The following is a 54,178-nucleotide window of genomic DNA, read 5'->3' as shown; positions in this document are numbered from 1 at the left end:
CGGGCGACACGTCGGTGCCGGTGCGGGCGTGCAGCAGACCGTCCGGGGTGACGCGGTCCTCGTCCGGGCCGGCCCCGGACGGCCGGGCGGCGTCGGGCTGTGGTGTCGACATGATCGATACGCTCCTCGGGGTCCGGATCGCTGGCTCGGTCCCGGTGTCCCGGTCCCGAATCTCCCGGTATCACCGTAACGTCCCCGAGGAGCCGGGGCGCCTCAGAAGGCGGTGAGGGTCAGCCGTATCCCGGTCGGCGCGGTGTCCTGGATGTAGGAGGCGAAGTCGGCGACGTCGTCGAAGGCGAAGCCGTACGCCTTGCCGTCCTCGGTGGCCGCGTGCATCGCCTTGGCGTAGTGGTTGGTGAGTTCGGTGCCGTAGAACGCGGCCGGGTCGGTGGTCGGCTGGGCGGCCGAGGACAGCAGGGTGGAGCGGTTGAAGCCGGCGCCGAGGATCGCGGCGACCGGGCCGGTGGTGCCGTCGTTCGGCGCGGCCAGGGCGCCGTCGCAGAACAGCACGTCCCGGGTGGACGGCTTGGCGAAGGAGACCGACGCCGGACCGCTGAAGGTGAACTGCTCCCCGCGCACCCGGCCGGTGAAGGTCCCCGCGTTGGTGGTGACCGTGAGGTCCTTGCCGGTGTAGGTGCTCCACACCTCGTCGATGTACGGGGCGAAGTAGTCCTTGGCGAACAGTCCGGCGTCCAGCCCGTGCCCGGGGGCGATGATCCGGGTGTCGTCGACGACCAGCGGCGCGAACTCCGGCACCTGCCGGACCGCCTCGAACGCCGCCGCCCGGCCGCCCGCCTTCACGGTGCCGGCCGTCTGGTCCTTCGCGCCGGTCAGCCGGATGGCCATCGGCACGCTGAACATGTCCACCATGGTGGTGTTGCAGAACATGCCGGAGGCGTTGTACGTGAACTCCGCGCAGTCGTGCAGCACCCCGTAGTTGGGGTCGGACGACACCCAGCCGGCCGGGTACTGGAGCGCGGCGTTGCCGGCGCCGTCGGTGACCGCCTTGAACTTCAGCTTCTCGCCGAGCGCCACGTAGATGCGGCCGGACATGTACGGCAGGGACAGCTGGGTCGCGCCGCTGCCGGACAGGCTGATCGCGTAGTCGGTGTAGCCGTCGGCGCCGTTGTCGGACAGGGCGACCGGGGCGAGCGTCCCGTCCGCGGTGAGCCGTACCTGCTTGCCGTCCAGGTTGCCCACGACGTACAGGTGGACGTCGGTGTCGCCGAAGGAGCCGGTCTCGTTGACGACCGTCAGCGGCAGGGTGCCCGCGGCCTTCGTCGCGGCCCCCGAGGTGTCCGTGCCGTTGTCGGCGAGGGCGTGCGGGGCGATCGCGGCGATGGCGGGCGCGGCCACCGCCGCTCCGCCGAGCGCGACGAGCAGCTTGCGGCGGCCGAGCGGACGCTGATGACGAGCGGTCATGTGGGGGGCCTCCTGAGGACGTGCGTGGTGCGGCGCGTGAGAGCGCTCTCAGAACGCGGCCGATGGTACGCACGGAGACTGGCGTGGCCAACGGTCCGAGCGTGCGCCAAATCGGTTGATCCTGTGCGGAGTTGGGGATACCGGATGCCTCCCGGGACCGCCTTAACCGGCGTTTAAGGGCCGCTTAACCCGACCGGCCGCGGGTCCGGGGCGGCCCCGGCGACCGCGCCCGGCGCCACCGGCCCGCTCCTCGCGCACTCCTCGAACACCGGTGGGCCCGTTCACCTTCGCCCGGATTCGCCGGACATCCGCCCAGCGGGCCGTCTACGCTACGAACAAGCCGCGTCACCCACCGTGTTCGCCCGAGGAGGCTCCCCGTGTCATCGCCCTGCGACCCCGCGCACGCTCCCGCCGGCGATGTGGGCGCGGCCCTCATGATGATCGACTCGCGGCTCAAGAGCATCCACGACGGCAAGACCGCCACCGATCCCGAACAGCAGGAACTGATCGACCAGTTCGCCGCGTCGCTGGGACCCGGCGGGGTTGACGACGTGCTCGACGGCGCCTGCACTCTCATCTACATGTTCATGAGATGGCTGCGGATGGCCCACGAGGACCACGGCAAGGACGTCATCGAGTACGTCGTGCCCAACCTGGTGGCCACGATGCGGATGATGCCCAAGAGCGTCCCCCCGGAGACCATCCCGACCATGGCCGGCCTGGTCATCGCCGCCGGCACCGGCCTGAGCCCCAGCCTCTGGCGCAAGCAGTACGGGTACTGGACCGAGGACGAGATGACGCCGTTGGAGGCCACCGCCTTCCTGCTCGCGGAGCACATCAACCGCATCACCGAGGACCCGGACTTCGCCACCCGGCTGATCACCGAAGCGCTGACCAGGTCCGACGAGGGCTGACCCGGCGCCACCCGCCCGCGTCAGGCCAGCAGTGCCTCGGCCTCCGCCAGAATCTCCGTCACCCGCAGGCCGAACGCGGCGTCGCACGGATGCGGCCGGCCCGTCCGTACGGCGTCCAGCAGCGCGTCCCCGGCCCGCAGCAGCGCGGGCACCGCCCCGTCGTCCGCGCTCGGCGGCAGCGGCGTCACCCCGGCGGCACCGCGCAGTTCCACCGTGGCGCCGGCCGCCGCGGGCGGAGCCGTCAGACTGAGCGTCAGCACACTGGACGCGCCGCCGGCGTGGTCCAGGACGACCTGCACGGTGTCCCCGGGGCCGGGCGCGGCCGCCGCCACCCGCCGGACGTCACCGAGGACCGGCAGCAGCACCGACAGCGCGTGCGGACCGACGTCCCACAGCGCTCCCTTCTCCCGCCGCCACGGTGACGCGGCGAACGGGCTGTCGCCGGTGAACACCGCGCCGAGCCACTGCGCCCGCGCGGTGAACCAGCCGCCCCGGCCGGCCTGGACGTCGATCCACGCCTCGGTCTCCGGCCGGAAGCGGACGGTGAAGAACACCACCGAGGCCACCCGCGCCGCGCGCACCGCCTCGGCCACGGCCCGGCCCTGCGCCACGGTGGTGGCCAGCGGCTTGTCCAGCAGCAGATGGCGGCCCGCCCGCGCCGCGCGCACCGCCAGGTGGGCCTGGACCGACGGGGGCAGCGCCACGGCCACCGCGTCCACGTCCGCCAGCGGGGCGTCCACGTCGTCGTAGGCCCGGGTGCCGTACCGGTCCGCCAGTTCCCCGGCCGCCACCGGCCGGCGGCCCCACACCCCGGCGAACTCGAGGCCGGCGTGCCGGTGCAGGGCCGGAGCGTGTGCCGACTGGGCCCAGGGACCGGGCCAGCCCAAAGGGTGCGGCCCTGCTCGTCGGTGACGACGGTGGCCTTCTTGGTGTTCTGCCGCATCTTCCCCGAGACGAACGCGCGCCGTCCTGGCCTGTTCGCCCCGGGGCGGCGCACCCGGATTTCGGTGCCGTCCAACCTCAGTTCCACGCCTTCGGCCGCCGCGTAGGCGAAAACGTCCTCCAACGTGCGAAGCCGCAGGTCGAGGCGTCCTGGCACAGCGAAGCCCCGGGCAGCCAACAGCGGACGGATCTCATGGACGGCGCGGGTGATCGTGGAGCGGTCCACGCCGTAGAGCACAGCCAGGGCTGCATGAGGAAGCTGTAACCGCAGGACGACCAGGGTGACGATGATCCGGTCGGTGAACACCAACTGATGGTTCGGACCGGCCCCGGCGGCTCGCAGACGGCCGCGACCCCTGCGGTTGTGTAGTCGGCACTCCTCAGAGGCCATCCACGCATGAGCCAACTCGCCGACCAGCGCACCGAGTCGACGGGGCTGAAGGCCGGTGAAGACGGGATGGGACAAGGCCGTGCGACCAAGGTATTGCGTCACATCAACATCCAACCCGACAGCCCCCTTCACGTCACGGCGCTCAGAAGGTGTCGAGCGCGCCCACGGCCGCACAGATGTGGCCCAGACCGCCCCCCGACCGCCTCCCGGCGCACCACCAGGAGAGCAGCCCCTCCACCTCGCGCGTATGCATGCCCAGGTTGTGTTCGACACACAGGGGCCACGCCTGCCACAGACGCTCAGCGACGGTTTCCTGCGCGGCGTCGGCGACGATCGCCAAGGCATGAGCAGAGTCTTCTGCCGTCTTTGGGTACAGATGACTGCCGTGCCACTCGCCGTTGGCCAGGGCAACGTAGACACACTCCGGCTCGCCCGCCTCGTAGGAAGGCTGGGCCAGCAGTTGCAGAGGTCCCTGCTCAGGAAGAGTCACGGCCAAGTCCTGGTTAAGGACCGCGAGAGCCTCGTCCCACAAGGGGTACTCGCCTCGCGAGACCCGACGGACTTCGGGTTGATCGAAAAGAGCATGCATAGGGGCATCCTCCGCTACGGACGCCCAACCTCAATCGCGCACAACGTCGTTATTGCGCAGGGTCATGGCGCTGCACGATCCGCAGTTCAGCACGCCCCGGGTGCTGGGCGTGGACGACTTCGCGATCCGCCGCGGCCAGACCTACTCCACCGTCTTGACCAGCGTCGAAGACCATCGTGTGGTCGATGTGCTCCCGACCCGCGAAGCCGGGCCACTGGCCGCCTGGCTGATCCAGCACCCAGGCGTGCAGATCATCTGCCGGGACCGAGCCGGCGCCTACGCCGAGGGCTCCCGCCGCGGTACCCCGACGCTCTGCAGGTCGCCGACCGGTTCCATCTGTGGCAGGGCCTCGGCCGGGCCGTGGAGACCTGCGTCGCCGCCCACCGCGACTGCCTGCGCACCCGGCCGCCCACCGGCACGCTGCCAGGCGCGACCCGCCCCGACCCTGGTCGGCCGCAGGACGACTCGGCGCCTGTCGGCCGGCGGGCCGACCGGAAGAAGGCAGCACACGCCCTGGTCCACGAGCTCCTCGCCCAAGGCCACTCACGCCGGGCGATTGCCCGGCACCTGGGCTGGGGTCTCAACACCGTGCTCCGGTACGCGAACGCCGCACGCTGGCAGGACACCTTCCGAGAGAACCGGCCCCGATCCAGCAGGCTGGACCCCTACAAGCCCTACCTGGAGCGGCGATTCGCCGAGGGATGCACCAGTGTCACCCGACTGCACGGCGGACTCATTGCCGCCAACGCGCCCGTCACCTACCAGATGGCCCGCGCCCACATCGCGACTCTCCGCAGGACCCCGGCCGGCGCGGCACCGCGGCCACCGTCGGTGCGGCAGGTGACCGGCTGGCTAACCCGGCACCCCACGGCCCTGACCGAGGAAGACCGGGCCGGCCTGAAGGAGGTCCTGGCCCGTTGCCCCGAACTGGACAAGGTCGCCGGACATGGCCGTGGCTTCGGCGAGATACTCACCGACCGCCTCGGCTCGACACTCCCCACCTGGATCGACGCAGTCGACGCCAGCCAGCTACCCGGCCTCACCGGCTTCGCACTGCACTTGCACCGAGACTTCGACGCCGTGACAGCCGGGCTCACCCTGGACTGGAACTCGGGCAGCATCGAGGGCGCCGTCAACCGCATCAAGAAGATCAAGAGGCAGCTCTACGGCCGAGCCGGATTCAAACTGCTCCGCAAACTGATCTTGCTTCAGTAGCTGTCGCGACGGCGGTCTGTCGCTGGTCGGCACGCTAGAGGTCAGAGTTCGGTAGTCCAGATCCCGACAGGGTGCTCACTCGGCGGCAGCCACAACTGAGGCTGCGACTCCCGATGCCGTTCCTCGGCCTGTTCTTCCCAGTGAAAGCGGTCATCAGCGTCGGGCCACGCGACTTGCAGCACAGGGAAAGGAGGCCGCCGGTAGAACCCGATGGCCTGCCCGAAGAAGGTCCGGTACCAGCGGAGGTCAACGTTTCTAAGCGCGACGTGGTGACCGTCGACAACATCAGGGTGTCTCTGGCCATCAGCCAGTACGGCGCCCGCAGCGGACTTCTCGCCGACTCTGTTGAGCATGCGGTGCATGGCGTGGATGTCGAGTCCAAACATGGCGAGTTCAGGGGCGCCGTGAGTATGTGCGAGGCCGATCGTGTAGGCGAATCCAGGACCGATGTCGTCCTCGGGAACCATCACGACGTGCCATCCGTGCCGCTGCACATTCCCGATGATCGTCAGATCCATGCGGTCCGCTTCGTCCCGGTCGCCGTAGTCATGACAGAGGACGCAGCGGCACTGGAACGGATCAGCAGTCATACGCGGAGGCTACGAGGTGAGTGCTTGAGTCGGTCAGCCGGGCTCGTGACCACCCGTTCAATCGAACGACATCGTCACCCTCAGCGACCGCTCCCCAAGATCTGTGCCAGAACCGAGTTCTGGCAACGCTTGAGGGCTTGCGGTGGGAGCATGGACGTGCTCTGCGGGATGAGGCTGCGATGGCGCCACCGAAGTCCAAGGTCGACTTGTACGCGGCGATCCGTCGTGACGCCCGGGCAGGGATGTCGTACCGGGCCTTGATGCATGAGTACGGAGTCGGATTCCGCACGGTGCAAGCCGCGTTGGAGCCGGTCTGGCCAGAGCCGCGGAAGAAGCCGCGGCCGCGCTGAAGGAGGAAACTGGGTTGGCCGTCCCCTGGGATGTTCTGGTGTCCACGAGCGTTGGTGCCGTCGCAACCATCATCGGCATCGTGGTGGGCGGCTTCGTTGGCCGCCGCAACCAGAACCAGCAATGGCTGCGCGACACCCAGACAGCCGCCTACGGAGCCTTCCTCCAGGAGTTCACGGCGGTCGAGATCGAGTTGCGTGAGGCATACCTCGACGACCGGCCCAACAACGCCAACTGGCCACCGTTCAACGCCGCCTTGACCTCACTCAGCCTGGTCGCCACCCCCGACGTTGCGAATGCCGCCGGCGACCTGGCCGATGCGATCGGCCGCTTCGCGCTCCTGGTCGCCGACCGCGGCCCGAAGAACCGTGACAACCTGCAGCGGATCATGGCGGAACTCGCATCCGGACAGCTCGCCTTCGTCAACGCGGCCCGCAGCTCCCTCGACGGATCCCAGCAGCCCATCAGCCGGCAGCTGGGAGGACCGCCGCCATGGCGCGAGATCGAACCCTACGTCCCCACACCAGGCGCCGCTGACTGACGTCGCTCCTCAGTGATCCGCCTATGGCTCAAGCCATGATCAGCCACACCACAAGGCATCGGCCCACCAGCACCTACGACCCCTGAACCACCGGAAAGAACCTGGGAGGCGTGCGTCACCGCCACTGGACGTCATCGCGCTGCTGGGCTGCGCCGTGGCCCGGTGATCTCGGCAGAAAGCGCAGTCTTCCTCCACTTGGCCTTCGCGACACGATCTGGGTGTGACGACGTTGTTCCTGACAGTCGGCCTGCCAGGTGCCGGGAAGACCACGAGAGCTCGGCAGCTGGCCATGGAGCACAGCGCGCTGCGGCTGACGCCGGATGAGTGGATGATCCCGCTGTTCGGCGATCCGCAGCCGGAGGGGAAGCGCGATGTGCTGGAAGGACGGCTGCTCTGGCTTGGTCTGGAGGCGCTGAGGCTGGGAATCAACGTGGTCCTGGATTTCGGATGCTGGTCTCGTGACGAGAGGTCCGCGATCCGCTGGTTGGTGATGTCTGTGGGCGCATCCTGTCAGCTTGTGTATGTGCCGGTGGACCATGAGACCCAACGTGCTCGGGTCGCTCATCGTCAGTCGACCACCCCTGATCAGACCTTCGCGATGAACGAGACGGATCTCCTGCACTGGAGGACACTGTTCGAGGAGCCCGACGCCACGGAACTCGACGGACATGAGGTTGGAGATCCGCCTCCTGGATGGTCAGGATGGCTGGAGTGGGCCGCCCATCGGTGGCCGTCACTCGCGTGACTGTCCGGCCGACCTTGGTGCGGCCCAGTACTGGCGCGGGAGCATGGGGCCAGCCGCCGTGCGCTCCGAAAGCGTTGCCAGCTCCCACCTACAGGACCACCTACCTGGAGCGGCGGGCGCAGCTGCTTCACCGGCTCGTGGACGCCACCGGAGATGAGTCCTCCCGCTACCTCGCCCAGGACGCCGAGGACCGCGCCGCGGCGGCCCGGGCCGGAGCCGAGGCCCTGGCCGCCGAGTGCGGCGATGCGAAGCCCGCACCCCGCCAGGGCTGAACGGCCGGGCGCCCGGCCGGAGGTCCGTCACATCCCTCCGTCCGGGCGCCCGGAGACTAGCGGGCCCGTCAGGGCCTCGGTAGAGGCAGGCCGGGCATGTGCGGGTGGCGCAGGTGCTGCCCGCCGTCGTAGACGTGCAGGGTGAACGTCTGAGGCCCGGGCCGGCCCGCCTCGTCGTACGCGGACAGCACGCGCTCGATCCGCTCCCACAGCCGCACGGGGCCGCCCTCGCGCACCTCCCACCGGCCTTCGACGGGGGTGAGGGTGGCTGCGGAGCCGGTGACGACGTCGACCAGGTGCACCGTCTCGCCCACGGTCGTCATCTGCGCGTCCGGGGCGGCGCACTGGGCGAGGAACCGCAGGTGGAACGCCTCCTCGGTCCCGGCGGTGATCCGCTCCGGGGAGTGCCGGGCCGCCCGGCCCTCCTCCGGAAGGCCCGCGGCCCAGTGGGCGGGGTTGCCGAACGCCGGCGCCGCGTGAGTGCGGGCGGACATGAACGACACCGTGCCGGGAAGCAGCTGCCCCTCGGCGGTGCCGTCCTTGGCCACGGTGAGCAGGACCCGGGCGTAGCCGTACAGCCAGCCCGACAGGGTGAGCAGAATCTTCCCACCCGGCCTCGCCTGGGCAAGAAGGGCCGCAGGGACGGCGCGGAAGGAGCAGGCGGCCACGATGCGGTCGAACTTCACCTCGGGCCAGTAGCCGTACAGCCCGTCCGCCACCGCCAGCGTCGGCGTGTACCCGCAGGCATACAGCGCGCTCGCGGCCTGCTCCAACCGGTGCGGGTCGACCTCGATGCTGGTGACGTCGGCGGAGCCGAGGCGTTCGCAGGCGAGGGCGGTGGAGTAGCCGGTGCCGGTGCCGATCTCCAGCACCGTGTGCCCCTCCTGCACGTCCGCGTCCGTCCACATCCGTACGACGAGCGACGGCAGCGTGGACGACGAGGTCGGCGCCCCGCCGTGCCGCACGGCGGGCTGCTTCCAGTCCGGTTCGTCGCCGTCGAACTGCGTGATCAGCGTCGTGTCGGAGTACGCGGCGGCCAGCCAGCGGCCATAGTCGGCTTCGGCGGTGACCGGCTCCCACACCGTCAGCCCCTGCCCGTCGCGCTCGTCGGCGGGCAGGTAGAAGCCCGGCACGAACCGGTGTCGGGGCACCGTCTCGACGACCGCCCGCCAGCCGGGATCAGCAAGGACGCCGTCGGCGGCGAGGGCCTTGGTCATCGCCTCGCGCAGCCGCTCGGCGTCGGTCTCCAGGTCGGCGGGCATCATCGTGCTCCGCCTCCTTCCGTGCTCGTGCTCAGGATGTCGGCGAACGCGGTCGTGATGTCGCCGGCGTCGGGCAGCCAGCCCCACTGGCCGTTGGGGTTGCACTCGATGAACACCCAGTCCTGCGCCGCGTCGCCGTCACCGGTCAGGGCGAAGTCGAAGCAGCCGAAGACCAGGGAGAACTCCGCCAGGTAGTTGTGCAGCGCCGCCTCGACGGGGGCCGGCACCGTGATGGGGGCGTGCAGGAGCTGGTCCCAGTCGCCGCGGCGCCAGTCCAGCGCACCGTCCGGTGCGGCGATCTGCTGGGCGAAGATACGGCGGCCGACCACGGTCACGCGGACGTCGCCGGTCTTGGGGATCTCCGCCTGGAACAGGTGGACGGTCACCGCGAGCGAGTCGTCGAAGGTGTCCGCATCGACGCGCTGGGTCCAGATCGCGCCGGTGCGCCCGTCCTCGTCGCGGGGCAGGCCGCGGAACGTCTTGTAGATGACGGGGCCGTGTTCGGCGGCGAACTTGCGGGCCGCCTCGACGTCGTTGGTAATCAGCGTCGGCGGGATGGCCAACCCGAGCTGGGCAGCAGTCTGGAGCTGGGCGGGCTTGAAATCTGCGGCGGTGACCGCGCCGGGGTGGTTGACGTAGCGGGCGCCGTGCAGGTGGTTGAGCACCCCGCCGAGCCCGTGGCGGGCCTCGGCGGTGGCGAAGTCGCGCTGCTGGGCGGGCAGGTGCTGGTAGCGGGCGGCGTAGGGGGTGGGGCGGCGGTAGTACACCGCCGCCACCTCCCCCAGCTCCACCTCCCGGCTGCCGGTGACCAGCCGCCCGGACCAGGCCGGCGCCCCGGCGCCGATGCGGGCGCCGAAGGCCAGGCCGGAGCCGATGTCGGCCGGGTCGACGCGGACGACGGGCACCTCGCGCTCGTTCAGCGCGGCGATGACGCGGTCCGCGGTGACGTCTTCCAGCGCGGTGACGACCAGGACGGTGGAGGCCATCGGTCAGTCCGACTCGTAGTCGGTGGTGTTGTCGTCCTGGGTCTGCGGCTGCGGGTTCTGCCCGTCGCCGCCGCCGGACATCGACGCGGTGCCGGTGGTCTTGCTGGTGCCGTGCTTGCCCATCTCCACCACCTGGCCGACGGCATCGGTGTAGCGGGCGGTCTGCGTCGACGCGTCGAGCGTCACCGCCGCGTACGACGGCGGGCCGACGGGCAGCCGGTCGGTGACCAGCCGCATCGCCCACGGAGCCTGAGCCGGGGGTGCAAGCGTCGCCATGCGTTCGTCCTTCCCCTTGCCTCATGCGGATAGCCGGGCGGCCACCGCCTGAGCAGAATCCGCCCCCGGCCAGAGCCCTGACCAGTACCGTAGGTGCCGCGAACCGTGGCGAAACTGCCACGCTCCGTGACAGGGAGTCGGGGAGGGTGAGGCACCGGTGCCCAGCAGATCGAGCAACCCGCATCTCGCGCTGTGGATCGCGGCCACCGGCCTGTCCCACGGCGAGATCGCCCGCCGGATCGCCGCCGAGGCCATCCGCCAAGGTCACCGGCAGATCGCCCCGGACGCCACCCGCATCCGCCGCTGGATCGACGGCGAATGCCCCCGCCCACCGGTTCCCGCCCTGCTTGCCGCGGTGGTCTCCGATGCGGTCGGCCAACCGCTCACGCCCGGTGATCTCGGCCTGACGGCCGCGGGGCCCACCCTGGATAGCATCCAGCTCCCGCTGCTGACCGAGGCAGCCGCACCGACCCTGGCCGGATGGACCCAGATGGACCTCTTCCTCGACCGCCGCGACACCCTCAAGCTCGCCCTCGGCGCCCCGCTGATCCTCGCGGCCGAGCGGATGCTGGGCGGCACCGCCCGCCGGCTGAACCGCGCCAGCAAGGGCTTCGACGCGGACACCACCACCGCGCTGGAGGAGGTGACCACCTTCTTCACGAAGGCCGACGCCTCCAAGGGCGGCGGCCTGTACCGCTCCGCGATCGTCGCCCCGCTCGCCGAAGTCGCCCGCCGCATCCAGGACGGCGTCCCCGCCCCGCTGAAGGCCCGGGTGTTCGCGGCGACCGCCGACCTCGCCGCTTTGGCAGGGTGGGTCAGCCACGACTGCGGCCGGTACGCCACCGCCCAGCGGTACTGGTCGTACGGCATCTACGCGGCCTCCGAGGCCGGGCAGCCCGACCGCGGGGTGGAGATCGTCACCCGCATGTCCCACCAGATGATCTACCTCGGGCATCCCCAGGACGCCCTCGGTCTCCTCAGCGTCGCCGGGAAGAAGGCGACGATCCCTGCGACGAAGGCGCTGGTCGCCTCCCAGACCGGACGGGTGCACGCCGCCCTCAGCGACGAGCAAGGTGCCGAGCGGCACCTTGGCGCCGCTGACGAGCTGGTCGCCGGCGGTCTGGGAGAGGTGCCGGAATGGGTGGCGTACTTCGACGCCGCCGAGCACGCCGGCGCCCGCGCGGTTTCCGCCCGCGACCTCGTCCGACTCCACGGCGACCGCCAGCCCGCCAGCGTGTACTTCACCGACGCCCTGCGGCTGCGCAGGCCCGGCTTCGAGCGGGTGAAGGTCATGGACCGCATCGGCCTGGCCGCCGCGTTGTTCATGGAGAACGAACCGGAGCAGGGCGCCGCCGCGGCCCACCAGGCGCTTACCGACGCCACCCGCGTCGACTCCACGCTCGTGGCCTCCCGGCTCAACACGCTGCTGGACGCCGCCCGCCCGTACCGGACCACCGAGGTGGACGAGGTCCGCACGCGCGCGGCGGATCTCGCCGCGGCCCGGCCGACCACGGTCGCCGCCTGAGACCATCAAGCGCATGGGCAAGCACTCCCGACCCGGACCGCCGAACCAGCCGTCCCGCGCGATCCCGCGCACCGACGACGGCGACCCGCTCGCGGCGTACAACAAGCGGCGCCGCCCGCCGCTCGATGTCTGGCGCCGGCACTGCCCGCTCCACGGCGGCGGCGGTCACCTCCAGCCCGACGAGGCGCGGGCCCTGGAGGAGTGGAACGGCTTTGCGTACGCGCCTGCGGGCACTGCCGCGAACCTCGCGGAGGCCCAGCGGTGGGTGAACGAGCAGACGGCCAGCGGCAACAACGGAGAGTCCGCCGCCTGACCCGGTCGCGCCCCTACGGTGTGCCGTCGAGTCCGGAATCGGTGCCGTTGAGGTTGCCGACCTTGCGGCGGTAGCGGCCCTGGGCGGCCTGCTCGGACTCGACGCCGAGCGCCGCAGCGATCTTCTTGAACGTCAACAACGGCTTGCCCGTGCGCGTACTGGCCGTACGGGCGGCCAGCAGCAGGGCGCCCTCCAGGCCCTCCAGGTCGTCGCGGGCAACCTGGAGCAGCGCGAGCGCGGCAGCGACGTCGTCCGCACGGTCCTCGGGTACTTCCGTGATGCCTGCGGTCTCACGCCAACGCGGGTCACAGGCGAACACTCGTTGTGCCTGATGGGCATGGACCGCGTGCAGCAGCGCGACGACCGACGCATGCGGCGTACGGTCCTGGATCTCCTGCACGGCGTCGGCGTAGTCCTCGGAGAGACGGGCGAGCAATCCGGCCTGTTCCTCGTCCATCACATACGGGACTGGCCGGGGCGGACGAGTCGGCTTGTCGGTGTTCGTCATGCCTCTCACCCTCACGGCACAGCATCACGCTGACAACGCCACGCTGTCAGCGCAGCGTTGCATTCCGGGGGCGCACGGGCGCGCGCCGCGTTCTCACAAATGAACAGTTGCGCGAGTTCTGCGAGACGCACGAAGTGGATCACGTTTCCGCAGGTCGCCGTTCGCAGAAGTCCTCTCAGAACCCGCACGTTGTGTGAGACAGTTCTGACAGACTTCCGGGGTGGACCTGACGCCCGATCAAGCAGCAATCGCGGTAGAACGAAACGACTGTCCGAAGTGTGAAGCCCCGGCGGGCAGTGCCTGCCGCACCCGCGGTGGGAAGACCGCGACGAAGTACCACACCGCCCGCTTCATCCTCGTGCCCGCGCTCCGCGAGGAACTCGACGTTCTCGTGCCCGACGATCGCGGCCCGGGACGGCCGTGGAAGCCGGGCCCGCCCGTCGAGGCTCTGCCGGCCGCCGCGGCGGCCAAGCCGATCCGGATCGGGTACGCCCGATGCTCGACCGCCCAGCAGGAGTTGCAGAGCCAGCTGGATGCGCTCGAACCGCTGTGCAAGCGGATCTTCTCCGAGAAGATCAGCACGCGGGTGAAGACCCGCCCGAAGCTGGAGCAGGCGCTGAAGCTGGCGTACGACATCAAGGAGGCCGCACCCGACCAGGAGGTCATCCTCACCGTCCACGAGCTCAAGCGCCTCGCCCGCAACGCCGCCGAGCTGATGACCCTGTCCAACCAGCTCCAGACCGCCGGCGTCCAGCTCGAACTCCTCACCGGCCCGCTCACCGGCATCTACGACCCCAACGGCATGGGCGCCATGTTCTTCGCCGTGCTCGCCGTCGCCGCCCAGCTCGACCGCAACTACATCCGGGAGAAGACCCTGGAAGGCCAGGTCGCCGCCGCGACCAAGGGCAACCACGGCGGACGACCCAAGGTCATCGACGATGACATGCTCCTGTTCGCCCGTGCGCTCAAAGACAAGGGCGTCCCCGTCCCCGAGATCGCGGGGAAGCTCACGATCAAGACCGGGAAGAACGCCGGACAGCACCCGTCCGTCGCCTCGGTCTACCGCGCGCTCGCCGACGCCGAGGAGACCGCCCAACCGGCCGGGCCGGGCGTCGTCGCCCCGCGCCGGCCGACGCGGGTGGACCTCACCGGCCCCGGCAGCGGCACCGCTCCAGAGCTGATGGAACGCCTTCAGCGGCAGGTCCTGGAAGGCGACGGCGTGCTGGACACGCTCGTTGAACAGACCGAGAACGACGAAGACGACGTCGTGGCGGCGCTGCTGGCGCAGGCCCGACGCGAAGGGGAGGACGCGTGATCCGCACGCCGCACCGTACGAAGGGGCCGGGCGTGCTCGGAGCCGAAGGCCCCGGCCACAGCGGACCGTTCGGCCGCTGGCCCGAAGACAACGAGGACGAGGACCAGGGCGAGCCCGACGAGGAACATCCGGCCGGAAACCGGCGGTAGTCCTCCCGGCCACCAGGACAAGATCCACTCAGCACCGGCGGTCGCACGCCGCCGGCACCATCACCAGGGGGGAACGAAGACCATGGGCAAGACGACCAAGAAGGCCCGGCAGGCGCCGCCGCTGTCCGCCGACCGCGTCCGCACCGGCTGGCAGGGCCCGGCCGGCACCCGCATCCGCCTGGCCCGTGGCCAGGACGTCGAAGCGGCGAACGCGCTGATGGCCACCACCGGCGACGGCGTCAGGATCATCCCGGTCCTGGCGACGGCCATCGAGGACGGCTCGGCGTCCTCCGCCATGCTCGCCGGGCTCGGCGCAGCCGGTACGAACGCGTACCACGACGCTGCCGCCCGCACCTTCACCGACCGGCCGATGGGCGAGGCCCTGACCACCGTTTCCCTGACGCTGGTCGCCGCCGACGAGCAGGAGCGCACCGTGGGCGTGCTGTCCGCCACCGCGCCCGGCACCCTCATCGACATGGCCATGAACAACGGCTTCACGGCCGAGAAGGCCATGGCCCTGAGCCTGTTCGTCGCCAAGATCCACGGCCTGGCCGTCGCTGGACATGCCCGCGGCCAGGGCGTCGCCGCGGCGCTGCTCAAGCGGGCCTGGCAGGTCCACCAGCAGCTCGGCTGCATGCTGCTGTACGGCTCCTACGAGGCCGACCGCGACCTGGCCGCCTTCTACACCCGGGCCGGCTACACCGTCCACGCCCCCGGCGAGACCTTCCCCCTGGACCGCATCGCCCTGCCGTTCCGGCTCGGCGCAGGCGATGACCAGTGCGTCTTCACCCGCTGGCGCCCCCGCCACTGACCAACGACGGGACCAAACGTCCGGCTGAGATGAAGGAGAAGCCCATGGCGCCACCCGTTCCCGAGTACCTCTCACCGCTGCGGTGGCGGTGGATTCTGCTCACCACCCGCCGCCAGGAGGTGCGGTTCCTGTACTGGCCGCCGCGGCGTCCCGCCGGGCACCGCCGCATCCGGATGTTCGACCGCGAGGGCTACGACATCGGGACGCTGGTGTGGATGGTGTGCGACGACTGCCACGTCGGGAGCATCAACAAGATCTCCATCACGATCGAGCACCAGCGCCAGGGGCTCGGCCGCCGGCTGATCCGCCGGGCGCTCGCCGACGGCCCCGGCTACACCTGGCAGACCACCGGCCAGTCCCCGGAGGCGAAGCAGTTCTTCCCCGCGATGGAGACGGAGACCGGCACCGCGTTCCCCGCGTACGGCGGGGCGTGTGAGCACCTGGCCTCGCCGCCGGGCTACCGGCCGCCCCCGCCCGGCCGCCGTCCCGGGCCAGTCCTGGAACGGGAAATCTGACCATCCCGGCACTGGCATCCTGGCGCTCCATCGCTGTGCGAGTCAGAAGCTGTGCATGCCTTCGACGTTGCCTTTAGGGGACTGATGTGACAGAAGAACTCAAACCGGTCTTGAAGACAGAAACCCGAACTCGCCCCATCCGCGTCACCGTCGATCTCCCGCCCGCCGATCAACAGGCCCTGAAACGCTGGTGCAACACCGCGGCTCTCGATCTCGACCTCACCACAGTGGCCCTCGCCCAGGTCCTCCGTGCCCTCGCCGCGGAACTGACCGCCGATCCCGCGGACCGCCTCGATGGCCTCGACGACCGACTCCGCGCACGGCTCGCGGGCGCTGGGGAACCCGAGGTGGACCTCACAACCACGATCCCGAAGAGCCTCCAGCAACAGCTCAGCCTCACGACTGCGGTCCACAACACCACCATCGAGGCGGCCGTGACCGAGGCACTGCGCATGTGGCTCGCCAAGCACCCACCGTGCCGCCGGACCGTCCTCGACGCAGCGCAGCAGCTCGCCGAGCTCGGCCTAGGAGACGACCTGGCGGGCGAGGGCGACACACTGTGAGGTGAGTACCTCGGCGAACGCCCTTTCAGGTACGAAAGGCCCTACAGGCCCACGGACTTGAGCATGTTCAGCAGCACGTTGGTGTTGTCCATCGCGTTCTGGAGCGCCTCCCGGGCCGCCTCTAACTGTCCGGCCTGCGCGGCCAGGGTGCCCACGTCGCCGGTGGCGACGGCGTCCTGGCTCGCCGCGATCACGCCGAGCAGCAGGTGCAGCCCGCTCGCCGCGTGCGCGGCGGCCACCGGGATCGGCCCAGCCGCCTGGTTCTGCGCCATCAACCTGAGCGGCGTGCCGGCCCGCAGCACCTGCCAGCGGATGAACTCCACCCGCCGCGCCGGATCGTCGATCCCCGCGCCAGCTGCCTTGAGCTGCTCCTCCCACGCCACATGCCGCGCGTCGGAGTCCAGCTCCGCCGTGCCCTCGGTGTTCACCACCTCGGCCTGCACCACGCCGAGCAGCGCATTGACCATCCGCACCCGGTATGCGTCCGGCCCGCCGAGCCGCGCGGCCTCCTCGGCATGCTCCTCGGGGGTGTTCTCCCCGTCGTACAACCCCAACACCGCCATCGCTGCGGCGATCTGTTCTACCGTGGCCGGAGCCCCGCCCCGCGCCTTCCGCTCGCTCATCTCGGCAGGCTATCGACGCCGCTCACCCCACGTCCGGCGAAGCGGAAACCGGCCCTCACCGCTTCAAGATCATCCCGTGGCGGCTTTTGGGCTCACCTTGGCTGGACCCCTGCCACAGCGCCCGCTGCCCCGCACCCCCCGACCGACCGCCGCCACGCCGGGTGCGTGGCGGTACGGCCCGGTGTCCGGCGGGGCTTTGGGTCGCCGGGGTCGGGGTGTTCGCGTATCGCCCGGTCCCGGTGGACCGCCGTGCCGGGTGCGTGCCCGGCGGGGTCCCGGAACCGGGGTGCCCCCATACGGCCGCCGAGACGCCGTCCCTCGCCCCGGTTCGGGTCCTCGCTGTCCTGCCGCGCGTGCGGGACCGGTGATTCTGCCGATCCCGGCGAGTACGCCGCCAGTCGACAGTGGCACGGCCAGTCCACCGGCGATGCCCGGCCGGCGCGGCACCGGTACACCTGCCACGCGCACCGGTGCCCGAACCGCCGCCGGCCGGGGTCCCCGTCGCCACGACAGAGAGGACGACTCGTCGTGCACTCCAACCCCCACACCCCCGCCGGCCACCGGGCGAGCCGCAGCGCACCCCGCGTCACCCGGCGCCGGCTGGCCGGCGCGGCGACGGCGATCACCGCGGTCGTCGGGCTCAGCACCCTCACCAGCCCGGGCGCCCAGGCCGCCGACAACCCCTACGAGCGCGGACCGGCCCCCAGCCAGTCCAGCATCGAGGCACTGCGCGGCCCGTACTCCGTGTCGGAGACATCCGTCTCCTCGCTCGCCGTCACCGGCTTCGGCGGCGGCACCATCTACTACCCGACCAGCACCAGCGACGGCACGTTCGGCGCCATCGCGGTCGCGCCCGGCTTCACGGCGTACCAGTCCTCGATGGCCTGGCTCGGACCGCGGCTGGCCTCGCAGGGCTTCGTGGTGTTCACCATCGACACCAACACCACGCTGGACCAGCCCGCCTCCCGGGGCGAGCAGCTGCTGGACGCCCTGGACTACCTGACCGAGGACAGCAGCGTACGCACCCGCATCGACAGCAGCCGGCTCGGCGTCATGGGGCACTCCATGGGCGGCGGCGGCACCCTGGAGGCGGCCAAGGACCGTCCCTCGCTCCAGGCCGCGATACCCCTCACCCCCTGGAACACCGACAAGACCTGGCCCGAGGTCAGCACTCCCACCCTGATCGTCGGCGCGGACGGGGACACCATCGCCCCGGTCGCCTCCCACGCCTCGCCCTTCTACTCCAGCCTGCCGTCCAGCACGAACCGTGCCTACCTGGAGCTGAACTCCGCGACCCACTTCTCGCCGAACTCGTCGAACACGACGATCGCGAAGTACAGCATTTCCTGGCTGAAGCGGTTCATCGACAACGACACCCGCTACGAGCAGTTCCTGTGCCCGATCCCGTCGTCGAGTCTGACCATCGAGGAGTACCGGGGCAACTGCCCGCACACCGGCTGACATCCGTCCGGCAGCACCCGGCGGCGGTCGTCCATCAGGCGGCCGCCGCCGATGTTGTGCCGGTGCACGGACGCGGGCGCCGGGCACTGGGCAGCGGCACACTTCGGGTCATGTACATGCCCGGCGGAACCGCAGGTCGGGCCGGACGGCGGCCCGTCCGGGCGTGCGGACCTCTCCCTTCCGCCTCTGGTTACGCGCGCGTAACCTCCCGGGAATGACCGGAGACACGATCGTACGTCCGGCTGTGCGGCTGCACGGACGGAGCGCGCAACGACGGGCGGTCGCCGCCCTGTTGGACCGGCTGCGGACGCACGGCGCCGGCCTCGTGGTGACCGGGGAGCCCGGCCTCGGCCGCACCACCCTCCTGCGCTGGGCCGCCCACGGCTTCACCGCCGGCAACGTCCTCCACCTGCGGGCCGGCCCGACCGACGGCCCCGGAGCACCGGGCTGTCCGGGCAGCGGCCCCGAAGCCCCGGGGGACCCGCTCGCGCCTGCCGGGCCCGGGGTGCCGACCTGGCTCCCCGGGCTCCCCGCCCACGGCACCCGTGCGGGGGCGGCCGGTCAGGTCACGGGTGCCTGGGAAGCCGAGTGGGGCGCCGGCGCCTGGGAAGACCCGGAAGCCGGTGCGGACGGTCGCGCGGGTCGCCCCGGGCCGCACCGTCCGCCCACGCGGACCGCTGCCCGGCGCACGTACACCTGGGCCCCCGGCCCGGGGGTCACCCCCGGCCGCCTGCTCGACGCCTTCCGGGGCGCGGCGGACGGCGGGCCGCTGCTGGTCTGCGCGGACGACGCCCACCTGTGGGACGCCGCCGGCCGCGCCGCCCTGGGCGCCGTGGCCGGGCGGGCGGCCGGCCACGGCCCGGTGGGGCTGCTCCTCTCCGTCGCCGGACACCGGGCCGTGGACGCGGAGTTCGCCGCCCTGCCGGTCGTCCGGCTGGACTCGCTGACACCGCCGCAGGCCGCCGCCCTCCTCGACGACGCCACCGACGGCGGCGCCGAACCCGCCGTCCGCGCCGAACTGCTGGCCGAGGCGGACGGCAACCCGGCGCTGCTGCTCGCCCTGGCGCACCGTCTGTCCGCCGACGAACTGCGCGGCCGGCGTCCGCTGCCGCGCCCGGTGGCCGACGCCCGCACCCTGGCCGCCGTGGCGGGCCGGGCCCTGACCGGCCTCGCGCCGGACGCCCGGGACCTGCTGCTGACGGCGGCGGTGGCGGTACGGGCGTCGGACGCCCCGGACGCCGACGCCGGCCTGGTCCGCGCGGCCCTACGGCGGCTGCGGCCCGGGTCGGCGCCGCCCCCGGAGCTGGAACCGGTCGCGGAGGGCGGACTGCGCTTCCACAGCCCGCTGCTGCGCCGCGCCGTGCACGCCACCGCCGCCCCGGACCGGCGGCGGGCCGCGCACCGGGCCCTCGCCGACGTGCTGGCGGCGGACGGACAGCGGCTGCCCGCACTGCTGCACCGCTCCTGGTCCGCGGCCGCACCGGCACCCGCGCTCGGCGACCGGCTGGCGGCCGAGGCGTCCGCCGGGACGGCGCCGGCCCCGCACCGGCTGCGCGCCACGGCGTACGCCCGCGCCGCCGAACTGACGGCGGACGGCCCGGTCCGGGCGGAGCGGTACACCGCCGCCGCCGAACAGGAACTGCTGGCCGGCCGCCCCGACCGGGCCCGTCCGCTGCTGGCCGCCGCCCGCGACTGCCCCGCGCCGCCGCTGGTGCGGGGCCGGGCCGAGCTGGTGAGCGGGCTGACCGAACTGCGCGACGGCCCCGTCGAGGACGCCCACCAGTCCCTGCTGCTGGCGGCCTCGCTGCTGGTCGGCCCGGCCCCCGAGCAGGCCGCGGCCGCCGCCCTGGCCGCCGCCGACGCGGCCTGGGCGGCCGGGGACCTGACCGCCTGCCTGGCCACCCTCGGCACCGGCCAGGCGCCGCGCGGCACGGTGGGCGACCACCGCCTCGGCATGCGGGCCCTGCTCGAAGGGCGCTTCGACCGGGCGGCCGGGCCACTGGGCCAGGTGGTGCACCGGGCCGGCACCGACGACCGGCCCGAGGCGCTGCTGCGGTCGGCCGCCGCCGCCCTGCTGCTCGGTGAGGTGGACGCCGCCCGCCGGGCCGGCGCCCGCGCCCTGGCCGCCGCCCGGCACCGCGGCTCGGCCGCGCTGGTGCCGCAGGCCCTGGAGTACCTCGCCTACGCCGAACTGCGGGCCGGCCGGCACGCCCAGGCCCGCGCCCACGCCGAGGAGGGCCTGCGCACCGCGCTGCGGACCGGCCAGCGCAACACGGCCGCCCTGCACCACGCGGTACTGGCCATGGCGGCGTCCATCGAGGAGGCGCCGGAGGTGGTGGCCCGGCATGTGACGGCCGCGCAGACCACCGCCCGGCGGCACGGCCTGGCCCAGGCCGCCACCCTCGCGGAGTGGGCGGCGGCCCGCGTCGACCTGGGGCGCGGCCGGCCGCTGGACGCCGCCGACCGGCTCGGCCTGCTGGTGCTGCCCGGCCCGCGGCGCGGGCACTTCGCGGTGTGGCGGCTCGCCGTGCCCTGCTTCGTGGAGGCCGCGGTACCCGCCGGACGGCACGAGGAGGCCCGTACCGTCCTGGCCGACTTCGCCGACTGGGCGGCGTTCGGCGCCGACCGGCAGTCCGCCGGCCAACTCGCCCGCTGCCGCGCGCTGCTGGCCGGTGAACAGGACGCCGACGAGCTCTTCCGGCGGGCACTGGTCCGGCACGACGAGACCGGCGGCGACTTCGAACGGGCCCGTACGGCGCTGCTGTACGGCAAGTGGCTGCGCCGCCGGCGCCGACCGCGCGAGGCCCGGGACCGGCTCGGCGGCGCGCTGGCCGGCTTCGAGCGCTGCGGCGCCGGGGTGTGGGCGGAGCAGACCCGCGGCGAACTGCGCGCGATCGGCGGCGCCTCCCGTGCCGAGGGCGCGGGCTCGCTGACCCGGCTGACCCCGCAGCAGCTCCGGATCGCCCGCTACGTCGCCGAGGGCGCCACCAACCGGGAGGTGGCGATGGCCCTCACGGTCAGCACCCGCACGGTCGACTACCACCTCCGCAAGGTCTTCGCGGCCCTCGGCGTCCGCTCCCGGGTCGAACTGGCCCGCATGGTCGAACAGTCGGAACAGACGGCCGCCCGCCCGTAGGGCCGGTCCGACACAGCACGCCGGCCCCGGCCGCGGCGGACCCGGGGCGCGGGACCCGCGGAGCCGGCGCCGGACACCGCACGCTCCCGGCGGCGGCACCGGGACGGCACGGACGGCACCGGCCCGCGCCGGTCTAGCCGACCAGGGTCTCGAACCCCACGCCGTCGCAGTAGGACGCCGCCCGGCCCGCCGCGCCCAGGTCGCCCTCGACGGCCAGGGCGGTGTCGATCAGGACGTGGCTGCCGTCCTGGTCCAGGCCCTCGCGGTCCAGCACCTTCGCCGCGGCCACGACCGCGCGGCCGGCGTTCGCCGCGCCGCCCTCCGCCGCGTCCCTGGCCTCCTGCCAGGCGCCGAGCCGCGTGCAGAACGTCTCCCGCCAGTTCGCCACCTGTTCCGGATCGGGGCCGGAGCAGCCGCCCAGCACCCCGGCGACCAGCACCGCCACCGCCGCTCCCACAGCCCCTCGCCGGCCTCTGAAACCCCGCTTGTTCGCGCGCCGCACGGACACCCCCTCCCCGGAACGATCACCACAGAGTACGGCCGACGTGCGGCCGGAGCCGGATGGTGTGCCGGATTGTTGCCGCCAAGGACCTAGGGACCGACCGGACGGTATGCCATCCTTCGGGCAAGGACGAGTCAGGGCACGGCAAGCACGCGGGCGCACCGCCCGGCGCGCGCCGCCCCTGCCAGCCCGAGCCTTGGGGAGGGCCGCCATGCAACACGCCGTACGGTCACGCACAGCGATCCGCACCGCACCCACGCCCGTTCCGCGCCCGCGGACCCGCCGCGTCACGTCGCTGATCGACGCCGACGCGCTGCGCGTCCTGCACCGGGCCGCCCGCGTCCTCCTGGACGACCTGCCCGACCTCACCGACCGCCTGGTGGCGGTGCTCCAGGAACAGGAGCCCGCCTACCGCGCGGCGATGGCCGGCGACCCCACCGGGACCTGGCAGGAGGCGCACCGCTCGCTGCGGCACAGCGTCACCTCGCTGCTCGACCCGCGCAGCAACCGGGAGGCGGCCCGCCGCTGTTCCTGGCGGATCGGCGCCACCCGCGCCGAGCAGGGGCTGCCGCTGGACGCCCTGCTGCACGCGTTCCGGCTCGGCGGCTCCCTGGTGTGGCAGCGCCTGGTCGAGGAGACCAGCCGCACGGCCCCCGAGGACGTACGCCTGCTGGTGCACGTCGCCTCCGACGTGTGGAACTTCGTCGACGAGCACTCCACCCTGGTCGCGGACGCCTACCGGCAGGTCGAGTGGCAGCTGAACCGGCGGCGCGAGAACCGGGCCCGGCTGCTGGCCGCCGCCCTGCTCGACGGCAGCAGCCGCATCGCCGACCTGCCGGAGACCGCGCGCGCCCTGGACCTGCCCGAACACGGCCGGTACGTGGTCGTCGCGGTGGCCGGCGCGCACCCCGCGCGGTGCGAGGCCGCGCGGGCCGCGGCGGTACCGGACGGGCCGCGCGTGCACTGGCACGCCGGGGTCGACGCGGACCACGGCATCGTCCTGATCGGCGACGCCGGCCTGCCCGAACCGGTGCCCGGCGGCACGGACCTCGCGCCCGGCGTGCGGATCGGCGTCGGCAGCCCGGTCGACGGCCTGGCCGCCGTCGGCGACGCCCGCCGTCTGGCCGACACCGCGCTGAGCATCTGCCCGCCCGGCGGCGGCACGGTCCGGCTCGCCGAGCACCTGCCCGCCGCCCTGGTCGTCTCCAGCCCCGAACTCGGCCACGCCCTCGCCGACCGGGTGCTCGGCCCGCTGCTGCGGCTGGAACCCGCCGACCGGGAGGTCCTCCTGGACACCCTCACCACCTGGCTGTCCTGCGACGGTTCCGCGCAACGGGCGGGGGAGCGGCTCTACTGCCACCGCAACACCGTCCTCAACCGCCTGCGCCGCTGCGAACAACTGACCGGCCGCTCCCTGGCCCGCCCCTGCGACGTGGTGGAAGTCAGCCTCGCCCTCACCGCCCGCCGACTGCTGCCCGGCCACTAGGGGTTCGCGCACCGGCCGGGCGCGAGGCCCCTCGCACCCGGCCCGCCGAATCACCCCCCCTGTCGCTCCCCCCCTGCTCGCCCCGTCACTCCCGCCAGTCCGCCGTCGCCGCGGCCCGCTCCTCCCACTGCCGCACCCCCGGCCCGTCCGGCCCCCACCGCGCGCAGAACCGCCGCAGCGCCTCGCACCGGTCCAGCATCGCGGCCCGGCGCACCGGCCAGGGCGGCACCCGGCCGCCGTAGGCCCGGTGGAAGTCACCGAGGGCGTCCCGGTGTTCCGGGTGGTGGGCGCGCACGATCCACTCGCACCACGCCAGGTCCGCGACCGGCTCCCCGAGGCGCGCGAACTCCCAGTCCACCACCGCGGTCACCTCGCAGGTGCCGGGATCGAACAGCGCGTTGTGCGGTCCGAAGTCGCCGTGCAGGAGTACGTCACCGGCCCGGTGCGGGCCGTCCCCCAGCACCCTCGGCGCGCTCTCGTGGATACGGCGCAGCAGTCGGCCGCAACTCGCCAGCACCGGCCCGGCCCGCCCGGCGTCCAGGAGTTCCTGACCGGGCACCCCGGCCACGAAGCCGAGCGTGAGGGTGGTCGCGGACGCCGCCCGCACCGGCGGCACCGGCAGCCGGCCCGCGAGCCGGACCAGCAGCGTGTGCTCGCGGCGCAGTCTGCCGGCCGCGTCCGGCCCCTCGTAGGTCTTCGCCACGACGGAGCCGTCACCGGCGGTGCGGTTGGTGTACCCGTGCTTCAGCGGACGCATCCGTCGATCATCCGGCGCCCGCCGCGCCGAGGCCACCCCGCACCCCGGGCCGGGCCGCTGGGCGTCCGCACAGCGTCCCCGCTCCCGGACTGGGACGCCGCAGCGAGCCGGGGCCATCCGCTGTACCGGCCACCGGCCCCCGTGCTGTCGTGAGCCCGCGTTCCTCCCCGGACGTCAGAACCCCGCACCTGTGAAGCCCCCGTACCCGTGCCGGTCGCAACCGGCACGGCGCCAAGGAGCCGTGATGCCCGAAGCACCACCGGACGAGGCGCCCGCGCTGCACGTCGAAGAAGTCGACGTCGCCTACGGCCGCGCCCTGTCCGCCCTGCGTTCCGTGTCGCTGACCGTCCCGCACGGCGGCGTCGTCGCCCTGCTCGGCGCCAACGGCGCGGGCAAGACGACCCTGCTGCGGGCCGTCTCCGGCACGCTGCGCCTGCACCGCGGCGCGGTCACCGTCGGCCGCATCCGCTACGGCGGCACCGTCCTCGACGGCCGCGACCCGGTGGCCGCCGTCCGCGCCGGCGTCGTCCAGGTGCCCGAGGGCCGGCGGGTGTTCGCCGGGCTCAGCGTCGACGAGAACCTGCGGGCCGGCGGACTCGGCCTCACCCGCCGCGCCCCGGCCCGCACCCGCGAGGCCCGCGACCGGGTCTTCACGCTCTTCCCGCGCCTTGCCGAACGCCCGCACCAGGCCGCCGGGCTGCTCTCCGGCGGCGAACAGCAGATGCTCGCCATCGGCCGCGCCCTGATGGCCTCGCCCCGGCTGCTGCTGCTCGACGAACCCTCCCTCGGGCTGGCCCCGATGATGGTCGCCCGGATCGCCGACGTGGTCCGCGAGATCAACGGCCAGGGCACCGCCGTCCTCCTCGTCGAGCAGAACGCCGGCATGGCGCTCTCCCTCGCCGATCACGCCCACGTCCTGGAGGTCGGCGAGATCCGGCTGTCCGGGCCCGCCGACGAACTCGCCCGCACGGACGCGGTCCGCCGGCTCTACCTGGGCGAGGCCGCCGACGACCAGGGGGCCGCGTGACCCCCCGCACCGACCCGCCGCCCCCGCTGGAGGTCCGGGACGTGACCGTCCGCTTCGCCGGACTCACCGCGCTGGACGAGGTCTCCTTCACCGTCGCCCCCGGCACCGTGCACGCCGTCATCGGCCCCAACGGCGCCGGCAAGTCCACCTGCTTCAACGTCCTGTCCGGCCTGTACCGCCCGGCGTCCGGCACCGTCCGGCTCGGCACCACCGAGCTGACCCGGCTGGCCCCGCACCGCATCGCCGCCCTCGGCGTCGCCCGCACCTTCCAGAACATCGTCACCACCCAGGGCACCGTCGCCGACAACCTGATGCTCGGCCGGCACGCCCTGTCCCGCGCCGGGTTCGCCGCCAGCGCGCTGCGGCTGCCCGCGGCCACCCGGGAGCAGCGCGCGCACCTCGCCAGGGCCCGGGAGTTCGCCGAACTCACCGGTCTCGGCGCCCACTTCGACACCTCGGTCGTGCTGCTCTCCTACGGCGACCGCAAACGCGTGGAACTCGCCCGCGCCCTCTGCCTGGAGCCCCGTGTGCTGCTGCTCGACGAACCCGTGGCCGGCATGAACGCCGGCGAACGGGTCCGCATGGCCGAGGTGATCGGCGACGTACGCGCCGAACTCGGCCTCTCCGTCGTCCTGGTCGAACACGACATGGGCCTGGTCATGCGGCTCGCCGACGAGGTGACCGTGCTCGACTTCGGCCGCCGCATCGCCCACGGCACCCCCGACCAGGTGCGCCGCGACCCCGAGGTGCTGCGCGCCTACCTGGGCACCGAGGCGACGGGGGAGACCACCGGGGAGGGTGCCGCATGACCGACCTCCTCGACAACCTCCTCAACGGCGTCGCCCTCGGCTCCGTCTACGCCCTGATCGCCCTCGGTTTCGTCACCATCTTCAAGGCGTCCGGCGTCCTCAGCTTCACCCACGGCTCGCTGCTGCTGCTCGGCGGCTATCTCATCGCCGTCTTCCACGACGACCTGACGTTCGGCGGGGCACTCGCCCTCGCGGTGGTCGTGACGGCCACCGTGGCCGGGCTGGTGGACCGGCTGATCCTCCAGCGGATCGGCACCGACCCGCACGCCGCCCACGTGGCCACCATCGCCACCATCGGCATCGACATCGTGCTCCTCACCGACCTGGCCCGGCGGATCGGCGGCGACCTGCTCACCCTCGGCGACCCCTGGGGCGACGCGGTGACCGAACTGGGCCCGGTGACCGTCGCCGACAGCCGGATCGCCGCGATCGTGGTCTCCGCCCTCGCCATCGCCGGCGCCTTCGCCCTGTTCCGGTTCACGCCCTGGGGCCTGTCGCTGCGCGCCGCCGCCGAGGACTCCGAGGCCGCCGCCCTGATGGGCGTACGGCTGACCAGGGTGCGCATGCTGGCCTGGTGCCTGGCGGGCGCGCTCGCCGCGCTGGCCGCCGTGTTCCTCGCCGCCTTCCCGGCACCGGGCCTGGAGCGCACCACCGGCCAGATCGCCCTGAAGGCGTTCCCGGCCGCCATCCTCGGCGGCATGGCCTCCCCGGTCGGCGCGCTGGTCGGCTCGATGCTGATCGGCCTCACCGAGGCGTTCGTCGCCGGCTACCAGTCCGACCTGCACGTCCTCGGCGAGGGCTTCGGCGACGTCGCCCCCTACGCGGTGATGGTGCTGGTCCTCCTGGTCCGCCCCGCCGGACTGTTCGCGGCGAAGGGAGCGGCCCGTGTCTGACCTCCTCAAGCGCGGCAGATTCCTCGTCCCCGTGCTGCTGCTGTGCGCCTTCCCCTTCTACCTGGACGCGTTCTGGCTGCGCATCGGCCTGTTCTCGATGGCCGCGGCGATCGGCGCCATCGGCCTCGGCCTGCTCAGCGGCACCGCCGGACAGCTCTCGCTCGGCCACGCCTTCTTCCTCGCCGTCGGCGCCTACGGCTACGTATGGCTGGCCGGCGACGAGGGCCCCGGGCTGCCGCCCGCCGTCGCCCTGGTCCTCGCCGTCCTGCTGGCCGGAGCGGCCGGCGGTCTGTTCAGCCCGGTCGCCGGCCGGGTCAAGGGCGTCTACCTCGGCGTCGCCACCCTCGCCCTGGTCTTCCTCGGCCACCATGTGCTGCTCACCGCCGACTCCGTCACCGGCGGCTTCAACGGCAGCTCGGTGCCGCCGCTGGAGGTGGGCGGCTTCGTCTTCGACCAGGGCGACGACCTCGCCGTCCTCGGCGTGCCGTTCGGCGCCGAGGAACGCCTGTGGTACCTGGGCCTCGCGCTGTTCGCGCTGACCTGGTTCACCGCCCGCGGCCTGTTGCGCGGACGCCCCGGCCGGGCCCTGGTCGCCCTGCGCGACAGCGAGACCGCCGCCGCCGTGATGGGCGTACACGTCGCCAAGTACCGCTCGGCCGCCTTCGTCGTCTCCTCCATGTACGCCGGACTGGCCGGCGTCCTGCTCGCCCTCGCCTTCCGGCGGGTGGTGCCCGACTACTTCTCCCTCGCCCTGTCCGTCGACTACCTCGCCATGATCGTCATCGGCGGGCTCGGTTCCGTGGCCGGCGCCACCGCGGGCGCCGTCTTCGTCACCGCGCTGCCGCTGCTGATGACCCGCTACGCCGACCAGTTGCCGCTGGTCGCCGCGCCCGGCAGCGGCGACGGCTCGCTCGGCCCGACCGAGGCCGCCCGCTACCTCTACGGCGCCGCGATCGTGGTGATCCTGCTGTTCGCCCCCGACGGACTGATGGGCCTGGCCCGCCGCACCCGCGGCCGCCTCGCCCGCCGCCGCACCCGCCCCGCACCCACCGACCCCGGGGCCCCGCCCCGGCCGCCCGCAACCGCCGCACGAGCCAAGGAGCACACTCCGTGAACACGCACCACAGGCCCCGCACCACCAAGATCGCCCTGGCCGCGGCCGTCGCCGCCGTGCTGCTCGCGGGCACGGCCTGCAGCTCCAAGGGCGAAGACGAGAACGGCGACGGTGGCGCCGACGGCGTCAAGGCCGGCCCCGGCGTCAGCGACACGGCCATCAAACTGGGCGCCCTCACCGACCTGACCGGCCCCTACGCCACCCTCGGCAAGTCCATCGTGCAGGCCCAGCAGATGTGGGCCGACGAGGTCAACGCGGCGGGCGGCATCTGCGACCGCAAGGTCGAGATCGTCGTCAAGGACCACGGCTACGACGTCCAGAAGGCGGTCACCGCCTACGCCGACATCTCCTCCGACGTGATCGCGCTGCCCCAGGTGATCGGCTCGCCGGTGGTCGCCGCCCTGCTCGACGACATCCAGCGCGACGACATGCTGACCTTCCCGCAGGCCTGGGCCGCCTCGCTGCTCGACAAGGACGCCGTCCAGGTCCTCGGCACCACCTACGACCTCGACATGATCGCCGCCGTCGACTACCTGACCCGCACCAAGAAGGTGGCCAAGGGCGACACCATCGGCCACGTCTACTTCGAGGGCGACTACGGCGCCAACGCGCTGGAGGGCTCCGAGTGGGCCGGGAAGAAGGCGGGCGTGGAGGTGGTGGGCCAGAAGATCAAGGCCACCGACACCGACCTGACCGCCCAGGTGTCCGCGCTGCGCAAGGCCGGTGTGAAGGCCGTCCTGATCAGCGCCGGACCCGCCCAGACCGCCTCGCTGGCCGGGGTGGCGGCCTCCATCGGCCTGACGGTGCCGATCGTCTCCAGTGCCCCCGGCTACGCCCCGCAGCTGATGAAGACCCCCGCCGCCAAGGCCCTGGAGGCGATGGTGAGCGTGGTCAGCGCCGCGCCCGCGGTCAGCAGCGACCTGCCGGGCGTCAAGAAGATGGTCGCCGCCTACGGCAAGAAGTACCCCGAGTCCCCGGTCGACTCCGGGGTGCTCTCCGGGTACAACGCCGCCCAGTTGATGGGTGCCGATCTGAAGAAGGCGTGCGAGGGCGGCAGCCTCACCCGCGAGGACGTCGTCAAGGCGCACCGCTCGCAGGAGAACGCCGACACCGGCCTGGGCACGCCGCAGAACTTCACCGACGTCTCCCAGCCCGCCAGCCGCTCCACCTATGTCCTCAAGCCCGACGCCGAGGCGGTGGGCGGCGTGGTGAACGTCGAGGAGGCCCACGAGGCGCCCGGCGTCGAGGAGTACCTGGCCTCCCGGGGCTGAGCGGAGGACGGCCGGTCCGGTCCGCGGCGGCCACGCGGACCGGACCGGTTCGGTCACCGCTCTGGTTTCGGCAAACGTCGACTCCGTAAGATGTACTGTCAGTAATGCCAGTGCAGTTGGCGCCGTTCGAAGCTGGGGGAATGATGCAGGCCGACAAGCAGCTGTCCACGGAGATCAACGCGTCGGTGCCGACAGCCGCTCGGATGTACGACTACTACCTCGGCGGCAAGGACAACTACGCGGCCGACCGGGCCGCCGTCGAGGAACTCGACAAGGTCGTCCCCAGCACCCGCCGGCTGGCTCTGAACAACCGGCGCTTCCTCCAGCGCGTGGTCCGGGTGCTCGCCCAGGAGTACGGCATCCGCCAGTTCCTGGACCACGGCTCCGGCCTGCCCACCCAGGACAACGTGCACCAGATCGCGCAGGGCGTCGCCCCCGACTCCCGGGTGGTCTACGTCGACAACGACCCGATGGTGCTGGTGCACGGCCGGGCGCTGCTGGACCAGAACGACCGTACGGCGGTGATCCACGCGGACATGCGCGCCACCGACCAGATCTTCGCGCACCCCGACACCCAGCGGCTGATCGACTTCTCGCAGCCGGTGGCGGTGCTGTTCAACTCGGTCTTCCACTGCATCCCGGACAGCGACACCGACGGTCCGGCCGCCGTCGCCCGCCGGGTCACCGAGCGCCTCGCGCCCGGCAGTTACGCGGTGATGTGCCAGCTGGTCAGCGAGGACGCCGAGGTCCGCGAGTCCGTCACCGCCTTCATGGACCAGGCCACCCAGGGACACTGGGGCCGGGTGCGTGAACAGAAGGACGTGGCCGAGTGGTTCGAGGGCATGGAGATCCTGGAACCCGGCCTGGTGGAGGTCTCCACCTGGCGCCCGGACACCGAGGTGGTCCCGCGACAGCTCACCAAGGAATGGATCGAGTACGGCGGCGTCGGCCGCATCGGCTAGCGCCCGGTACCGGGGACACCGGGGTAGCGCTCCTCGACCGTCCGGCGCAACATCTGCACCGACTCGCGCGGGGTGAGCGCCTCGTCGGCCAGCCGGTCCAGCGCGACCCGGTACTCCTCGGTCTCGTCGCGGTCCTCCAGGAAGTTCGCGCTCCTGATGTGCTCCAGGTAGACCACGTCGGGCAGGTCGGCGCCGGCGAACCGCAGGTAGGTGACCGGGATCGCGGGCGCCGACGCGTTGGTCACGTTCAACGGCACGATCTGGAGCGTCACATGGGGCAGCGCGGCCGTCCGGGCCAGATGCTCCAGCTGTTCGCGCATCACCTCGGCGCTGCCCAGCACGCGCAGCAGCACGGACTCGTCGATGACCGCCCACACCTGCGGCGCGTCCGGCCGGGAGAGCAACTGCGTGCGCCGCGTGCGCAGTTCGACCCGGCGCTCGATCTCGCCGGCCGGCGCGTTCGGCAGGCCGCGCTCCACCACGGCTCGGGCGTAGGCGGACGTCTGGAGCAGACCGGGGACGTACTGGATCTCGAAGGTCCGGATGGTCGCCGCGGCTTCCTGGAGGCCGACCAGCCGGTCGAACCACTCCGGCATCAGCCGCTTGTCGTACCGCTGCCACCAGCCCGGCTCACCGGCCCGGCGCAACAGCTTGATCAGCGTGGCCGCCTCGTAGGGATCGGTGCCGTACAGCCCGAGCAGCTTCTGCACGTCCGCCTCGGTGGGCGGCCGGCGGCCCTTGCCGGACTCGATGCGGGAGAGCTTCGCCGCGCTGAAGCCGGCCTGGCGCGCCGCCTGGTCCTGGGACAGCCCGGCGTCTTCGCGAAACCCCGCCAGCTGGACGCCGACCAGCATCTTCAGCAGGGTGGGAGCCGGCTCGGACCGGTCCAGATAGGGCTCGAGACGGGAGAGACGAGGCGACGACGCGGCGGACATACCTGACTCCCAGCAGACCGGCAGAGTTGGATACCAGCGTATCCCATTCTGCCGGTCCGCACTGTAGCGGCCCCTGGAAAAAGGGCAGTTGACCTCCCGGTACTCCGCTCGGGGCGGAGCCGGTCACACCAGGTGGTCGAACTCGCCGTCCTTCGCCCCGGCCAGGAACGCCGCCACCTCGGCGGGGGTGTAGACGAGCGCCGGCCCGTCCGGATCACGGGAGTTGCGCAGCGCGACGCCCCCGTCCACCCGGGCGACCTCGACACAGTTGCCCTCGGCGTTGCTGTGCCGGCTCTTGGTCCAGCTGGCGTCCAACGAACTCGCCTGTACTCCGTTGTGTACTGGTGGCACCGCGGTCTCCTTGCCGTTCGGGGGAGCGGACAGCGGCTCCTCGGCCTCGCACGCTCCCAGCCGATTTTTCGCGCAATTTCTCGTGCAATTGCACGCGAGCGCTGTCAGCGTGGATAATAGCCGGGACGCAACTGCCGCGTCGACGCCCCAAGCTGACTCCGTATCAGGGAGGTGCCGTGCCGTCATCCGCGTACCCCGTGCTCCGTCCGCTGAGCGAGCTCGCGGCGGCGGACGCACCGGTTTGGCCCGTGCCGCCGGCGCCCCGGGAGCGGCCCCGGCCGCGGGGCCACGGCCCCGCTCCGACCGGGCTGCGCCTGGTCTGCGACCGGACGGGCTTCGCGCGGGCCCGCGCCTTCACCCGCGAGACACTGCGCGGCTGGTCCCTGGAGCACCGCGCCGACGACGCCGTCCTGGTGGTGGCCGAACTGGCCGCCAACGCGGCGGCGCACGCGGCGCCCGCGGCGGCCGGCCCGGCCGAGGCGCTGCTCGAGATATCCCTGGAACAGGGCGCGTTGCTGCTGACCGTCACCGACCCCGGTGACGACGCGCCCGTGCCCGCCCCGGCCGACGACCGCGCCCTGCGAGAACACGGCCGCGGCCTGCACATCGTCGACACGCTGGCCGACACCTGGGGCTGGCTGCCCCGACCCCCCATGGGCAAGACCGTCTGGGCCAGGCTGCCGGCCCGACCCCTGACCTGACCCCCACCGCCGCGGAAAGGCCCCCACGCCATGCGCACCGCTCCGACACCGAAGCCGAGCACCCAGCGCACCGACCGCCCCACCCCTGGGGCCGGCCCCGCCCGGGCCGCCTCCCTGCCCGGACTCGACCAGGTGCCCTGGGACCACATCCAGGACTCCAGCGGCTCCGCCGCCGACATCCCCGCCCTGCTCGCCCGGGTGGCCACCGGCGACGCCGACACCGCCCGCGCCGCCCTCGCCGAACTGCGCGCCCGCATCTGCCAGTACGGCTTCGTCGTCGAGCAGGCGACCGCCGCCACCGTCCCCTTCCTGTGGGAGCTGGCCCAGCGCCCCGAGGTGCGCTGCCGGGCACAGATCATCCGGCTGCTGCACAGCATCGCCGCCGCCCGGCAGTGGGAGAGCACCGCCGCCGTCTACCCCAAACTGCTCAACCACCGGGAGAACCCGGTGGTCTGGGAGCGGGCGGCCCGCCAGGCCGTCCGCGCCCGGCGCGGCGCCCTGGAACGGCTGCTGGCCGAGGACGACACCGAGATCACCCGCGTCACCACCGAACTCGCCCGCACCCTGGGCGGCTAGCCCCTCCGCGGCCCCCCGGAACGGGACCCGCGCCCTCCACGGGGGTGGGGGCGCGGGTCTCCCGGTACGTGGGACGGTGTGGCGGTCTCCGGGCCGAACGGGTAGGAAAGCGCTTGCCCCACCGCTTGCCCCACCCACGGCCGCACTGGAGGACCACGCCGATGGCGTCGTCGTTGGAAAAGCCGCTCGACCACCGCTACCGCGGCGAGCACCCGATCCGCACCCTCGTCTACCTGTTCCGCGCCGACCGCGGCCGCCTGCTCGGCGCGGTCGCCGTCTTCACGGTCAAGCACAGCCCGGTCTGGCTGCTGCCCCTGATCACCGCCACCATCATCGACACGGTCGTCCAGCACCGGCCGATCGGCGAACTGTGGACCAGCACCGGGATCATCATGTTCATCCTGGTGGTCAACTACCCGCTGCACCTGCTCTACGTCCGCCTCCTGTACGGCAGCATCCGCCGCATGGGCACCGCGCTGCGCTCCGCGCTGTGCACCCGCATGCAGCAGCTCTCCATCGGCTACCACTCCCGGGTCAGCGCCGGCGTGCTCCAGGCCAAGGTCGTGCGCGACGTCGAGACCGTGGAGACGGCCGTGCAGCAGACCGCGGAGAACGGGCTCGGCGCGCTCACCGTGCTCACCGGCGGCCTGGTCATCATCGGCGTGCGCACCCCCGAGTTCCTGCCCGTCTTCCTGGTCGTGGTGCCCGCCGCCGCCCTCCTGGTGGCCAAGTTGCGGTCCCGGCTGCGCCGGCACAACGAGCACTATCGGCACGAGGTGGAGACCCTCTCGTCCCGGGTGACGGAGATGACCCGGCTGATACCGGTCACCCGCGCCCACGGCCTGGAGCGCAAGGCGCTGCGCCGGATGGACGGCACCCTGGACCGCCTGCTCACCTCCGCGCTCCGCCTCGACCTGGTCAACGGCCGGTTCGGCTCGGCGGCCTGGGTGCTGCTCAACGTGGTCGGCGTGCTGGTCCTGGCGGGCGCCGCGCTGATCTCGTACTACGGCGTGTGGGGCGTCACCGCCGGCGACGTCGTCATGCTCAGCGCCTTCCTGACCACCCTCACCAACTCCACCACGACCCTGGCGACGCTGGCCCCGGTCATCACCAAGGGCCTGGAGTCGGTCCGTTCGGTCGGCGAGGTGCTCCAGGCGCCCGAACTGGAGGACAACGAGGGCAAGGCCGAGCTGACCGCCCTGCGCGGCGCCGTCACCTTCGAGCACGTCGGCCACGCCTACGACCAGGGCGGCCGGGCCGCCGTCCGGGACTTCACCCTCGACGTCGCCCCCGGCGAGACCGTCGCGCTGGTCGGCGCGTCCGGCGCCGGCAAGTCCACCGTGCTCAACCTCGTGATCGGCTTCCTGCGCCCGACCGCCGGCCGGCTGCTCCTTGACGGCACCGACATGAACACCCTCGACCTGCGCGCCTACCGGCGGTTCGTGTCGGTGGTGCCGCAGGAGTCGATCCTCTTCGACGGCACGGTCCGGGAGAACGTCGCCTACGGCATGGACGACGCCGACGAGGAGACGGTGCGCGCGGCGCTGCGCGACGCCAACGCGCTGGAGTTCGTCGACCGGCTGCCGCAGGGCCTGGACACCCTGGTCGGCGAGCACGGCGCCCGGCTCTCCGGCGGTCAGCGCCAGCGCCTGGCCATCGCCCGCGCGCTGATCCGCGACCCGCGGGTGCTGATCCTGGACGAGGCCACCTCGGCCCTGGACACCCGGTCCGAGGCGCTGGTGCAGGAGGCGCTGACCCGGCTGCTGCGCGGACGCACCACGTTCGTGGTGGCGCACCGGCTGTCCACCGTGCGCGGCGCGGACCGGATCGTGGTGATGGGGGAGGGGCGGATCGAGGAGATCGGCACCCACGAGGAACTGCTCGGCCGGGGCGGGGCGTACACCGCGCTGCACAGCGGCCAGGTCGCCTGACCGTCCCCCGGTGCCTTACGCGGCGCTGCTCCTGGGCACCCGCCGGGCGCAGCCCGCGTCGTGGTCGGCGCCCAGGCTGGTCCACCAGCGTTCGCAGCAGGCGGCGTCCAGTTCGGCACGGACCAGCGCGTCGGCGGCCCCGGTCGCCACCGGCGCGTGGGGCGGACGTACCGCCGCGCGGCGCTGCTCGGCCAGGTCCAGCTCCCGGACCACGGCGATCACCGGCACCGTGCCGGCGCCCGCGAACGCGGCGGCGGCCCACAGCGGGCCGTACCGCAGCTCCAGGACCGCGGTCCAGGCGAGTCCCGTACTGGTGGCGAGGTAGAGGGCGCAGAGCAGGCGGCTGGATCGGGTCATCGGGGAACACCGTTCGTCGGAGATGCCGTACAGGCTGCTCAACGGGGAGCGGCGGCTCGGGGAAGCGGGGGCGTTCTGGCCCATTTTCGGCCATGTCGTCGTCCGTTCGGAGAGGTCGATGGCCGGTAAGCGTAGAAAACCGGTCAATTGAGAGCAGTGGCGTGCACGTTGCGAATGATTCGGCCGGGTCCGGGCAGGCGCAGTGAAAATCGAGAGAGGGGCGTTACGTGCTCGTACCCGACCCGAAGGTCGTCAGGGAGTTGCTGACGCGATACGCGGCACTGCGGATCGCGCAGGCGGAGCGGGAGAGGCCGGCGGCGGCGCGCGAGCTGGCGGACGTCAGCTACACGTTGTGCGTGATGATGGGAACGACCGGCATCCACGAGGCGGTGGCGAAGGCGGACGCCCTGCTGCTGGCCCGGGCGGACGTGCCGGACGGCGTGCCGGCGGCCGACCCGGACGAGGAGAGCGGTCTGTCGCTGGCGGTGTGACGCCGGGCGCGGTCGGCCGGCCCGCCCCGGCGGGCCATCTCCGCGGTTGGCGAGAATCCGTCGGAAGCTGTCATCGCGGCCTCTGTGCGATCATCCGGCGGCTTTCTAGCGTGGACCGCGAACCACGCCGATCACCGCGCACCGGAGCCCGACCGATGACAAAGCTGTTGCTGTCCCTGCACGTCCTGGCCGCCATCGTGGCCGTCGGCCCCGTCACGGTGGCCGCCAGCATGTTCCCGCCGGCGGTCCGTGCCGTGCCCGCCGGCGGCGGGGCGCACGGCCTGGGCACCGTCCGGCTGCTGCACCGCATCTGCCGGGTGTACGCGGGGCTCGGGATCGCCGTGCCGCTCCTCGGCTTCGTCACCGCCCAGGTGATGGGCGTGCTCGGCGACACCTGGCTCATCGTCTCCGTCGTGCTGACCGCCGTGGCGGCCGGTCTGCTCCTCCTGCTCGTCCTGCCCGGTCAGGAGGACCTGCTGGAACGGCTGGCCGGCGGACAGCCCGTCGAACGCTCCGGCACGGTCCGGCTCGCCATGGGCACGGGCCTGTTCAACCTGGCCTGGGCCACCGTGACGGTCCTGATGATCGTCCGCCCGGGCTCCACGACCGGAACCTGAGCGCCGGTCACGCCCTCGGAGGAATGCGCGCGGCCGGGAGGCGGGGCGCCTAGACTGCTCAGTCGCGCCTGACCTCCAGGGGCGGACGACAGGAAGGCACGTTGACGGATGTTCCAGGATTCGCCCATCTACGACCGACTCGTCGCCGAATGCGGTGATGTTCCCACGGTGGTGCGGCGGGAGGCGGAGCGGGTGAGCAGGGAACTGGAGGCCGTCATGCGTCCGATGCTCTCGCCCGGCCGTGAGCGTCCGCCGGCCCCGGGCAACGGCTGGCAGCGCACCGCCCTGCTGCCCGGCCCCCGCCCCGACTGACCGGTGCACCGGCCGGTCAGCGCACCGCGGTGCCGGCGTCGCCCGCCTGCTCCGCGCCGTCGGCCAGGTCCGGCTCCGCGGCGCCCGGCCGGGCCAGCCACTCGGCGATGGTCCGGGCGATCGGCTGGCCGGTGTCCACCTCCACGAAGCCGAACTGCCCCGACTGGTTGCACTCCAGGAACCACCAGAGGCCGTCGCCGTCCTCCGCGAAGTCGAAGGCGCCGTAGGCCAGCTGCGCCTCCTGGACGTAGCCGAGGACAGCCGCCGCGACGCTCGGGGCCACCTCGGCCGGGCGCCACGGCTCGGCGGACCCGTCGAACCGGACGTCGACCTCGCCGGCGTCGGCGGCGGTCGCCTTGCGCGCGGCCAGCAGCCGGTCGCCGACGACGGTCAGCCGGATGTCGGCGCGCTTGGCCACCCGGCGTTGCAGCAGCGTGGGGCCGAGGGCGACGGCGGCGAAGTCCGTCTCGGGGGAGACCCGGCTGGTCGGCACCGCCCGCGGCGGATCCTGCGGATGCGCCCCCGAGACGGGCTTGACCACCAGGTCCGGGTGGCGCACCGCGAACTCCCGGGCCGCGCGCGGAAACGTCGTGATCAGCGTGGCCGGCACCGGCAGCCCGCACCGCTGGGCGAGCCGCAGCTGCCAGGGCTTGTACCGGGCTCGACGGGCCGCGTCCGGATGGTTCATCCACCGCGCCCCGCTGCCCCGCAGCATGCCGTACAGGGCCTGCGCCGACTCCTCGGCCAGCCACGGCGACGGCGCGGCCGCGCGGGCGGCCGGGGTGCCCGGCCGGCGCACCCAGACGGACCGCAGCCCGCCGATGCTCACCAGCCGGCCCCCCGAGGACAGATGCCCCCGGAAGGAGCCGTGCGCGAACTCCCCGGACAGCGCGACGGAACCGGTCAGGTCGGCCGGATCCAGGCGCACCACCGGCACACCCGCCTCGTTGAGGTGCACGACCACCATGTCCGCCGTGACGTCCTCTTCACAGGTAAGGATCAGCACGGTCATCGAAGACGGTCCGTGTTCAGTCGTCGAAGTGGGTCTTCGAGCCCGCGGTGGAGGTCGTGGTCCCCAGCTCCCGCAGCAGGGCGTGGTCACCGGCGGCCACGCGCCCGTCGAGGAGCACGTTCAACTGCCGTCCGGAGTCGTAGACGTACGGAGTGGCGGCCTCCAACTCCCCTACGGGACGTGCGTAGTCGAGCGCGAACGGTTGCATCGTCTCTCCCTGGTCGGTGCTGTGCCGATCAAGCGATGGGCCGGCTGTGCCGTCGCCTGGTCCGCCGACTTCCTTCGGCTTCCAGAGACTTATACGAATCGAACGAGTGAATGGTTTCCTTACTCTCCGTAATCGCGGTGCGGTTCCGTCTTCGGCAGTGAACCGCGCAGCGAACGCAGAGCCAGGAGCAGCACGCCCACGTCGTCCAGGTACACCGGATCGGGCACCAGGTCGGCGGGCAGCACGAGATAGAGGACGGCGCCCCAGAAGATCCAGCGCGGTCCGGTCGGCAGTCCGGCCCGGCGCAGCTCCCGCCGGGCCCGCACCAGCCGCGTCAGGACCCAGACGGCCAGGGCCAGGACGACCGCCGCGAGCACCGCCGCCACGACGAGCACGACCGTGGTCGTATCCATGGCCGTATCCATGGCCGTGTCCATGGTCGAAGCCACCCCCGCCCCCCTTCCTCCCGGTGCGCCGCGGCGCACGCGTCTTCCACCGGATTCCCCCGCGCGGCGCGGATATGGCAGCCGGACGGGTGGTCCGCGCCGCCGCCGACCGCCCGGCTCATCCGCGCGGCTCACCCGAGTGGCAGACCGGGGCGGGGGCGCTTAGTAATGGTCACCACACAAGTCGCGCGTCGCAGTCGGGGACGCAGGAAGCGGCCGCATTCCTTCAGACGGAGAAGACCATGACCACCGGCTCTTCAACACCCCGCCCGAACGAGTACGCCATAGCCACCTCCGTGGACCTGCCGTCCGCGGAGACCACCAGCACCACCGGCAGCCATCCGGTGCGCCCGCAGGACACCGCGCCCGATCCGCGGCCGCCGGCCGGCCCGTACGCCGACGACGACCCGTACCTCGGCGAGGAGCCCTGCGCCGACGAGGAACCGGCGTTCGAGGAGCCCGGGGAGCCCCACGACGCACGAAAGTTCCGCGACTCCGAGGAGCCCGCCGGGCGGCCGGGCCCGGACCCGGACCCGGCGGCGTACGGCGACCCGGTCGGCGACCTGGTGCGGGCGGCGGTGGCCGACCGGCCGCTGGAGGAGGTCGTCTCGCTCATCACGATGCTGGAGCAGTCGCCGCAGTACGCCCAGGCCACCCTCGACGCGCTGCGCGCGGTCGGCGTGAACCGGTCGGTGGAGGACGTCACCCGGCTGGTCGGCCTGCTGACCCGGCCGCCGCGGCACGCCGACAGCGCGGACGAGGCGATCCGCGCCGCGGCCGAGAGCCGTCCGGTGGAGGAGGTGACCCGGCTGATGGCGCTGCTGCACCGGACCCCGCTGGAGCCACATTGCGGCAAGGAGGCGGTCCGGGCCGCGGCCACCGGCCGGCCCGTCGAGGAACTCGTCCACCTGATCGGCCGGCTCGCCGAGGAGCGCCCGGACCGGCTGGGAGAGCCCGGCGAGCGGTCCGCGCGGGCTCCCGGCGACGGCGCCGGGGAACCGGCCGGCTCCCGGCCCGCCGAGGAGACCCCGCGGCCGGGCGGCGGCCTGGGCGCGGCGCTCACCGGCGCCGGCCGCAAGAGCCGCGACCACGTACGGGGCGCCCGCCGGATCCGCGCCGCCGCTGCCCGGCAGAGCCCGCCGGAGCACGCGGAGCAGCGCAGAGACGGGCGTGCGGCCGAGCGCCCGGCGCGGCAGCCGATGTCCAGGGTCGCGTCGCTGACGACCTGGCTGGCCGTGGTGGTGCTCGCCGGCTGCGGGGTGGCGTTCTTCCCGCTGCACGCCGACGGCGCCTCCGCCCGCGTCTACGGCGCCGCCCTCGCGCTGTCCGCGCTCTGCCTGCTGCTGGCCCTGGTGATGTCCGTGCGGCCGTTCGTGGCGGTGCTCGCCGCGGCGGTGGTGGGACCGGCGGCACTGGCCGCCGCGCGGCTCTACGCCATGACCGCCGCGGAGTCCCGGCTGGACCGGCTGATGGACCTCACGCTGGCCCCCGCCTGGGTGGCCCTCGCGGTGGCCGTGGCCGCGTCGCTGACGGCACTGACCGCCCTGTGCGTACGGGTCGCCGCCTTGGTCCCCGGCAGCCGCTGGGCCCCCCGCCCGCCCACCGGCACCCGCGGCGCGACGGACTGACCGCCTCCGCCGCGCCGGCGACGACACGCCCCTGGGCCGCCGAGACGCGACCCGGGGGCGCCTGTGGGTGCGGTGCGCCGACTCTGTCCGGGACCCCGGGCGGCCGCGCCCGGCCTGCCGGGTGACCGCTTTCCCGCCGGGGCAGGGGTACGCCCTTGGGTTGCCGAGGCGTGAGCCGGGGTGTCCGGGGGCGCCGGGCGGTCGCATCCGGCCTGCCGGGTGATCGCCTTCCCGGCCAGGCGGCCACTTTCCCCCGCGCCGGCGACGACACGTCCGTGGGCCGCCGCCGAGGCGCGGCCCACGGACGGGCGGGGGAGTGTGCCCTCCGGTCGCCCCTCGGGGCGCGTTTCGTCCGAAGGGCACCCTGCGGACGCGCCCGGCCCCGACGGACCAGGGCGAGGGCGTCACCCGCCGAACGTGCCCGCCGGGGCCTCGTGGGTGAGGAGGCCGGTGAGGACCCGGTCGGGGGTCAGGGGGAGTTCGCGAAAGCGGATGCCGGTGGCGTGGTGGACCGCGTTGCCGATGGCCGCCGCCGTGCCGACGATGCCGATCTCGCCGATGCCCTTGCTGCCCATCGGGTTGAGATGCGCGTCGTCCTCGTCCACCCAGTGCGCCTCGACGCCGGCCACGTCGGCGTGCGCGGGCACGTGGTAGGAGGCCAGGTCGGACTCGGTGAAGTCGCCGAACGCCGGGTCCAGATGGCTGTCCTCGGTCAGTGCCATGCCCAGCCCCATCGTCATCCCGCCGACGAACTGCGACCGCGCCGTACGGGCGTTGAGGACGCGTCCGGCGGCGTAGACGCCGAGCAGCCGCCGTACCCGTACCTCCCCGGTCACCGGGTCGGCCGTGACCTCGGCGAAGTGCGCGCCGAAGGCGTGCCGGGAGTACGCGCTCTCGGCGTCGGCCCGTCCGGTGGTGTCGGCGTGCGCGCCGATCCCCTCGGCGGGCACCGGTCCCGGCAGCGCGGCCAGCCGGTCGGCCAGCCGGGCGCACGCGTCGTGCACCGCCCAGCCCCAGGAGGCGGTGCCGGAGGAGCCGCCGGCCAGCGACGCGGCCGGCAGGTCGGTGCTGCCCACCTCGATCCGGACCCGGTCCAGCGGCACCCCGAGGGTGTCGGCCGCGACCTGCGCGAGCACCGTCCGCGCGCCCGTGCCGATGTCGGTGGCGTTGACCTGGACCAGGAACCCGCCGTCGGGCAGCGCCCGGGCCGCCGCGGTGGACGGGGAGACCAGCACGGGGTACGTGGCCGCGGCCACCCCCGTGCCCACCAGCAGGGGACCGTCCGTACCGGACCGGGGGCGCGGATCGCGGGCCGCCCAGCCGAACCGCCGGGCACCCTCCCGCAGGCACTCCACCAGGTGCCGGCTGCTGAACGGCTTGCCGCTGTCGGGCTCCGTCTCCGGTTCATTGCGTAGCCGCAACTCCACCGGGTCCACGCCCAGTTCGACGGCGAGTTCGTCCATCGCCGACTCCAGGGCGTACATGCCGGGCGCCTCGCCCGGCGCGCGCATCCAGGAGGGCGTGGGCACGTCCAGCCGGACCACGCGGTGCGCGGTGCGGCTGTGCGGCGCCGCGTACATCACGCGGGCGGGCACGGCGGCCTGCTCCACGAACTCCTTGACGCGCGAGGTGTGGGTGGCCACCTCGTGATCGAGGGAGGTGAGGCGGCCGTCCCGGCCGGCGCCGAGCCGCAGCCGGTGCAGAGTCGGTGCCCGGTGCCCGACCAGGGCGGGCAGCAGCCGGCGCGACAGCGCCACGGTGACCGTCCGGCCGGTGTGCCGGGCCGCCATCGCGGCGAGCACCACGTCCGGACGGGGCGTGCCCTTGGAGCCGAAGCCGCCGCCGACATGCTCGGCGGTGACGGAGATCCCCTCCTCCGGCACCTCGAACAGCTGGGCGAGGGTGGTGCGTACGACGGTGGTGCCCTGGCTGGAGGTGCGCACGGTCAGCCGGTCGCCGTCCCACCGCGCGGTGCTCGCGTGCGGTTCCATCGGGTGGTTGTGCAGCGGCGGCACCCGGTACTCGGCGTCGATCCGCACCTCGGCGGCGGCGAACGCGGCCGCCGGCTCGCCCCGCTCCCGCACCGCCGGGTGGCCGCCGTTGGCTTCCTCGGGGACGTAGGAGTCGGGGTGCGCCGCGGTGAGCGTGACGTCGTGCGGTTCGGTGTCGTAGGTGACGCGGACGGCGGCGGCGCCCTGCCGGGCCGCCTCCAGCGACTCGGCCACCACCAGCGCCACCGGCCAGCCCCGGTGCGGCACCCCCGGACCTTGCAGTACGGCCAGTACCGGGTCGTCCGGTTCCGCGAGCCGCGGCGCGTTCTCGTGGGTGAGCACCGCCAGTACGCCCGGCAGAGCGAGGGCGGGCGCGGCGTCGACGCCGGTCACCCGGCCGCGCGCCACGGCGGCCGGCACCGGCCGGGCATGGGCCCGCCCGGACCCGTCGGACTCGGCGGCGTACCGCGCGGCGCCGGTGACCTTGTCCCGCCCTTCCCGGCGTTCGGCCCCGGCACCCAGGACGGTCTCGGTGACGGTCATGGAGTACTCCTTCAAGGAAGTCGTGGACGCCGATCGTGGACGCCGGTTCAGACCGACGCGACCGGCGCGAGCCGGCCCAGGACGTCGAGGGCGAGCCGCCGGGCCAGCGGCACCTTGTAGGCGTTGTCCCGCAGCGGCTCGGCCGCGGCCAGCTCCAGGTCGACGGCGCGTTCGAAGGCCGCCGCCGTGGGCGCGACGCCGACCAGCGCGTCCTCGGCCCGCCGGGCCCGCCACGGCCGGTGCGCCAGGCCGCCGAAGGCCAGACCGACCCGCTCGACGACCCCGTTCTCGCAGTGCAGCACGGCGGCCACGGAGGCCAGCGCGAAGGCGTACGAGGCCCGGTCCCGGGCCTTGCGGTAGCGCGATGGCAGCCCGGCCGTGGCGGCCGGCAGCAGCACCGAGGTGATCAGCTCGCCCGGGTGGATCTCGGTGTCCTTCTCCGGGCGCATACCGGGCAGCCGGTGGAAGTCGGCGGCCGGCACGCTGCGGGCGCCGTCCGGGCCGCGCAGCTCCACCCGGGCGTCGAGCGCGGCGAGCGCCACCGCCATGTCGGAGGGGTGGGTGGCGATGCACTGGTCGGAGTGGCCGAGCACCGCGTGGTCCCGGTGCACGCCTTCGAGGGCGCCGCAGCCGGTGCCGGGCTCCCGCTTGTTGCAGGGCTTGGTCAGGTCCTGGAAGTAGGGGCAGCGGGTGCGCTGGAGCAGGTTGCCGCCGGTGGTGGCGGCGTTGCGCAACTGCCCGGAGGCGCCCGCGAGCAGCGCCTGCGACAGCACCGGGTAGCGGTCGCGGACCGCCGGGTGCGCGGCGAGGTCGCTGTTGCGGACCATCGCGCCGACCCGCAGTCCGCCGTCGGGCAGTTCCGTCACGTCGTCCAGCGGGAGCCGGGTGACGTCGATCAGCGCGGCGGGCGCCTCGACGCCCAGCTTCATCAGGTCGACGAGGTTGGTGCCGCCGCCGAGGTAACGGGCGCCGGGCCGGGCGGCGAAGGCGTCGGTGGCCTCCTCGACGCTGCCGGCGCGGACGTAGGCGAAGGGCCGCACTCAGATCACGTCCTCTACGGCGTCGACGATCCGCGGATACGCGCCGCACCGGCACAGGTTGCCGCTCAGCCGCTCCCGGATCTCCGCCCGGTCCAGCGGCACCGGCTGGCCCGAGGGTGCCGCCGGGTCGGTGACGTGCGAGGGGTGCCCGGCGTTGGCCTCGGCGACCGCGCCGAGCGCGGAGCAGAGCTGGCCCGGGGTGCAGTAACCGCACTGGAAGGCGTCCCGGTCCAGGAACGCCTGCTGCAACGGGTGCAGGTCCTCCCCGTGGTCGCCGAGCCCCTCCACGGTGGTGACCTCCGAGCCGTCCAGGGTGACGGCGAGCAGCAGGCAGCTGTTGACCCGCCGCCCGTCCACCAGGACCGTGCAGGCCCCGCACTGGCCGTGGTCGCACCCCTTCTTGGCCCCGGTGAGCCCGAGATCCTCGCGCAGCAGGTCCAGCAGGACCCGGCGGTGGTCGACGGAGAGGGTGTGGGGTTTGCCGTTGACCCGGAGATGGGTGTCCGAGCGTTCGGGTACGGCGGCTGCGGTCGTGTCGTGGCTGTCCATGGCGCGATGACCTTCCGGGACGGGCCGGTACGGCTGTCCAGTCCGCGTATCCAGGTTGTCCCGCCTGACACGTGCCGGGGTCCGGTGGCCGTCGCGGGCGGCCGGGTCGCCGCGGCGGCCCGTAGGTGCCGTCCGGTGCCGTGTACCGGGTGCTCCGGGTGTCCGGTGTGCGCTCAGGGATCGGCGGGTGCCCGGGGTTCGTCGGGTGGCGATCGGCGGGTGTCCGGGTTCGTCGGGTCGCGGGTGCGTGCCGGGGCCCGGTGGCCGTCGCGGGCGGCCGGGTCGCCGCGGCGGCGCGTAGGTGCCGTCCGGGGGCGTGTACCGGGTGCTCCGGGTGTCCGGTGTGCGCTCAGGGATCGGCGGGTGTCCGGGTTCGTCGGGCGGCGATCGGCGGGTCTCCGGGTTCGTCGGGTGGCGATCGGTGGGTGTCCGGGTTTGTCGGGTCGCGGGCGTGTACCGGGGTCCGGTGGCCGTCGCGGACGGCCGGGTCGCCGCGGCGGCCCGTAGGTGCCGTCCGGGGGCGCGGACCGCGTGCTCCGGGGTGTCCGGCGGGCGCTCAGCGCTCCTCGGAGCGGGATCGGCCGGTGCCCGGGTCCGACGGGTCGTCGCCCGGCGTCGCGGACCGTGCCGCCGACGCCCCCTTCAGGCGCTCCAGGCCCCGGGTCAGCGCGCGCAGCGGCGACGCGGGGCGGGGCTCGGCCGGCTCGGCGCGGACGGCCGGGAGCGTCCCGGCGGATTCGCGCAGCGCGGCCAGCGCCTCGCCCGCGCGTTCGGCCGCCTCCCGGTACAGGTCCCGGGACTGGGTCATCGCCTCCAGCGCCTCGGCGTACATCGCCACCAGCCGGCGTTCGCGCTCCAGCTCCTCCCGGAGCGTCAGCAGCCCCCAGTCGTCCCGCAGCGCGGTGAGCGCCGCCTCGCCGCCGTCCGGCAGCGGCCTGGCCAGCGCGGCGAACCGCCGTACCGTCGCGGTCAGCTCGGCGGGCTCGGAACCGTCCAGGAAGACGCTGCGCACCGAGAGGTCGCCCGGCTCGGCCGGGGCCGGGGTGCCGGGCAGCACCACCGCGCCGCCCCGCGGCATCTGGACGCCGAACTCCTCCAGCGCCCAGTTCACCACCCGCAGCTGCTGCGGGGCCGCGCGGTGCTCCACCACCCGGTGGCGCAGGCCCGGCGGCAGCCACCGCACCAGCGGGATGCGGCCGCGGTGGTCCGGGGTCATCGCCTCGTGGACCACGACGTGGATCAGCCAGCCGTCGTGCCCGGCGTCCCGCAGCAGCCGGCGTACCGCCTTGTCGTCCTCGGGCAGCGCGTTCAGGCCCCGCAGCCGCAGTCCGGTGGCGGCGTCCCGGTCCCAGGTGACGTCCGGGTCGTCGGGCCAGAACATCCCGGCGGGGGAGGGCCACGCCTGGTCCCAGTGCTCCTCGGCCTCCGCGATCAGCGTCCACTCCTGGGACCCGGCCGAACCGGCCCCCAGGGTCAGCCGGGCCCGGACGGTGACGTCCGAGTCCACCCGCCAGCGCGCCTCGAAGATCCGGTCCGCGCTGTCCTCCCCGTCGCGCGGCAGTTCACGGAAGTCGTCGACGACACCGCTGTCCTTGTGCTGCCGCAGGGTCCGCAGCAGGACGTCCCGCGCGGCGGTTCCGACGTGGCGGCCGCGGGCCGGCCACACGGTCGGCGGGATCGTGGGGCGATCGGTTGATGAGGTCGGCATGAGTCCATCTGGAGGGCGGGGGCACGTGCGCAGGCCCAGTATCGTCGCCGCCGGCCGCGGCGGATCACCCGGGGTGCGCCGACGCGCCGGGACACCCCGGCCGGCCGGGGCGCGGACCCGCGCGGTGACATGGAAGGCGGGCGCCGGCGGCGGGAGTACGCGGCCGGCCGCACGGCACCCGAAGGAGCGACCTGGCGTACCTGTGCCTCCTGCGCCTCGGCGGACAGAGGGCGCGCGCCGGGCGGCCGGGACACTGCCAGGTCACTCCCCCCGTTCCGCGCGCCGCCGGTCCGCCTCGTCCCAGGTCCGGGTGGAGCGCGGCTCGACGTACGGCTCGTGGTCGGCCGGATGACCGCCGTCGATGACCCGCTGCCGGGCCAGCTCCGCGTCGAACTCCAGGCCCAGCAGGATGGCCAGGTTGGTCACCCACAGCCAGACCAGGAAGATGATCACGCCGGCCAGGGTGCCGTAGGTCTTGTTGTACGAGCCGAAGTTCGCCACGTAGAACGCGAACCCGGCGGAGGCGACCAGCCAGATCAGCAGCGCCACCAGGCTGCCGGGGGTGACCCAGCGGAAGCCGCGCACCCGGGCGTTCGGGGTGGCCCAGTACAGGATCGCGATCATGATGATCACCAGCAGCACCAGGACCGGCCACTTGGCGATCGACCAGACGGTCACCGCCGTGTCGCCCACCCCCAGCGCGGTGCCGGCCTGCTCGGCCAGGGAGCCGGTGAACACCACGATCAGCGCACTGGCCACCGCCAGCACCAGCAGCACCACGGTCAGCACCACCCGCAGCGGCAGCACCTTCCACACCGGCCGCCCCTCGGGCACGTCGTACACGGCGTTGGCCGAGCGGATGAAGGCGGCCACGTAGCCGGACGCCGACCACACGGCGCCGAGCACGCCGACCACCGCCAGCACCGAGCCGAGACCGGCCTTGGCCTGCAACTGCCCGATCGCGTCGGTCAGCACGTCCCGCGCCGACCCCGGGGCGAGTTTCTGTACGTTGTCCAGCACCTCCTGAGTGGCCGACTGCCCGGCGATGCCGAGCAGGGAGACCAGCACCAGCAGGGCCGGGAACAGGGCCAGGACGCCGTAGTAGGTGAGGGCGGCGGCACGGTCGGTCAGCTCGTCGTCCTTGAACTCCTTCACCACCCGCCGCAGCAGCGCCGTCCAGGAGCGCTTGGGCAGTTCGGTGGGGGAGTCCGGGGCGGCGCGCTCGGTGGCGCGGTCCGGGCCGAAGTCCTCGTGGGCGCCGCCCGGGGCGGCGCCGTCGTCGCGAGCGGAGGTGTGTTTGCCGTGGTGGGGCATGTGGAGTCGGGCCATGGACGACGAGTAGCCCGTCCGGCGCCGGACACGCCCCCGGGGACCCGTCCGGGTCGGGGCGGGCCTGTCCGCGCTCCCGCCACGGGCAGGACCGCCGGCACACGGCCGTGAACGGCCGCAGACACCCGCAGTATGACGGATCGAGGGCACGTGTCTCTGGAAAATGCCAAAGCCGCCACCCGATGCGCGCACTTTCCGTAGTGTCCCGGTCACGTTGACGGAACGGCTGTGCGAGAAGGGGCCGCGGCGTGCGGGGAGGGGTTTCGGCGTGCCCGGAATAGACGAGAGCCTGCTGGAGGCGATGCGCCTGCCCGGCGCGCGCGGGGCCTGGCTGGTCGACTGGATCAGCGGACTGGCCCTGGGCGCGGTGGGCGACGCGCCGGGCGGCGACGCGGAGGCGACCGCCGCGGAGAGCGCCGAACTGGCCCGGCATGCCGCGGAGAGCGGCTCGCTGGCGCCCGCCGGGCCGGCCGGCCCGGCGGGCAAGGAGTCACCCGTCGAGGACATGATCGTCACCACCGGCGACGCCTACCACCTGATCCGGTTCGTCCACACCCCCTTCGACAGCACCGTGTTCCTGCACCTGTGGCTGGACCGCAACGACGGCAACCTCGCCCTGGCCCGCATCCGGCTGGGCGAGATGGCGGCCCGGCTGGTGCTCGGATGACGGCCCGGAGGACGTCGGCCTGGGCCGCGCACGACACCACCTCGGCCGCGCTGGGCGCGCTGGCCGCCGAGGGCGCCACCGGCGCCCTGACCGGCGAGCGGGGCGTCTTCTACCTCACGGCCGGCCGGGTGGCGCACGTCGAGTCCGCGCACACCCCCGACCTCGGCGTGCTGCTGGTGCGCGGCGGGGCGCTCACCGAGGACGGCTGGTGGGCGGCGATCGACCGGGACGGCGCCCGGCACCGGGTGGCCCGCCGGCTGGTGGACGACGGCCGGCTCGCCGCCGGCGCGCTGGAACTGTGCCACCTGGGCGCGCTGTTCGACGCCGCCTACTTCGCCCTCGCCCACGACACCCGCGCGCACCGCTTCCGGCCCGGTGCCGCGCACTGGCTCGGCGTGGTCCGCCCCGTGCCGGTGCAGACCGTGCTGCGCGAGTCACGGCGCCGCCGCGACCTGCTGCACGACATCTGGCCCGACCCCCTGGTGGACGTCGCGCCGCTGGCCCGCGCCGCCGCCGCGGAGCCCGCCGCCCTGCCGGCCCGGCGCGGCCGGGTCCTCGCCCTGGTCGACGGCGTCCGTACCGCCGCCGACATCGCCGTGACCCTGGCCTGCCGCACGTACCACACTCTCGTCGAACTGCGCCGGCTGGCCGCCGACGGGCTCGTCACCACCGCCGCACGCGTCCCCGCGCAGGCCACCGGGTCCGCCCCGGACCCGTGCGGTGCCGCCTGGGACGACCCCGACGCCGCCCTGCTGCGCCGGCTTCGTGACGCCTTGGAGGCCCTGTGATCCGCGCGCGCCGCCAGCGTGCCGAAAGGAGACTGCTCATGGCCGTCGAGAGCGACGTCCTGGCCGAACTGCACCGTCTGCGCCACCGCGTGCCCCAGCTCACCGGCTCGCTCGCCGCCACCGTCGACGGACTGGTCCTCGCCCACGACGCGCCGGGCACCGAACCGGAGGGCCTGGCCGCGCTCACCGCCGCCGCCCTCGGCGTCGCGCACCGCACGGCGGACGCCACCGGCCGCGGCGACTTCCGCGAACTGCTGCTGCGCGGCGCCGAGGGCTACGTCGCCACCTACGTGGCCGGTCCGGCCGCCGTGCTCACCCTGCTCGCCGAGGACCGCGTCAACGTGGGCCGGCTGCACCTGGAGGGCCGGCGCAGCGGCGTGCGGATCGGCGAACTGGTCGCCGACCGCGCCCGCCGGGCCCGTACCGCCGAGGCCCGGCCCGCCGCCGCCGACGACCGGACCGGCGCCGGGGAACCGGCCATCGCCCCCGTGGACCCGGCCCGTCCGATCGGCACGCTGCCGGTGCGCACCCCGCAGCGGCCCACCCGACCACCACGTCCCCCGGCCGGCGGCCGGCGCCTGCCGAACTGATCCGCTCGGTCACACCGCTCAATCACACCGCTCAATCACACCGCTCGATCACACCGATCGATCACACCGATCGATCACACCGAAAGGGAACCCCACTCATGGCCAACCTGGAAACCGCGCTCAAGGAATGCCTCAGCTCCATCGACGGGGCGTCGGCCGCCGCGCTCGTCGACTACACCAGCGGCATGGCCCTCGGCACCCTGGGCGGCACCAAGGACTTCAACCTGGAGGTGGCCGCCGCCGGCAACACCGACGTGGTGCGGGCCAAGCTGCGCACGATGGAACTCCTCGGCCTGAAGGAGGAGATCGAGGACATCCTGATCACCCTGAACAGCCAGTACCACCTGATCCGCCTGATCAAGGGCCGCGGCGGCAACGGGCTCTTCCTCTACCTGGTGCTGGACGCGAGCCGGGCCAACCTGGCGATGGCCCGCCACCAACTGCGCCGGATCGAGACCGAACTGGAGGTCTGAGCGCGCCGCACCGGCAGCCGCCCGGGGCCCCGGCCGAGTCCCCCGCGGGTCCCGGGGGCCATGTCCCGCCCGGAGCGGGGAAGTCGGTCCGGCATGAAGCCGACGACAGCGGCCCGCGCGGCACTGGTCCTCGCCCTCCTGACCGGCACGGCCGGATGCGGGGGCGGCGGGGACGGTCCCGAACTGCCGGACGCGCGGGGAGCGTTCCAGGTGCCGGCCGGCACCCGCCTCGTGATCACCACGGACAACGGGGTGACCCTGCGCCCCGGTGCCGGCGACGAGGTGGCGGTGGACGACCGGGCCGGCCACCGCTGGACCCGCCGGGACGGCACGGACGACGACACCCGGGTGCTGGACCTGGACTGCGCGGGCCGGGACGGGCGGTGCCCCCGGATGCCGCGGGTGGACGTACCCGACGGAGTCTCCGTCACCGTCAGCGCCCGCAACGCGGGCATCGACGCCGCCGGGATCACCGGCGCCCTGGACCTGACCACCGTCAACGGGGACGTCACCGTCACCCGTTCCGGAGCGGACACCGCCACCGTACGGCTGGCCACCCGCAACGGCACGGTGCGCGCCACCGCGCTGCGCGCCGGGCAGGTGCACGCCGAGACGGTGAACGGCGACGTGACCCTCGCCTGTGCCACGGCACCGGGCGGGGTCGGCGGGAGCACGGTCAACGGCTCGGTCCGGCTCGCCCTGCCGCCGGACGCGCCCGCCTACCGGGTCACCGCGGCCACCGACAACGGCAGCCCCTCCGTCGGCGTACCCACCACGGGCGACACGGACGGCCGCGTCATCCGGCTCAGCACGGTCAACGGCGACGTGGTCGCCGCCCGCGACTGACCCCCGGAAGGCATCCTCCCGGGGGTCGGTGACGGCGGCGTCACGCGGTCGGTCAGGCACCGCTCCAGCGGAGCATGTCCTCGCGCTCGACGTACTTGACGCGCTCGCGGCCGTGCGGCTCGCCCTGCGCCTTCTCCGCGGCGTCCAGCCGGTGCCAGCCCTCCCACGTGGTGAACCGGACGCCGTGCTCGGCCAGGAAGGCGTCGACGGCCTCCGGGGCGGGCGCGGCGGGCGTGTGCAGCCGGCCGTTCGCGTGGTCGGCCAGCAGGCTGGCCACCGTCTCGTTGGCGTCGCCCTTGGTGTGCCCGATCAGGCCGATCGGGCCGCGCCGGATCCAGCCGGTGACGTACGTCGACTGGAGGTGCTCGCCGCTCTCCTGGATGACCCGTCCGGCCTCGTCCGGCACCGTGCCGGAGTCGAGGTCCCAGGGCAGCTTGGGCAGCTTGTCGGACAGGTAGCCCACCGCGCGGTAGACGGCCCGCACGTCCCAGTCGGTGAACTTGCCGGTGCCCTTGACGTTGCCGGTGCCGTCCAGCTCGGTGCGCTCGGTGCGCAGGCCGACCACCTTCCCGTCGGCGCCGAGGATCTCGGTCGGCGACTCGAAGAAGTGCAGGAACAGCTTGTGCGGCCGGTCGCCGACGTCGCGGATGGCCCAGTTCTCCAGGGTCTTGGCGACCATGTCGGCCTGCTTGTTGCCGCGCCGGGTGGCGATCGAACCGTCGTCGTAGTCGATGTCCTCGGGGTCGACGATGACCTCGATGTTGGGGGAGTGGTCCAGCTCCCGCAGCTCCATCGGGCTGAACTTGGCCTGCGCCGGGCCGCGCCGGCCGAAGACGTGCACCTCCAGCGCCTTGTTGGCCTTCAGGCCCTCGTAGACGTTGGCCGGGATCTCGGTGGGCAGCAGTTCGTCGGCCGTCTTGGCCAGGACGCGCGCGATGTCCAGCGCGACGTTGCCGACTCCCAGCACGGCGACCTTCTCGGCCTCCAGCGGCCAGGTGCGCGGAAAGTCCGGGTTGCCGTCGTACCAGGCGACGAACTCGGCGGCGCCGTGGGAGCCGTCCAGCTCGACACCGGGTATCGCCAGGTCGCGGTCGGCCGTGGCGCCCGTGGCGAAGATCACACCGTCGTAGAAGGAGCGGAGGTCGTCCAGACTGATGTCGGACGGGTAGTCCACGTTGCCGAAGAGGCGGATCTGCGGCTTGTCCAGCACCTGGTGCAGGGCCGTGATGATGCCCTTGATCCGCGGGTGGTCGGGGGCGACGCCGTAGCGGATGAGCCCGAACGGGGCGGGCATGCGCTCGAAGATGTCGATGGACACGCCGGGCTCGGCGGCCACCTCGGACTTGAGCAGGGCGTCGGCGGCGTAGATTCCGGCGGGACCGGATCCGACGATGGCTACCCGCAGAGGGCGGGGCATGTTCAGGTTCCCTTCGAGCGGTGACAGATCGACTCGACGGGAAGCCTAAGCTAAGGGGACCCTAAGTCGGTACGCGGGTCCGATCTATGAGCTCATAAGGTGAGCTTATGGGACGCGGTGGCGGTTGTTTGGACTCCCCCTGATCGGTGACAGGTGACGCAGGCAGGCGCGCGGCGTCGGGCCTGTCCGCGTCCTGCCGCATGGAGGGAGTCCCCGTGACCGATCCGAACCGCTGGCGGGCGTTGTGGGCCACGCTGGTCGCCGGGTTCATGACCCTGCTGGACGTGACGATCGTCGCCGTCGCCCTGCCGTCCATGCAGCGTGAGCTGAGCGCCTCGGCCGCGTCCGTGCAGTGGGTCGTCTCCGGGTACGCCCTGGCCTTCGCCCTCACCCTCGTCACCGCCGGACGGCTCGGCGACGCCTTCGGCCGGCGGCGGGTCTTCCTGATCGCGCTGGCCGCCTTCGTGCTGTGCAGCGCGGCCGCGGGCGCCGCGCCCACGGTCGTGCTCCTGGTCGTCGCCCGGCTCGCCCAGGGCGTGGCGGCCGGCAGCCTGGCCCCGCAGAACACCGCGCTGATCCAGCAGATGTTCCAGGGCGCCGAGCGGGGCCGGGCCTTCGGGCTGTTCGGCGCCACCGTCGGCGTCTCCAGCGCCGTCGGACCGGTGGTGGGCGGCCTGATCCTGGCGCTCGCCGACGGCCCCGACGGCTGGCGCTGGATCTTCTACGTCAACGTGCCGGTCGGCCTGGTCGCCCTGGTGCTCGGCTGGCGGCTGCTGCCCCGGGTGGCACCCGGCCGCCGGGGCCGGCTCGACCCGGTGGGGGTGGTGCTGCTGGGCGTCGGCATCCTCGCGGTGATGCTGCCGCTGGTGCTGGCCGAGGCCGGCGGACTGAGCCGGCTGTGGTGGCTGTTCCCGGTGGGAGCGCTGATCCTGGTGGGCTTCGTGCGGTGGGAGCGCCGGGTCGCGGCCCGGGACGGCGATCCACTGCTCGACACCGGGCTGTTCACCGCCACCCGCGGCTACGCCACCGGCGCGGGCCTGGCCACCTTGTACTTCGTCGGCTTCAGCGGCGTCTGGCTGGTCTTCGCGCTGTTCTTCCAGAACGGGCTGGGCTACTCACCGCTGAGCTCCGGTCTCGCGGTGACCCCGTTCGCGGCCGGCTCCGCCGGCGCCGCGGCCGTGGCGGGCCGCCTGGTGGGCCGGTACGGGCGGCTGCTGACCGTGTGCGGACTGGTCGCGGTCATGGCCGGGCTGGGCGGCACCGCCCTGGTGCTGTGGCTCGCGCCGGCCGGCTCGGTGGCCTACCTCAGCGCTCCGCTGCTGTTCCTCGGCGGCCTCGGCAGCGGCTGTGTCATCTCCCCGAACGTCACGATGACGCTGCGCGACGTGCCGGTCCGGATGGCCGGCGCGGCGGGCGGCGCCATGCAGACCGGGCAGCGGCTCGGCGGAGCCGTGGGCACCGCCGCGCTGCCGGGCCTGTTCTACCTGGTGCTGACCAGCACCCACGACAACTACCGCGAGGCGGTGGCGCTGTCGGTCGGCAGCGGGGTCGCCTTCATGCTGTGCGCGCTGGCCGTCGCCGTCGCGGACTGGCGGCGGGACCGCGCCGACGGCGGCCGGCCCGGCCCCGCGGAGCCGTCCCACCGCCACGCCCACGCGAGCCACGACTGAGCCGGTGCCTCGCCCGGCGCCCTGCGTCAGCGACGCTTGCCGAACCGGCGCAGCAGTCCCTGGGCCTGGGCCCGGCGGCGCGGGTCGGCGGCGGCCCGGCGGACCTGCTCCGCCGTCCGGCGTCCCTGCGGACTGCGCGCGTACCGCTTGATCCTCTCCAGCAGTCCGGCCATCACGTGCCTCCTGTTGGTCTCCCGGCGGGCGGGCTGCCCGCGCAGGGACCACCTACCCGGCCGGGCCCCGCTCACCCCGGCGGCCCGGGGACGTTTCCCCGCGCCGGAGCGGGAAACCCGCAGGGACAGCGAACGATCCGCAACCGATGTGACAGCAGAGGTGGAACGACCGTGGCAGGCACCGAGAAGTCCAAGGCCAAGTCGGAACAGACCAAGGGCAAGGCGAAGGAAGCGGTGGGGCGGGCCGTCGGCAACGAACGGCTGACGGCCGAGGGCCGCGCCGAGCAGTCCAAGGGCGACGCCCGCCAGGCCAAGGAGAAGACGAAGGACGCCTTCCGCCACTGACCCGCCGACGGAACCCCGGCGCCCGCGTGGGCGCCGGGGTTCCGTACGTCCGGGCGGGGACGGAAAGGGTCAGGGCACCGGCTGTTCGGCCCAGATCACCTTGCCCGCCGGGGTGTACCGGGTGCCCCAGCGTTCGGCGAGCTGGGCGACCAGGAACAGGCCCCGGCCGCCCTCGTCGGTCATGGCCGCGTACCGCAGGTGCGGTGAGGTGCTGGTGCTGTCGGCGACCTCGCAGATCAGGCTGCGGTCGT

60 protein-coding genes and 2 pseudogenes (2 of these 62 cut by a window edge) are annotated in these 54,178 nt (G+C 73.5%); 35 read left to right on the top strand and 27 right to left on the bottom strand.

The window, feature by feature from the left end; genetic code table 11:
* Positions 1-112 carry the 5' portion of a hypothetical protein gene (locus ACTT8P_RS03445; protein ID WP_442830007.1) on the bottom strand. The gene continues 110 nt to the left of window position 1, outside the view, so the window shows 112 of its 222 coding nt (coding positions 1-112); the start codon lies at positions 110-112; its stop codon lies off the left edge, out of view.
* Between the two features lie 101 nt (positions 113-213).
* Complete coding sequence (locus ACTT8P_RS03440; protein WP_442830006.1) at positions 214-1,422, bottom strand: glycoside hydrolase family 64 protein; 1,209 nt, start codon at positions 1,420-1,422, stop codon at positions 214-216.
* A gap of 377 nt (positions 1,423-1,799) precedes the next feature.
* Here ACTT8P_RS03440 and ACTT8P_RS03435 point away from each other — a divergent pair, with 377 nt between their 5' ends.
* The gene (locus ACTT8P_RS03435) at positions 1,800-2,336 is read left to right on the top strand and encodes a hypothetical protein (protein WP_442830005.1); all 537 of its coding nucleotides are present in this window, start codon (positions 1,800-1,802) and stop codon (positions 2,334-2,336) included.
* Between the two features lie 20 nt (positions 2,337-2,356).
* Here the strand turns inward: ACTT8P_RS03435 and ACTT8P_RS03430 are convergent, their stop codons facing one another.
* From ACTT8P_RS03430 to ACTT8P_RS03420, 3 genes and pseudogenes are all read right to left on the bottom strand, one after another.
* Positions 2,357-3,223 (bottom strand): Gfo/Idh/MocA family protein, encoded by an 867-nt coding sequence (locus ACTT8P_RS03430; RefSeq protein WP_442830004.1) that lies wholly within the window; start codon positions 3,221-3,223, stop codon positions 2,357-2,359.
* Positions 3,220-3,771, bottom strand: a pseudogene (locus ACTT8P_RS03425) (transposase family protein); the annotation flags it as partial. The gene ACTT8P_RS03430 and the pseudogene ACTT8P_RS03425, both read right to left, overlap by 4 nt.
* 40 nt (positions 3,772-3,811) lie before the next feature.
* Positions 3,812-4,159, bottom strand: a complete 348-nt coding sequence (locus tag ACTT8P_RS03420) for a hypothetical protein (RefSeq protein ID WP_442830003.1) — start codon at positions 4,157-4,159, stop codon at positions 3,812-3,814.
* A 163-nt stretch (positions 4,160-4,322) separates the two neighbouring features.
* Here ACTT8P_RS03420 and ACTT8P_RS03415 point away from each other — a divergent pair.
* Both ACTT8P_RS03415 and ACTT8P_RS03410 read left to right on the top strand, forming a co-directional pair.
* A pseudogene (locus ACTT8P_RS03415) lies at positions 4,323-4,496 on the top strand (transposase); the annotation flags it as partial.
* Between the two features lie 122 nt (positions 4,497-4,618).
* A complete protein-coding gene (locus ACTT8P_RS03410; RefSeq protein WP_442830002.1) occupies positions 4,619-5,473 on the top strand; it encodes a transposase in 855 nt (284 codons plus the stop codon).
* Between the two features lie 41 nt (positions 5,474-5,514).
* Here ACTT8P_RS03410 and ACTT8P_RS03405 read toward each other — a convergent pair whose 3' ends face one another.
* The gene (locus ACTT8P_RS03405; RefSeq protein WP_442830001.1) at positions 5,515-6,063 is read right to left on the bottom strand and encodes a DUF4262 domain-containing protein; all 549 of its coding nucleotides are present in this window, start codon (positions 6,061-6,063) and stop codon (positions 5,515-5,517) included.
* Positions 6,064-6,427: 364 nt separating this feature from the next.
* Here ACTT8P_RS03405 and ACTT8P_RS03400 point away from each other — a divergent pair, with 364 nt between their 5' ends.
* The 3 genes from ACTT8P_RS03400 (at position 6,428) to ACTT8P_RS03390 (ending at position 7,969) form a co-directional block, all read left to right on the top strand.
* Positions 6,428-6,952, top strand: coding sequence for a hypothetical protein (locus ACTT8P_RS03400; RefSeq protein ID WP_442830000.1), 525 nt, complete (start codon positions 6,428-6,430; stop codon positions 6,950-6,952).
* Between the two features lie 220 nt (positions 6,953-7,172).
* Positions 7,173-7,697 (top strand): AAA family ATPase, encoded by a 525-nt coding sequence (locus ACTT8P_RS03395; protein WP_442829999.1) that lies wholly within the window; start codon positions 7,173-7,175, stop codon positions 7,695-7,697.
* A gap of 74 nt (positions 7,698-7,771) precedes the next feature.
* Positions 7,772-7,969 carry a hypothetical protein gene (locus ACTT8P_RS03390; RefSeq protein WP_442829998.1) on the top strand — a complete coding sequence of 66 codons (198 nt, stop codon included), beginning with the start codon at positions 7,772-7,774 and terminating at the stop codon, positions 7,967-7,969.
* 68 nt (positions 7,970-8,037) lie between these two features.
* On the opposite strand, the gene tgmC is transcribed toward ACTT8P_RS03390, so the two are convergent.
* Genes tgmC through ACTT8P_RS03375 form a run of 3 tightly spaced genes read right to left on the bottom strand, consistent with a single transcriptional unit; the run spans position 8,038 to position 10,493 of the window.
* Positions 8,038-9,234 (bottom strand): ATP-grasp peptide maturase system methyltransferase, encoded by a 1,197-nt coding sequence (tgmC, locus tag ACTT8P_RS03385; protein ID WP_442829997.1) that lies wholly within the window; start codon positions 9,232-9,234, stop codon positions 8,038-8,040.
* A complete protein-coding gene (tgmB, locus tag ACTT8P_RS03380; protein WP_442829996.1) occupies positions 9,231-10,217 on the bottom strand; it encodes an ATP-grasp ribosomal peptide maturase in 987 nt (328 codons plus the stop codon). Before tgmB (ACTT8P_RS03380) ends, tgmC begins: the two co-directional genes overlap by 4 nt.
* 3 nt (positions 10,218-10,220) lie before the next feature.
* Entirely contained in the window at positions 10,221-10,493 is a 273-nt protein-coding gene (locus ACTT8P_RS03375; RefSeq protein ID WP_442829995.1) for a putative ATP-grasp-modified RiPP, read from the bottom strand.
* A 157-nt stretch (positions 10,494-10,650) separates the two neighbouring features.
* Between ACTT8P_RS03375 and ACTT8P_RS03370 the strand changes: the two genes are divergently transcribed.
* Together ACTT8P_RS03370 and ACTT8P_RS03365 are read left to right on the top strand one after the other, a co-directional pair.
* Complete coding sequence (locus ACTT8P_RS03370) at positions 10,651-12,018, top strand: Tat pathway signal protein (protein WP_442829994.1); 1,368 nt, start codon at positions 10,651-10,653, stop codon at positions 12,016-12,018.
* Positions 12,019-12,031: 13 nt separating this feature from the next.
* Positions 12,032-12,331 (top strand): DUF6087 family protein, encoded by a 300-nt coding sequence (locus tag ACTT8P_RS03365; protein WP_442829993.1) that lies wholly within the window; start codon positions 12,032-12,034, stop codon positions 12,329-12,331.
* Positions 12,332-12,344: 13 nt separating this feature from the next.
* Here ACTT8P_RS03365 and ACTT8P_RS03360 read toward each other — a convergent pair whose 3' ends face one another.
* A complete protein-coding gene (locus ACTT8P_RS03360; protein ID WP_442829992.1) occupies positions 12,345-12,839 on the bottom strand; it encodes a hypothetical protein in 495 nt (164 codons plus the stop codon).
* A gap of 220 nt (positions 12,840-13,059) precedes the next feature.
* Here ACTT8P_RS03360 and ACTT8P_RS03355 point away from each other — a divergent pair, with 220 nt between their 5' ends.
* The 4 genes from ACTT8P_RS03355 (at position 13,060) to ACTT8P_RS03340 (ending at position 16,192) form a co-directional block, all read left to right on the top strand.
* On the top strand, positions 13,060-14,154 hold the full coding sequence (locus tag ACTT8P_RS03355) for a recombinase family protein (RefSeq protein WP_442829991.1): 1,095 nt from the start codon (positions 13,060-13,062) through the stop codon (positions 14,152-14,154).
* 231 nt (positions 14,155-14,385) lie between these two features.
* Positions 14,386-15,114 carry a GNAT family N-acetyltransferase gene (locus tag ACTT8P_RS03350; protein ID WP_442829990.1) on the top strand — a complete coding sequence of 243 codons (729 nt, stop codon included), beginning with the start codon at positions 14,386-14,388 and terminating at the stop codon, positions 15,112-15,114.
* A 44-nt stretch (positions 15,115-15,158) separates the two neighbouring features.
* The gene (locus ACTT8P_RS03345) at positions 15,159-15,629 is read left to right on the top strand and encodes a GNAT family N-acetyltransferase (protein WP_442829989.1); all 471 of its coding nucleotides are present in this window, start codon (positions 15,159-15,161) and stop codon (positions 15,627-15,629) included.
* 86 nt (positions 15,630-15,715) lie between these two features.
* Positions 15,716-16,192, top strand: coding sequence for a hypothetical protein (locus ACTT8P_RS03340; RefSeq protein ID WP_442829988.1), 477 nt, complete (start codon positions 15,716-15,718; stop codon positions 16,190-16,192).
* 41 nt (positions 16,193-16,233) lie between these two features.
* Here the strand turns inward: ACTT8P_RS03340 and ACTT8P_RS03335 are convergent, their stop codons facing one another.
* Positions 16,234-16,815, bottom strand: coding sequence for a DUF6245 family protein (locus ACTT8P_RS03335; protein WP_442829987.1), 582 nt, complete (start codon positions 16,813-16,815; stop codon positions 16,234-16,236).
* Positions 16,816-17,343: 528 nt separating this feature from the next.
* Between ACTT8P_RS03335 and bdeA the strand changes: the two genes are divergently transcribed.
* Together bdeA and ACTT8P_RS03325 are read left to right on the top strand one after the other, a co-directional pair.
* Complete coding sequence (bdeA, locus tag ACTT8P_RS03330; protein WP_442829986.1) at positions 17,344-18,276, top strand: bis(hydroxyethyl) terephthalate hydrolase; 933 nt, start codon at positions 17,344-17,346, stop codon at positions 18,274-18,276.
* A 214-nt stretch (positions 18,277-18,490) separates the two neighbouring features.
* Positions 18,491-21,412 carry a LuxR C-terminal-related transcriptional regulator gene (locus tag ACTT8P_RS03325; protein ID WP_442829985.1) on the top strand — a complete coding sequence of 974 codons (2,922 nt, stop codon included), beginning with the start codon at positions 18,491-18,493 and terminating at the stop codon, positions 21,410-21,412.
* A 133-nt stretch (positions 21,413-21,545) separates the two neighbouring features.
* Here ACTT8P_RS03325 and ACTT8P_RS03320 read toward each other — a convergent pair whose 3' ends face one another.
* Complete coding sequence (locus ACTT8P_RS03320) at positions 21,546-21,857, bottom strand: hypothetical protein (RefSeq protein WP_442829984.1); 312 nt, start codon at positions 21,855-21,857, stop codon at positions 21,546-21,548.
* Between the two features lie 268 nt (positions 21,858-22,125).
* Here ACTT8P_RS03320 and ACTT8P_RS03315 point away from each other — a divergent pair, with 268 nt between their 5' ends.
* On the top strand, positions 22,126-23,400 hold the full coding sequence (locus ACTT8P_RS03315) for a PucR family transcriptional regulator (protein ID WP_442829983.1): 1,275 nt from the start codon (positions 22,126-22,128) through the stop codon (positions 23,398-23,400).
* Between the two features lie 85 nt (positions 23,401-23,485).
* Here ACTT8P_RS03315 and ACTT8P_RS03310 read toward each other — a convergent pair whose 3' ends face one another.
* Positions 23,486-24,157, bottom strand: a complete 672-nt coding sequence (locus tag ACTT8P_RS03310) for a phosphotransferase family protein (RefSeq protein WP_442829982.1) — start codon at positions 24,155-24,157, stop codon at positions 23,486-23,488.
* 244 nt (positions 24,158-24,401) lie between these two features.
* On the opposite strand from ACTT8P_RS03310, the gene ACTT8P_RS03305 reads away from it, so the two are divergent.
* From ACTT8P_RS03305 to ACTT8P_RS03280, 6 genes are all read left to right on the top strand, one after another.
* Positions 24,402-25,184 carry an ABC transporter ATP-binding protein gene (locus ACTT8P_RS03305; protein WP_442829981.1) on the top strand — a complete coding sequence of 261 codons (783 nt, stop codon included), beginning with the start codon at positions 24,402-24,404 and terminating at the stop codon, positions 25,182-25,184.
* Complete coding sequence (locus ACTT8P_RS03300; RefSeq protein WP_442829980.1) at positions 25,181-25,993, top strand: ABC transporter ATP-binding protein; 813 nt, start codon at positions 25,181-25,183, stop codon at positions 25,991-25,993. The genes ACTT8P_RS03305 and ACTT8P_RS03300 overlap by 4 nt, the downstream gene beginning before the upstream one ends.
* Positions 25,990-26,886, top strand: coding sequence for a branched-chain amino acid ABC transporter permease (locus tag ACTT8P_RS03295; RefSeq protein WP_442829979.1), 897 nt, complete (start codon positions 25,990-25,992; stop codon positions 26,884-26,886). Before ACTT8P_RS03300 ends, ACTT8P_RS03295 begins: the two co-directional genes overlap by 4 nt.
* Positions 26,879-28,000: a branched-chain amino acid ABC transporter permease gene (locus ACTT8P_RS03290; RefSeq protein WP_442829978.1), complete on the top strand. Its 1,122-nt coding sequence runs from the start codon at positions 26,879-26,881 to the stop codon at positions 27,998-28,000. Before ACTT8P_RS03295 ends, ACTT8P_RS03290 begins: the two co-directional genes overlap by 8 nt.
* The gene (locus tag ACTT8P_RS03285) at positions 27,997-29,271 is read left to right on the top strand and encodes an ABC transporter substrate-binding protein (protein WP_442829977.1); all 1,275 of its coding nucleotides are present in this window, start codon (positions 27,997-27,999) and stop codon (positions 29,269-29,271) included. The genes ACTT8P_RS03290 and ACTT8P_RS03285 overlap by 4 nt, the downstream gene beginning before the upstream one ends.
* Before the next feature lie 143 nt (positions 29,272-29,414).
* Positions 29,415-30,233, top strand: coding sequence for an SAM-dependent methyltransferase (locus ACTT8P_RS03280; RefSeq protein WP_442830033.1), 819 nt, complete (start codon positions 29,415-29,417; stop codon positions 30,231-30,233).
* Here ACTT8P_RS03280 and ACTT8P_RS03275 read toward each other — a convergent pair.
* Together ACTT8P_RS03275 and ACTT8P_RS03270 are read right to left on the bottom strand one after the other, a co-directional pair.
* The gene (locus ACTT8P_RS03275; protein ID WP_442829976.1) at positions 30,230-31,168 is read right to left on the bottom strand and encodes a helix-turn-helix domain-containing protein; all 939 of its coding nucleotides are present in this window, start codon (positions 31,166-31,168) and stop codon (positions 30,230-30,232) included. The two genes, ACTT8P_RS03280 and ACTT8P_RS03275, sit on opposite strands and share 4 nt — an antisense overlap.
* Before the next feature lie 123 nt (positions 31,169-31,291).
* A complete protein-coding gene (locus ACTT8P_RS03270) occupies positions 31,292-31,519 on the bottom strand; it encodes a DUF397 domain-containing protein (protein WP_442829975.1) in 228 nt (75 codons plus the stop codon).
* A gap of 176 nt (positions 31,520-31,695) precedes the next feature.
* Between ACTT8P_RS03270 and ACTT8P_RS03265 the strand changes: the two genes are divergently transcribed.
* The 3 genes from ACTT8P_RS03265 (at position 31,696) to ACTT8P_RS03255 (ending at position 34,727) form a co-directional block, all read left to right on the top strand.
* Positions 31,696-32,220, top strand: coding sequence for an ATP-binding protein (locus ACTT8P_RS03265; RefSeq protein WP_442829974.1), 525 nt, complete (start codon positions 31,696-31,698; stop codon positions 32,218-32,220).
* A gap of 30 nt (positions 32,221-32,250) precedes the next feature.
* Complete coding sequence (locus tag ACTT8P_RS03260) at positions 32,251-32,796, top strand: hypothetical protein (RefSeq protein WP_442829973.1); 546 nt, start codon at positions 32,251-32,253, stop codon at positions 32,794-32,796.
* A 161-nt stretch (positions 32,797-32,957) separates the two neighbouring features.
* A complete protein-coding gene (locus ACTT8P_RS03255) occupies positions 32,958-34,727 on the top strand; it encodes an ABC transporter ATP-binding protein (protein ID WP_442829972.1) in 1,770 nt (589 codons plus the stop codon).
* Positions 34,728-34,742: 15 nt separating this feature from the next.
* On the opposite strand, the gene ACTT8P_RS03250 is transcribed toward ACTT8P_RS03255, so the two are convergent.
* The gene (locus tag ACTT8P_RS03250; RefSeq protein WP_442829971.1) at positions 34,743-35,084 is read right to left on the bottom strand and encodes a hypothetical protein; all 342 of its coding nucleotides are present in this window, start codon (positions 35,082-35,084) and stop codon (positions 34,743-34,745) included.
* A 227-nt stretch (positions 35,085-35,311) separates the two neighbouring features.
* Between ACTT8P_RS03250 and ACTT8P_RS03245 the strand changes: the two genes are divergently transcribed.
* The 3 genes from ACTT8P_RS03245 (at position 35,312) to ACTT8P_RS03235 (ending at position 36,504) form a co-directional block, all read left to right on the top strand.
* The gene (locus ACTT8P_RS03245) at positions 35,312-35,575 is read left to right on the top strand and encodes a DUF5133 domain-containing protein (protein ID WP_442829970.1); all 264 of its coding nucleotides are present in this window, start codon (positions 35,312-35,314) and stop codon (positions 35,573-35,575) included.
* A gap of 155 nt (positions 35,576-35,730) precedes the next feature.
* Positions 35,731-36,192, top strand: a complete 462-nt coding sequence (locus ACTT8P_RS03240; RefSeq protein ID WP_442829969.1) for a hypothetical protein — start codon at positions 35,731-35,733, stop codon at positions 36,190-36,192.
* 108 nt (positions 36,193-36,300) lie between these two features.
* The gene (locus ACTT8P_RS03235) at positions 36,301-36,504 is read left to right on the top strand and encodes a hypothetical protein (protein ID WP_442829968.1); all 204 of its coding nucleotides are present in this window, start codon (positions 36,301-36,303) and stop codon (positions 36,502-36,504) included.
* A gap of 16 nt (positions 36,505-36,520) precedes the next feature.
* On the opposite strand, the gene tgmB (ACTT8P_RS03230) is transcribed toward ACTT8P_RS03235, so the two are convergent.
* The 3 genes from tgmB (ACTT8P_RS03230) to ACTT8P_RS03220 all read right to left on the bottom strand — a co-directional run bounded on the left by tgmB (ACTT8P_RS03230) (position 36,521) and on the right by ACTT8P_RS03220 (position 38,137).
* Positions 36,521-37,516: an ATP-grasp ribosomal peptide maturase gene (gene tgmB / locus ACTT8P_RS03230; RefSeq protein WP_442829967.1), complete on the bottom strand. Its 996-nt coding sequence runs from the start codon at positions 37,514-37,516 to the stop codon at positions 36,521-36,523.
* Between the two features lie 16 nt (positions 37,517-37,532).
* Positions 37,533-37,724, bottom strand: coding sequence for a putative ATP-grasp-modified RiPP (gene tgmA, locus ACTT8P_RS03225; RefSeq protein WP_361174524.1), 192 nt, complete (start codon positions 37,722-37,724; stop codon positions 37,533-37,535).
* Between the two features lie 119 nt (positions 37,725-37,843).
* Positions 37,844-38,137 carry a YkvA family protein gene (locus ACTT8P_RS03220; RefSeq protein WP_442829966.1) on the bottom strand — a complete coding sequence of 98 codons (294 nt, stop codon included), beginning with the start codon at positions 38,135-38,137 and terminating at the stop codon, positions 37,844-37,846.
* Positions 38,138-38,412: 275 nt separating this feature from the next.
* Here ACTT8P_RS03220 and ACTT8P_RS03215 point away from each other — a divergent pair, with 275 nt between their 5' ends.
* Complete coding sequence (locus ACTT8P_RS03215) at positions 38,413-39,798, top strand: hypothetical protein (protein ID WP_442829965.1); 1,386 nt, start codon at positions 38,413-38,415, stop codon at positions 39,796-39,798.
* Between the two features lie 404 nt (positions 39,799-40,202).
* Here the strand turns inward: ACTT8P_RS03215 and ACTT8P_RS03210 are convergent, their stop codons facing one another.
* The 5 genes from ACTT8P_RS03210 to ACTT8P_RS03190 form a co-directional block, all read right to left on the bottom strand.
* Positions 40,203-42,332, bottom strand: coding sequence for a xanthine dehydrogenase family protein molybdopterin-binding subunit (locus tag ACTT8P_RS03210; RefSeq protein ID WP_442829964.1), 2,130 nt, complete (start codon positions 42,330-42,332; stop codon positions 40,203-40,205).
* 47 nt (positions 42,333-42,379) lie between these two features.
* Complete coding sequence (locus ACTT8P_RS03205) at positions 42,380-43,372, bottom strand: FAD binding domain-containing protein (RefSeq protein WP_442829963.1); 993 nt, start codon at positions 43,370-43,372, stop codon at positions 42,380-42,382.
* Positions 43,373-43,921 carry a (2Fe-2S)-binding protein gene (locus ACTT8P_RS03200; RefSeq protein ID WP_442829962.1) on the bottom strand — a complete coding sequence of 183 codons (549 nt, stop codon included), beginning with the start codon at positions 43,919-43,921 and terminating at the stop codon, positions 43,373-43,375. It lies immediately after the preceding gene.
* Between the two features lie 556 nt (positions 43,922-44,477).
* Positions 44,478-45,629 (bottom strand): hypothetical protein, encoded by a 1,152-nt coding sequence (locus ACTT8P_RS03195; RefSeq protein ID WP_442829961.1) that lies wholly within the window; start codon positions 45,627-45,629, stop codon positions 44,478-44,480.
* Positions 45,630-45,890: 261 nt separating this feature from the next.
* Positions 45,891-46,958: a YihY/virulence factor BrkB family protein gene (locus ACTT8P_RS03190; protein WP_442829960.1), complete on the bottom strand. Its 1,068-nt coding sequence runs from the start codon at positions 46,956-46,958 to the stop codon at positions 45,891-45,893.
* A 268-nt stretch (positions 46,959-47,226) separates the two neighbouring features.
* Between ACTT8P_RS03190 and ACTT8P_RS03185 the strand changes: the two genes are divergently transcribed.
* From ACTT8P_RS03185 to ACTT8P_RS03165, 5 genes are all read left to right on the top strand, one after another.
* Complete coding sequence (locus ACTT8P_RS03185) at positions 47,227-47,625, top strand: hypothetical protein (protein ID WP_442829959.1); 399 nt, start codon at positions 47,227-47,229, stop codon at positions 47,623-47,625.
* A complete protein-coding gene (locus tag ACTT8P_RS03180) occupies positions 47,622-48,413 on the top strand; it encodes a hypothetical protein (protein WP_442829958.1) in 792 nt (263 codons plus the stop codon). The genes ACTT8P_RS03185 and ACTT8P_RS03180 overlap by 4 nt, the downstream gene beginning before the upstream one ends.
* A gap of 38 nt (positions 48,414-48,451) precedes the next feature.
* Complete coding sequence (locus ACTT8P_RS03175; protein ID WP_442829957.1) at positions 48,452-49,003, top strand: roadblock/LC7 domain-containing protein; 552 nt, start codon at positions 48,452-48,454, stop codon at positions 49,001-49,003.
* 98 nt (positions 49,004-49,101) lie between these two features.
* Positions 49,102-49,476 carry a hypothetical protein gene (locus tag ACTT8P_RS03170; RefSeq protein WP_442829956.1) on the top strand — a complete coding sequence of 125 codons (375 nt, stop codon included), beginning with the start codon at positions 49,102-49,104 and terminating at the stop codon, positions 49,474-49,476.
* A gap of 93 nt (positions 49,477-49,569) precedes the next feature.
* Positions 49,570-50,322, top strand: a complete 753-nt coding sequence (locus tag ACTT8P_RS03165) for a DUF4097 family beta strand repeat-containing protein (RefSeq protein ID WP_442829955.1) — start codon at positions 49,570-49,572, stop codon at positions 50,320-50,322.
* A 52-nt stretch (positions 50,323-50,374) separates the two neighbouring features.
* On the opposite strand, the gene ACTT8P_RS03160 is transcribed toward ACTT8P_RS03165, so the two are convergent.
* Positions 50,375-51,739: an FAD-dependent oxidoreductase gene (locus ACTT8P_RS03160; protein ID WP_442829954.1), complete on the bottom strand. Its 1,365-nt coding sequence runs from the start codon at positions 51,737-51,739 to the stop codon at positions 50,375-50,377.
* Positions 51,740-51,939: 200 nt separating this feature from the next.
* On the opposite strand from ACTT8P_RS03160, the gene ACTT8P_RS03155 reads away from it, so the two are divergent.
* On the top strand, positions 51,940-53,409 hold the full coding sequence (locus ACTT8P_RS03155) for an MFS transporter (protein WP_442829953.1): 1,470 nt from the start codon (positions 51,940-51,942) through the stop codon (positions 53,407-53,409).
* Positions 53,410-53,435: 26 nt separating this feature from the next.
* Here ACTT8P_RS03155 and ACTT8P_RS03150 read toward each other — a convergent pair whose 3' ends face one another.
* On the bottom strand, positions 53,436-53,582 hold the full coding sequence (locus tag ACTT8P_RS03150; protein WP_442829952.1) for a hypothetical protein: 147 nt from the start codon (positions 53,580-53,582) through the stop codon (positions 53,436-53,438).
* A gap of 171 nt (positions 53,583-53,753) precedes the next feature.
* Here ACTT8P_RS03150 and ACTT8P_RS03145 point away from each other — a divergent pair, with 171 nt between their 5' ends.
* Entirely contained in the window at positions 53,754-53,927 is a 174-nt protein-coding gene (locus tag ACTT8P_RS03145; RefSeq protein WP_361174475.1) for a CsbD family protein, read from the top strand.
* A gap of 69 nt (positions 53,928-53,996) precedes the next feature.
* Here ACTT8P_RS03145 and ACTT8P_RS03140 read toward each other — a convergent pair whose 3' ends face one another.
* Positions 53,997-54,178, bottom strand: the final stretch of a protein-coding gene (locus ACTT8P_RS03140) for a SpoIIE family protein phosphatase (protein ID WP_442829951.1). 2,527 nt of this gene lie beyond the right edge of the window; 182 of the gene's 2,709 nt are visible here — the last part of the coding sequence; the start codon falls outside the window, past its right edge; it ends in the stop codon at positions 53,997-53,999.

It is taken from the genome of Streptomyces sp. JW3, assembly GCF_052216785.1.
Classification (GTDB): domain Bacteria; phylum Actinomycetota; class Actinomycetes; order Streptomycetales; family Streptomycetaceae; genus Streptomyces.
This window is presented reverse-complemented; position numbering and strand designations above follow the sequence as displayed.

Coding starts and splice junctions, on each gene's coding strand:
- ACTT8P_RS03440 (WP_442830006.1), bottom strand. CDS start 1,422: ATGACCGCTCGTCATCAGCGTCCGCTCGGCCGCCGCAAGCTGCTCGTC.
- ACTT8P_RS03405 (WP_442830001.1), bottom strand. CDS start 6,063: ATGACTGCTGATCCGTTCCAGTGCCGCTGCGTCCTCTGTCATGACTAC.
- tgmC (WP_442829997.1), bottom strand. CDS start 9,234: ATGATGCCCGCCGACCTGGAGACCGACGCCGAGCGGCTGCGCGAGGCG.
- tgmB (WP_442829996.1), bottom strand. CDS start 10,217: ATGGCCTCCACCGTCCTGGTCGTCACCGCGCTGGAAGACGTCACCGCG.
- ACTT8P_RS03375 (WP_442829995.1), bottom strand. CDS start 10,493: ATGGCGACGCTTGCACCCCCGGCTCAGGCTCCGTGGGCGATGCGGCTG.
- ACTT8P_RS03365 (WP_442829993.1), top strand. CDS start 12,032: ATGGGCAAGCACTCCCGACCCGGACCGCCGAACCAGCCGTCCCGCGCG.
- ACTT8P_RS03360 (WP_442829992.1), bottom strand. CDS start 12,839: ATGACGAACACCGACAAGCCGACTCGTCCGCCCCGGCCAGTCCCGTAT.
- ACTT8P_RS03350 (WP_442829990.1), top strand. CDS start 14,386: ATGGGCAAGACGACCAAGAAGGCCCGGCAGGCGCCGCCGCTGTCCGCC.
- ACTT8P_RS03345 (WP_442829989.1), top strand. CDS start 15,159: ATGGCGCCACCCGTTCCCGAGTACCTCTCACCGCTGCGGTGGCGGTGG.
- ACTT8P_RS03335 (WP_442829987.1), bottom strand. CDS start 16,815: ATGAGCGAGCGGAAGGCGCGGGGCGGGGCTCCGGCCACGGTAGAACAG.
- ACTT8P_RS03325 (WP_442829985.1), top strand. CDS start 18,491: ATGACCGGAGACACGATCGTACGTCCGGCTGTGCGGCTGCACGGACGG.
- ACTT8P_RS03315 (WP_442829983.1), top strand. CDS start 22,126: ATGCAACACGCCGTACGGTCACGCACAGCGATCCGCACCGCACCCACG.
- ACTT8P_RS03310 (WP_442829982.1), bottom strand. CDS start 24,157: ATGCGTCCGCTGAAGCACGGGTACACCAACCGCACCGCCGGTGACGGC.
- ACTT8P_RS03305 (WP_442829981.1), top strand. CDS start 24,402: ATGCCCGAAGCACCACCGGACGAGGCGCCCGCGCTGCACGTCGAAGAA.
- ACTT8P_RS03295 (WP_442829979.1), top strand. CDS start 25,990: ATGACCGACCTCCTCGACAACCTCCTCAACGGCGTCGCCCTCGGCTCC.
- ACTT8P_RS03280 (WP_442830033.1), top strand. CDS start 29,415: ATGCAGGCCGACAAGCAGCTGTCCACGGAGATCAACGCGTCGGTGCCG.
- ACTT8P_RS03275 (WP_442829976.1), bottom strand. CDS start 31,168: ATGTCCGCCGCGTCGTCGCCTCGTCTCTCCCGTCTCGAGCCCTATCTG.
- ACTT8P_RS03260 (WP_442829973.1), top strand. CDS start 32,251: ATGCGCACCGCTCCGACACCGAAGCCGAGCACCCAGCGCACCGACCGC.
- ACTT8P_RS03255 (WP_442829972.1), top strand. CDS start 32,958: ATGGCGTCGTCGTTGGAAAAGCCGCTCGACCACCGCTACCGCGGCGAG.
- ACTT8P_RS03250 (WP_442829971.1), bottom strand. CDS start 35,084: ATGACCCGATCCAGCCGCCTGCTCTGCGCCCTCTACCTCGCCACCAGT.
- ACTT8P_RS03240 (WP_442829969.1), top strand. CDS start 35,731: ATGACAAAGCTGTTGCTGTCCCTGCACGTCCTGGCCGCCATCGTGGCC.
- ACTT8P_RS03235 (WP_442829968.1), top strand. CDS start 36,301: ATGTTCCAGGATTCGCCCATCTACGACCGACTCGTCGCCGAATGCGGT.
- tgmB (WP_442829967.1), bottom strand. CDS start 37,516: ATGACCGTGCTGATCCTTACCTGTGAAGAGGACGTCACGGCGGACATG.
- tgmA (WP_361174524.1), bottom strand. CDS start 37,724: ATGCAACCGTTCGCGCTCGACTACGCACGTCCCGTAGGGGAGTTGGAG.
- ACTT8P_RS03220 (WP_442829966.1), bottom strand. CDS start 38,137: ATGGATACGACCACGGTCGTGCTCGTCGTGGCGGCGGTGCTCGCGGCG.
- ACTT8P_RS03215 (WP_442829965.1), top strand. CDS start 38,413: ATGACCACCGGCTCTTCAACACCCCGCCCGAACGAGTACGCCATAGCC.
- ACTT8P_RS03210 (WP_442829964.1), bottom strand. CDS start 42,332: ATGACCGTCACCGAGACCGTCCTGGGTGCCGGGGCCGAACGCCGGGAA.
- ACTT8P_RS03200 (WP_442829962.1), bottom strand. CDS start 43,921: ATGGACAGCCACGACACGACCGCAGCCGCCGTACCCGAACGCTCGGAC.
- ACTT8P_RS03195 (WP_442829961.1), bottom strand. CDS start 45,629: ATGCCGACCTCATCAACCGATCGCCCCACGATCCCGCCGACCGTGTGG.
- ACTT8P_RS03190 (WP_442829960.1), bottom strand. CDS start 46,958: ATGGCCCGACTCCACATGCCCCACCACGGCAAACACACCTCCGCTCGC.
- ACTT8P_RS03180 (WP_442829958.1), top strand. CDS start 47,622: ATGACGGCCCGGAGGACGTCGGCCTGGGCCGCGCACGACACCACCTCG.
- ACTT8P_RS03175 (WP_442829957.1), top strand. CDS start 48,452: ATGGCCGTCGAGAGCGACGTCCTGGCCGAACTGCACCGTCTGCGCCAC.
- ACTT8P_RS03170 (WP_442829956.1), top strand. CDS start 49,102: ATGGCCAACCTGGAAACCGCGCTCAAGGAATGCCTCAGCTCCATCGAC.
- ACTT8P_RS03165 (WP_442829955.1), top strand. CDS start 49,570: ATGAAGCCGACGACAGCGGCCCGCGCGGCACTGGTCCTCGCCCTCCTG.
- ACTT8P_RS03160 (WP_442829954.1), bottom strand. CDS start 51,739: ATGCCCCGCCCTCTGCGGGTAGCCATCGTCGGATCCGGTCCCGCCGGA.
- ACTT8P_RS03155 (WP_442829953.1), top strand. CDS start 51,940: ATGGAGGGAGTCCCCGTGACCGATCCGAACCGCTGGCGGGCGTTGTGG.
- ACTT8P_RS03150 (WP_442829952.1), bottom strand. CDS start 53,582: ATGGCCGGACTGCTGGAGAGGATCAAGCGGTACGCGCGCAGTCCGCAG.